The sequence below is a fragment of the Salinicola halophyticus genome, from assembly GCF_003206695.1.
GTDB lineage: Bacteria > Pseudomonadota > Gammaproteobacteria > Pseudomonadales > Halomonadaceae > Salinicola > Salinicola halophyticus.
Genome location: NZ_PZJN01000005.1, coordinates 56,295 through 106,482, shown reverse-complemented (window position 1 = coordinate 106,482; position 50,188 = coordinate 56,295). Strand labels below are relative to the sequence as shown.

The following is a 50,188-nucleotide window of genomic DNA, read 5'->3' as shown; positions in this document are numbered from 1 at the left end:
TTTTAAGGATCTGGGCGAGGATGTCAACGTCTTTCTTGTCGAATCCAGCCTGGCGCCGTTGCTGCTTGTCGGTGCCGATCCTTGAAGAACTGGGAAGCAATCTTACCGACTTCACCGCCTTGCGTCAACCGATTTCTTCAATCAAATCAAACGCTTGGAATCCTTCTCGCTGTCCCCGAAAACCTCTCTCGGCGGCAGCGGATGCGTACTTTACGGACCCGCCGCCGAGTTGGCAAGCCCTTCATGACAACTTTTTGACGGCCTGGGTTTATGCGGACCCGATGACGGCCTCGCCACCCTTCCTTCAAAAACCCAAACGCCCGCGCAGGGCGGGCGTTTCAGCACTGTTTAGCGAATTGATCGCTTCGTCAGAAGCTAGTCATCCTGGGCGTTCTGACCCCCCGCTTCGCTGCGACGCTTCTCTCTACGCGCCTTGTTCATACGACCCAATGCCAGTACCGGGCCCGAGACGACATAGCAGCCAAACAGCGCCAGCAGCATCACGGAGGGTTCGATCGAAATCAGCACGAACAGCAGCACGATCGCCAGCAGGAACACGAACGGCACCGGCCCCTTGAAGTCGATCTCCTTGAAGCTGTGGTAGCGCACATTGCTGACCATCAGCACGCCGGCTGCTGCCACTACCACGGTCATCAGTATCTTGAAGCCCAGCGATTCCGCATCGAAGGTATGGAAGACCCAGACGCAGCCGGCAACCACACCCGCCGCCGACGGGCTGGGCAGACCGACGAACCACTTCTTGTCGATGCTGCCGATCTGCACGTTGAAACGTGCCAGGCGCAACGCCGCACCGGCCACGAAGATGAACGCGGCGATCCAGCCAATCTTGCCGATGTCCTGCAGGATCCAGGTAAACGTCACCAGCGCAGGCGCCATGCCAAACGAGACCATGTCGGAGAGGCTGTCGAACTCTTCGCCGAAGGCGCTCTGGGTATTGGTCAGACGCGCGACTCGCCCATCCAGGCCGTCCAGCACCATGGCCACGAAGATGGCGATGGCGGCCTTGGCATAGTCGCCGTTGACGCCCGCGACGATCGAGTAGAAGCCGGCGAACAGCGCGGATAGCGTGAACAGGTTGGGCAACAAGTAGATGCCGCGACGGCGTATCCGCTTGCCGTTCTCGACCGTTTCCTCGATCACCTCGTCTTCGTCATCGTACAACGGAGACGTGGCGCCGATAGTAATGGTCTCGGGCTCTTGCTCGTGGTGGCGGTCATCCTGCGTCATGAAGCGAGTCCTTTATTGGCGAGTGCGCTCGGGCTTGATAGCCGGCTCATTCTACAGCCTAGCGGGAATCACGATAGATGCCCGCGTAAAACCCGATTCCACTGTACCAGCAATACGAAAACGGGGGCACGACCGTCGTCGCACCCCCGCTCCATGCCTGCTGTTATCGAAAAGCGTTCAGTTCTTGCTCTTGTCGACCAACTGGCTGGCCGTGATCCACGGCATCATTCCGCGCAGCTTGGCACCGACCACTTCAACCGGATGCTCGGCGGTCTGACGACGACGAGCGTTCAGTGACGCATAGTTGCAGGCGCCCTCGGCGATGAACATCTTGGCGTACTCACCGTCCTGGATACGCTGCAGCGCCTTCTTCATGGCGGCGCGGGATTCGTCGTTGATGATCTCGCGACCGGTGACGTACTCACCGTACTCGGCGTTGTTGGAGATCGAGTAGTTCATGTTGGCGATGCCGCCTTCGTACATCAGGTCGACGATCAGCTTGAGCTCGTGGAGACACTCGAAGTAGGCCATTTCCGGTGCGTAGCCCGCTTCGGTCAGGGTTTCGAAGCCGGCCTTGACCAGCTCGACCGCGCCACCACAAAGCACCGCCTGCTCGCCGAACAAATCGGTTTCGGTCTCGTCCTTGAACGTCGTTTCGATGATGCCGCTGCGACCACCGCCGATGGCCGCCGCGTAGGAGAGCGCAATCTCCTTGGCCTGGCCCGAGGCATCCTGATGGATGGCGATCAGATCCGGGATGCCGCCGCCACGGACGAACTCGGAACGCACGGTGTGACCCGGCGCCTTGGGAGCGATCATGATGACGTCGAGATCGGCGCGCGGCTCGACCTGGTTGTAATGGATGTTGAAGCCGTGAGCGAAGGCGACGGTGGCGCCCTCTTTCAGGTTAGGCTCGACATCCTGCTCGTAAATCACTTTCTGGTTCTCGTCGGGAGCCAGCATCATGACCACGTCGGCGGTCTTGCACGCTTCGGCAACGCTTGCCACCTTGAGCCCGGCGCTCTCTGCCTTGGCGGCAGAGGAAGAGCCCTTGCGCAGGCCGACGGTTACGTCGACGCCGGATTCTTTCAGGTTATTGGCATGAGCATGCCCCTGGGAGCCGTAACCCACGATGGTGACCTGCTTGGCCTGAATCAGCGAAAGGTCGCAATCCTTGTCGTAATAAACGTGCATGTCGTACTCCGGAAGTGGAATCTGATGGGCGCCGTCGGGTGCGATGCCCTGTGTTATCGCGTAAGGCCACGATAAGCCAGGCAACTTGTTGCGTAAAACGCTATATTTGCAACGCGACATTTCATAAATTGAAACAAGCTGATCGAACGACAATGGACTACCGCCCGCTCATCCAATTCCTGGCCCTAGCCGAACACCTGCACTTCGGCCGGGCAAGCGATGCCTGCCATGTCAGCCCGTCGACGCTGAGTCGTGCGATCCGCCAGCTGGAGGAGACGCTCGGCGTCACCCTGTTCGAGCGCGACAACCGTCATGTCTCGCTGACGCGGGAGGGTCAGCTGTTTCACTCCTATGCCCGGGAGACACTGGAACAGTGGCAGGCGATGCAGTCCACGTTGATGGCGGAGACTCGCGAACTGGCGGGCGAGATCAGCATCTACTGCTCGGTCACCGCCAGCTACAGCTTCCTCTACCGGCTACTGAGCGAATTCCGTCAGCGTCATCCGCGCATCGAGATCAAGCTGCATACCGGCGATCCGGCGGATGCCATCGCTCGCGTCCAGGCCGAAAACGAAGACATCGCCATCACCGCTCGCCCGCGCAGCCTGCCGGACGCACTGTCATTCAAACCGCTGACGACGTCGCCGCTGGTGTTCATCGCCCCCCGTGATGGCGCCGACTGGCTACCGGCCACGCCGGAAACGCCGACGCCTTCGCAGTGGAAAGGCGTGCCGATGATTCTGTCCGAATCCGGTCTGTCGCGAGACCACGCCGATACCTGGTTCCGGGCCATGGGCATCAGTCCGCGTATCTACGCCCAGGTCGCCGGTAACGAAGCGATCGTCAGCATGGTCGGGCTGGGGTTCGGGGTTGGCATCGTGCCGCGCATCGTGCTCGACAACAGCCCGCTGCTGGACCGCATCACGATCCTGCCGGTCAAGCCGGAGCTGCCGCACTACGATGTCGGCCTGTGCGTGCTCAAGCGCCGCTTGAAAAGTGCGCTGATCGAGGCGCTATGGGCCCAGCTACCCAACTGACCCGGCCAGCCGAAGAGTCTGAAAACGCAAAACGCCCGACAGAATCGCTTCTGCCGGGCGTGGGTCTGGCGATGGATCGTAATTACAGCGTGAGCAGCTTGTCGCCACGGGCAATGCCCGAAACGCCTGTGCGTGCCACTTCCAGAATGCCGATCGGCGCCATCGCCTGGACGAAGGCATCGAGCTTGCCGGCGTCGCCGGTGATCTGCACGGTGTAGACGCTCGGGGTGACGTCGACGACCTGCGCCCGGAAGATATCCGCCGTACGCTTGACCTCGTCGCGGGCCGCGCCCAGCGCCTTGACCTTGACCAGCATCAGTTCGCGCTCGATGTGATTGCCCTCGGTCAGGTCGACCAGCTTGACCACATCGATCAGCTTGTTGAGATGCTTGGTGATCTGCTCGATCACCCGGTCATCGCCCACCGTGGTCACGGTCAGCCGCGACAGTGACGGATCTTCCGTCGGCGCCACGTTGAGGGTTTCGATGTTGAAGTTGCGCTGGGAGAACAGCCCCACCACGCGGGACAGAGCGCCGGGTTCGTTTTCCAGCAGAATCGAGATGATATGGCGCATCAGGTCCGCTCCGTCTTCGAAAGCAGCATGTCACGCATGGAGCCCAACGGCACCTGCATCGGATAGACGTGTTCGAATGGGTCGACATAGATATCGAGGAACACGAGCTCGTTGGTGTCGGCGAAGGCGCGCTCGAGCGCCGGCGCCAATTCCTCATGCGTCTTCACCGTGATCGCGGTGAAACCGTACGCCTCGATCAGCTTGGCGAAATCCGGCAGCGACTCCATGTAGGAGTGGGCGTGGCGGGACTTGTAGTTCAAGTCCTGCCACTGGCGCACCATGCCCAGCGAGCCGTTGTTGAGATTGACGATCTTGACGCCGACATCGAACTGCTTACACGTCGACAGCTCCTGCATCATCATCTGGAAACTGCCTTCCCCGGTGAAGCAGACCACGTCGTCCTGCGGATAACCGAGCTTGACGCCCATCGCCGCCGGGAAGCCGAAGCCCATGGTGCCGAGGCCGCCCGAGGTGATGAATCGATTGGGCTTGGCGAACTTGTAGTACTGCGCCGCGAACATCTGGTGCTGGCCCACGTCGGTGGTCACGAACGCCTCGCCGCGGGTGGCGCGATAGACCGCCTCGACCACCTCCTGCGGCTTGAGCGCTTCGCCCGGCTTCGAAGGCTCGTAGAGCTTGCCTTCGCGCTCGGAACGCCAGCTCTCGATGCTCTTCCACCATTCGCCCAGCGCCTCGGCGTTGGTCGCCTCGCGCTCCTGCACCAGGCTGATCATCTCGTTGATGACACTGCCCGCCGCGCCGACGATCGGCACATCCGCCCGCACGGTCTTGGAGATCGAACTGGGGTCAATGTCGACATGCACGATCTTGGCCGTGGGGCAGAACTTCGAGGTGTTGTTGGTCACGCGGTCGTCGAAGCGCGCGCCGATGGCGACGATCAGATCGGCGTGATGCATCGCCATGTTGGCCTCGTAGCTGCCGTGCATGCCGAGCCAGCCCAGCGACTGCCGGTCGCCCTGGGGATAGCCGCCAATCCCCATCAACGTGGTGGTGATCGGGAAGCCGAGCCGCTGGACCAGGTCGGTCAGTGCCTCGCTGGCGCCGCCGGTGACGACGCCACCGCCGGTGTAGAATACCGGCCGGCGCGCCTTGAGCATCATGTCGACGGCCTTCCTGATCTGGCCGCTGTGCCCGCGAGTCACCGGGTTGTAGGAGCGAATCTTGACCTTCTTCGGATAGACGTATTCGTAGCGCTCGGTGGGCGCGGTCATGTCCTTGGGAATATCCACCACCACCGGGCCGGGCCGGCCGGTCGCGGCAAGATAGAAGGCCTTTTTCAGCACTTCCGGAATCTGGCTGGGGTGCCGGATCGAGAAGCTATGCTTCACGATGGGGCGGGTCACGCCGACGATGTCGGTTTCCTGAAAGGCATCCTCGCCGATCAGATGGCTGGCGACCTGGCCGCACAGTACCACCATCGGGATCGAATCCATGTAGGCGGTAGCGATACCGGTGACGGCGTTGGTCGCGCCGGGACCGGAAGTGACCAGCACCACGCCGGGCTTGCCTGAAGCGCGGGCATAGCCATCGGCGGCGTGGGTCGCGGCCTGTTCGTGACGAACGAGAATGTGTTGAACGCTATCCTGACGGAACAGGGCATCATAGATGTGCAACGCCGCGCCGCCCGGATAGCCATAGATGCGCTCGACGCCTTCGTCTTTCAGAAAGCGGGCGATCATATCGGCGCCGGAAAGTAATTCCACTGGTAAGTCTCCCCTGGAAGTTCGAGTGCCGCTTCGTGGTTCCGCTTCCGAAACCGATCCGTGAGCGCCTGGCGCTATCCACGGAAACGAAGCTCAATCACGGCGGTAAGCCGCTGTCGACCTGCGGTCGACGCCTGATGCCATATCCTGGCGTCCTGGGCCCGGGGTGGGGACCCGCACTCATAGGAACCGCTCGCGCCATGGCGCTGGCAATTCCTGACACGGCAGATAGCCGCATCGGGGTTGGCGGGAACAGGCGTTTGGCCCGCGCCCTAGGTTTCTCAGCAACGCTGAGAAAGAGATCCTTCGACAGGCGGGTAGAGGTCACTGGGAACCTACCCTTCACGCAGCGGCCGGGGATCGCCCGTGGATGACTGCGCCCACAATCAGGAACCGCATAGATTCCACCAGCACCCGGGGGCTGTCAACCTTCGACGCTAGCCAGCCGCTCTTCAACGGCAACAACGTCTGAACGCCGCCAGTATCGGCGACTAAAGTTGGATCGTTTTGCGCAGCGCCATCGAGTCATCCCTGCTGTACTGAATTCGACTGCTAACGCATGACTCGCCAATCAATCGGGGTAACGCGCATGTCTCCTATCGTGAAATGGTCTGCATTCGTGGCCATGGCAGGTTTTCTGTTTGGCTTCGATACCGCCGTGATATCCGGTGCGGATAGACCAATCCAGGAGCTGTGGGGGCTGAGCGATCTCCAGCATGGCCTGTTCATCATGTCGATGGCGCTGTGGGGGACGGTACTGGGTGCGATCTTCGGCAACTGGCCGACCGATCGCCTGGGTCGCCGCGCGACGCTGTTCATCATCGGCGTGCTCTACTTCGTTTCCGCCGTCGGTTCGGCGCTCGCCACTGACCCGTTCTGGTTCTCGTTCTTCCGTCTGATCGGCGGCTTCGGGGTGGGGATGTCCTCGGTCGCTGCACCAGCCTACATTTCCGAAATCGCCCCGGCCGAACGGCGCGGCAATCTGGTGGCGCTCTATCAGTTCAACGTGGTGTTCGGCATCTTCATGGCCTATGTCTCCAATGCCATTCTCGGCAGCCTGCTCGGCGACGACGCCTGGCGCTGGATGGTCGGCGTCGAAGCCGTGCCGGCGCTGGTCTATACCCTGGCGCTGCTGAAGGTGCCGGAAAGCCCGCGCTGGCTGATCCTCAACCGAGGCGATACGAAAACCGCCGCCGGTGTGCTGAGCCAGATCGATCCGCAAAGTGACACCGCAAAGCAGATCGAGGAGATCCAGGCCGCCGATCGCGAAGACAACAAGGTCCACTCGCGCTTCTTCTCGCGCCGCTACCGCTTGCCGATCACGCTGGCGTTTCTGATCGCGTTCTTCAACCAGTTCACCGGCATCAACTTCGTGCTCTACTACGCGCCTCGTATTCTCGAGTCAGCGCAGCTGGGCGATAACGCCGCCCTGCTCTCCACCGCCGGTATCGGTCTGATCATGGTGCTCTTCACCATGCTCGGCATGGCCTTGATCGACCGTTTCGGCCGCCGCAAGCTCATGTACGTCGGCTCGGTGGGCTACATCATTTCGCTATCGATCATCTCGCACGCGTTCTTCACCGATAATCTCGGCGGCGCGCTGATCCCGATTCAGCTGTGCCTGTTCGTGGCCGCCCACGGCATCAGCCAGGGCACCGTGATCTGGGTGTTCATCTCGGAAATCTTCCCCAACCGCGAACGCGCCAGGGGCCAGTCGCTCGGCAGCTTTACCCACTGGTTCTTCGCCGCCGTCATCACCCTGGTCACACCGTGGGTGCTGAGCGTGTTCAACGGCGGCCCGGTGTTCGCCTTCTTCGCCTTCATGATGGTGCTGCAGATCGTCTTCGTCGCCTTCCTGATGCCGGAAACCAAGGGCGTGTCGCTGGAAAAGCTGCAGCAGAAGCTGTCGCCGCGCGGGGAATCAGGGGCTTGATGGCGGATACGAAAGACAGACACGAAAGACAGGCATGAAAAACCCGCGACGTTGTACGCCGCGGGCGGGAAAACGGTCAGGACGCGACCGTATGTCGAAATGAATCTCGCCAGTGAATCTGCCCGGCGTCGCAGCCGGGCCGATCGCCTTACTTGTCGAACACCAGATGATCGCCGTCGGCGCGGACGCGAATGGTGTCGCCGGGCACGAATCGACCCGACAGCAGATCCTGGGCCAGCGGATTCTCGATTCGGCTCTGGATCGCCCGCTTGAGCGGACGCGCGCCGAACACCGGATCGAAGCCGACCACTGCCAACTGCGCCATCGCCTCGTCGCTGATGTCCAGCTTGAGATCGCGCTCGGTAAGGCGACTGCGCAGGCGGTCGAGCTGGATCGAGGCGATCGCCTGGATCTGCTCCTGTCCCAGCGAATGGAACACGACGACCTCGTCGATCCGGTTGATCAGTTCCGGCCGGAAGTGGTTGCCCACCACCGTCATCACCGCGTCCCGCATCGCCGAGTAGTCGCTCTCCTCGCCGCCCATGCGCTGGATCACGTCGGAGCCCAGGTTCGACGTCATCACGATCACGGTGTTGCGGAAATCTACCGTGCGGCCCTGGCCATCGGTCAGGCGGCCGTCTTCCAGCACCTGCAGTAGGATGTTGAACACATCCGGATGCGCCTTCTCGACCTCGTCGAGCAGCAGTACCGAATAGGGTTTGCGGCGCACCGCTTCCGTCAGATAGCCACCCTCCTCGTAACCCACATAGCCCGGAGGCGCGCCGATCAGACGAGCCACGGAGTGCTTCTCCATGAACTCGGACATGTCGATGCGCACCATCGCTTCCTCGGTGTCGAACAGGAAGTTGGCCAGCGACTTGCACAGCTCGGTCTTGCCCACGCCGGTCGGGCCCAGGAACAGAAACGAGCCGTTGGGTCGATTCGGATCGGAAAGACCCGCCCGCGAACGCCGCACCGCGTTGGCCACGGCAGTGACCGCTTCGTCCTGACCGATCACCCGCTCGTGCAGCGCGTCTTCCATGCGCAGCAGCTTGTCGCGCTCGCCCTCGAGCATCTTGGCGACGGGAATTCCGGTCCAGCGCGAGACGACTTCGGCGATCTCCTCCTCGGTGACGTTGGAGCGCAGCAGCTGATGCGACGACGTGTCCGCGCTCTCGCTGTCGCTGCTTTCGGCAATCTGCTGCTCGAGCTTGGGAATGGTGCCGTACTGGAGTTCGGACATCCGTCCCAGATCGCCCTGCCGGCGGGCCGCCTCGAGATCGATACGCGCCTGTTCGAGTTCGGCCTTGTACTGGGCCGCGCCCTGAATGCTGGCCTTTTCGGCCTTCCAGACTTCCTCGAGATCCGCATATTCGCGCCCGAGTTCGTCGATCTGGACCTCGAGATTGTCGAGCCGCTTGCGGGAGGCTTCATCGGTCTCTTTCTTGAGCGCTTCCCGCTCCATCTTGAGCTGGATCAGACGACGATCGAGCCGGTCCATCTCTTCCGGCTTGGAGTCGAGCTCCATGCGAATGCGCGAGGCCGCTTCGTCGATTAGATCGATCGCCTTGTCCGGCAGCTGGCGATCGGAGATGTAGCGGGTCGACAGCTTGGCGGCGGCGATGATCGCCGAGTCGGTGATATCGACACCGTGGTGAACCTCGTAACGCTCCTTGAGGCCACGCAGGATGGCGATGGTGTCCTCCTCGCTGGGCTCGTCCACCAGTACCTTCTGGAAGCGCCGCTCCAGCGCGGCGTCCTTCTCGATGTACTGACGATATTCGTCGAGCGTGGTCGCGCCGACGCAATGCAGCTCGCCCCGAGCCAGGGCCGGCTTGAGCATATTGCCAGCATCCAGCGCACCGTCGCCCTTGCCGGCGCCGACCATGGTGTGCAGTTCGTCGATGAACAGGATCACCCGACCCTCTTCCTTGGAGAGCTCGTTGAGCACCGACTTCAGCCGCTCCTCGAACTCGCCGCGGAATTTGGCGCCGGCCAGCAGCGAGCCCATGTCGAGAGACAGCACGCGCTTGTCCTTGAGACCTTCCGGCACTTCGCCGTTGATGATCCGCTGCGCCAGCCCCTCGACGATGGCGGTCTTGCCCACCCCGGGTTCGCCGATCAGGACCGGGTTGTTCTTGGTCCGACGCTGCAGCACCTGGATCGTGCGGCGAATCTCGTCGTCGCGGCCGATCACCGGATCGAGCTTGCCCTCTTCGGCACGAGCGGTCAGATCGAGGGTGTACTTCTCCAGCGCCTCGCGCTTCTCCTCGGCGTTGGCATCATCGACGTTGGCCCCGCCGCGTAGCTCGGCGATCGCACTGGCGAGACGCTTGCGGTCCAGCCCCGCCTGGGCCAGCACCTTGGTCAGCCCGTTCTTCATGTCCAGCGCGGCGAGCAGCACCAGTTCGATGGCGATGTACTGATCGCCGCGAGTCTGCGCCTCACGGTCGGCGAGATTGAACAGCCGCGCCAGATCCTGGCTCATGCCGACGTTGCCGTCGAACTGTCCCACTTCGGGCAGACCGTCGAGATAGCCGACCAGCCCCTGACGCAGGCGGCTGACGTCGCCGCCGGCCTTCTGAACCAGACCTTTGATGCCGCTGTCGCGCATCTCGAACAGCGCCATCAGCAGGTGGCCCGGGTCGAGTTGATTGTGCCCGCGCCCTACCGCCAGCGACTGTGCCTCGGCCAACGCGTTTTGCAGCTTGGTCGTCATGCGATCCATACGCATATCTCTTCCTCCAAAAGCCGCCACAGGTCATGGCCTGGCGGCTCAGTTGTTCATTAGTTGACACTTAAATGGAGGTATGTTGAAGATTTTCAAGCATGACGCATGAAAAATTCGCTGCGGCAGAGCGCTCCAGACGAATCAGATTCATGAAACCCGACCAACATCGAACAAGCGGCCGAGAGATGAGGTGAGAGGAGATGGGGTGAGGTGATGTGAGGTCAAAAAAGACAGCCGAGAACAACGACCGGGACGTGAGTCAGCGCAACCAGATGACGCTGGCCATTCGCCCCGTATGGCCGTCGTCGCGACGATGCGAGTAGAAACGCGTGTCGCAGGCGGTACAGAAATGCCCGCCGCTGATCGAGAGAACCCCGATGCGCTCCAGCCGTAGCCGGGCGAGGCGATAAAGATCCGCCATATAGTGATTCAGGCGGTAGGGGCTGCGCTCGAAAGCGATTTCGGCTTCGGGCTGCATCGCAACGAAGGCCTCGAAGACCTCGGGACCGACCTCGAATTGAGCATTGGAAATCGCCGGGCCCATCCACACCATCAGTTCTTCGGGGTCGACGCCCAGCGCCGCCACGCTCGCCTCGAGCACCCCACCGGCAAGCCCTCGCCAACCGGCGTGAGCCAGCCCCACACGCGTTCCCTGACGGTCACAGAAAAAGACCGGCAGGCAGTCAGCGGTCAAGATGACGCAGGCGTGGCCGCGGTCGAACGCCACCGAAGCGTCAGCCTGGGGCGGATGCTGCCGATATCTTTCCTGATAGCTCTGCATGACACGAGCGCCATGTACCTGGTCGAGCCACAACAGCGGCCGTTCGTCGCCGACCTCGGCAACCAGCCGGTCCCGACAGCGAACCACGGATTCGGGATCGTCCCCGACGTGAGCCGCCGGGTTGAAGGCCGCGAAATCTCCACGGCTGGGGCCGGTTTCGCGTGTGGTGACGAACGCCCCCACCGTGCTCGCCGCGGGCCAGTCGGGCAGTAAAAGTGTCGGCGCCTCATCCCGCGTTGACGCGGGAGCGGTTGCCGAGGCCGGCGAACAGGCTTCAGAACTCATCGATCCGACTCCCGATCCTCGCGCAGCTCGTCCAGCAGCATGAACATGTCGTCCGGCAAGGGCGCCTTGCATTCGACCGGCGCCCCGCTGACCGGATGCTGGAAGCGAAGTTTGTGGGCGTGCAACGCCTGGCGCGGGAATTCTCGCAGCACCGTCTTCAGTGATTCACTGCTGCCGGCGGGCATTTTCAATCGCCCCCCATAGACGGGGTCGCCGATCAGCGGATAGCGAACATGGGCCAGATGCACGCGGATCTGGTGCGTGCGCCCGGTTTCGAGCCGACAGCGAACGTGAGTATGTGCGCGAAATCGCTCCTGGACCCGGTAGTGCGTGACCGCGGGCTTGCCCGCCTCGGTCACCGCCTGACGCTGGCGATCCTTGGGGTGGCGGCCGATCGGCGCGTCCACCTTGCCGCCAGCCGTCATCGCCCCGACGACGATGGCATCGTACTCTCGCGATACCGTCCGCGCCTGCAGCTGCGTCACCAGTGCGGTCTGTGCCGTCAGGGTTTTCGCCACCATCATCAGCCCGGTGGTGTCCTTGTCGAGACGATGGACGATACCGGCACGCGGCACCGCCGCCAGCGGCGCATGGTGATGCAGCAGCGCATTGAGCAGGGTGCCGTCGGGGTTGCCGGCAGCGGGATGCACGACCAGACCCGCGGGCTTGTCGATGACCATCACGTCGTCGTCCTCGAACACGATCGATAGCGGAATCTCTTGAGCCTCCCAGCGCGTCTCTTCCTGGAGCTGGGTATCGAGCGCTAGCCGCTCGCCGCCGATCACCTTATCCTTGGGTCGCGCCGGCTGGCCGTTGATCGTCAGTTCGCCCTGTTGAATCCACCCTTTCAGGCGTTCTCGCGAGAATTCGGGGAACATTTCGGCGGCGGTCTGGTCGAGACGTCGTCCGGCCAGATGCTCGGGTATGCGCTCGTCACGCTTTAGGATGTCGGCCATACGTGGGAATGGGGTCCGTTTCGCCGGTGCGTTTCGTCAGCACGTTTCGTGAGTGCGTTTCGTCAGCACAAAGGTTTGCTTTATAGTGAGTCGGATTCGGCGGATTCTAGCACGGCCGCCAAGGAATGGTTGATACGAGGATGATGATGCGATTTTCTGCGCGATGTTCCGCTCTGGCCGCCATGTTGGTGGTAGGCACCCTGCTCGCTGGCTGCGCCAGCAACGAGCCTGCCCCCGACCTGCAGGAACAGGATCTTTACCAGCAGGCCCAGAGCTCCCTCGATGCCGGCCGTTACACGACTGCCGTCAAACAGCTGGAAGCCCTCGATACACGCTTCCCGTTTGGACGTTATGCCGAACAGGCCCAGCTCGAACTGATCTACGCCTACTACGAGGTCGAGGACTGGGAACAGACTCGCGCTGCCGCCAGCCGTTTCATCCGCCTCCATCCGGATCATCCCCAGGTCGACTACGCCTACTACATGCGCGGTCTCGGAGCGTATCAGGCAGGGCGCTTCAGCCTCGAGAGTCTGGCCCTGATCGATATCTCCAAGCGCGATCTGGGCGCGTCCAGGGATGCCTACGTCGACTTCGGCGAACTGGTGCGTCGCTTCCCCGACAGCGCCTACGCGCCGGACGCCCGTCAGCGCGTCATCTATCTGCGCAACGTTCTGGCGCGCCATGAGCTGCAGGTGGCCGACTTCTATCTACGCAAGGGCGCCTACGTCGCGGCCGTCGAGCGCGGACGCTGGGTCATCGAGCACTACCCGAAGGCCGAGGCAACCCGCGACGCGCTGGCCGTCATGGTCGAAGGCTATCTCGGCCTCAACATGCGCGACCGCGCCCAGACCGTGCTGCAGACGTTGATTCACAACGACCCCGACAATAGCCAGCTCGATGGCGATACCTTCGTGCCCAAGCACGTCGACGTCGATCCGCCGCTGACGCTCAAGGGCTGAAGCTACGAGCTACGAGCTACGAGCTACGAGCTACGAGCTTAAAATCGAAAGCGCCGCTTGCTGACAAGGCAAGCGGCGCTTTTCGTTGGCTCCAAAGCAGAAGAAATTCTAGCTCCCCGGCTGCCAGCCGTTGACGATGGGGTAGCGGCGGTCGCGCCCGAAGCCGCGCAGCGTCACTCTCACGCCGACCGGCGCCTGACGCCGCTTGTACTCGTTGCGATCGACCAGCTTGACCACTTGGTAGACGTCGTCGCGCTCGAAGCCGGCTTCGATGATCGCCTCGGCGCTCATGTCGCCTTCGATATAACGCTCGAGAATCGCGTCCAGCACGTCGTAGCCCGGCAGCGAATCGCTATCCTGCTGGTCCGGCGCCAGCTCGGCAGAGGGCGGCCGCGTGATCACGCGCTCGGGGATCGCAGGATCCTGGGCGTTGCGCCAGTTGGCCAGTCGATAGACCCAGGTCTTGTAGACATCCTTGAGCGCGTTGTAGCCCCCGACCATGTCGCCGTATAGCGTTGCGTAGCCCACCGCCATCTCGCTCTTGTTGCCGGTGGTCTGAACCATCAGCCCCTTCTTGTTGGAGATCGCCATCAGCAGCACGCCGCGCACCCGCGACTGTAGATTCTCCTCAGTGGTGTCCGCTGCCAATCCTTCGAAGCTCTGGGCCAGCGTTGCGGTGAAGGCTTCGACCATCGGCGCAATCGGCATGACCTCGTAACCGACGCCGAGCATCCTGGCCTGCTCGGCGGCATCGGCCTGGGAGATCTCGGCGGTATAGTGATACGGCATCATCACCGCGTGGACCCGCTCCGGCCCCAGCGCGTCTACCGCGATGGCCAGCGACAGCGACGAGTCGATACCGCCGGAAAGCCCCATCACCACGCCCTTGAAACCGCTCTTGTTGACATAGTCGCGCAGCCCCGTCACCAGCGCGCAGTAGAGATTTTCTTCGGCATCGAGCAGCGGCTCGCGCTCGCCGGCCGCGGGAGTCCAGCCGTCCGCGTCACGGGTAAAGCGCACCGGCATTAGCCCGACCTGCCAGAACGGCGCGCGCACGGCGACTTCGCCTGCCGCATCGAGCACCAGTGATCCCCCGTCGAATACCAGTTCGTCCTGGCCGCCGATCGCGTTGACGTAGACCAGCGGCTTGTCCACCTCCCGCGCGCGCTCAGCAAACAGGCGTTCGCGCTCGGCAGGCTTGTCGAGATGAAACGGCGAGGCGTTCAGCGTCACCAGAATATCCGCCCCGGCTTCGGCCGATTGCCGCACCGGCGCTCCATCCCAGAGATCCTCGCAGATCAGGATGCCGAGTCGCGCGCCCTGATGCTCGATCACCAGCGGCTCGTCCCCCGACTCGAAATATCGGTCCTCGTCGAAGACCTGATAGTTGGGTAGGGCCTGCTTGGCATACTCGCCGCGCCATTGACCGCCCAGCAGTACGCCCGCCAGATTGCGACGCTGACCGTCTCGCATGCCGGGATAACCCACGATGACCAGTGTCTCCGGTGCGATCTTGTCGATCTTGCGCGCCATCTCCTCCAGCGCTTCCTGCAGGCGTGATTCCATCGCGCCGCGCAGCAGCAGATCCTCCGGCGGATAGCCGGTCAGGAACAGCTCGCTGAACACGACCACGTCCGCACCATGTTCGATGCGGGCTTCGCGCACGGCCTCGATCGCCGTGGCGGCGTTACCGGCGATATCCCCCACCATCGGGTCCAGCTGCGCCATCACCAGGGTCAGATCTTGCATGAGTAAACTCGTCTCCAGACAGATGCGGCGCTCGAGCGCCTCGTTGGCTGTCGTCCATTTTCGCGCATGCCATGCGCAGAGGCAAAATCCCACAGCGCTGACGCACCGCTCGGTTCAGCCTATGGGTCGGTAAGGTCGAGGATCGACGATCGGCTCGCAGCCAATCAGCTGGTCGACCAGTAGCCGGGTAGCGGCCGGCGCCAGCACCAAACCATTGCGATAGTGGCCGGCGTTGACATGGAGCCCCTCGAACCCGGGCACCGCACCGATCGTCGGTATGCCGTCCGGCGAGCCCGGACGCAGGCCCGCCCAGTGATGCTCTACCGGACACTCGGCCAGCGCCGGGACGATGGAGAGTGCGCTTTCGTGCAACGAGGCGTAAGCCTGCTCGGTCGTCTGCTTGTCGAATCCCACTTCCTCGAGCGTCGATCCCGCCAGTATCCGACCGTCTCCGCGCGGAATCACGTAGCGCCCATCCTTGAGCACAACCCGCTCGACCAGCCCCGGTGGCGCCTTGAACAGGATCATCTGGCCCTTGACCGGCCGAACCGCCAGCTCGACGCCAATCTCTGCCAGCAGCGCTCGCGACCAGGCGCCGGCACAGACCACCGTCTGACCGGCACGGATCGCACCCTGTGACGTGGCAACGCCTCGAATGGCGTCTCCCTCGCGAATCAGCGCCGAGACCTCGCAATCTTCATGCAGGCTCACATTCGGCATCTGCAACAGCCGCGCCCGCAGCGCCTGGCCCAACCGCGGATTGCGGATGCTGCCGAGGGTCGGCATCCACAGCGCACCGTCGAAACCCGGTGCCGCGTTGGGCTCCTTGGCATAGAGCGTTTCGGCATCGATACGTGCCAGCGGTTTGGCGACCTCTCGCGCCCAGGCGAGCGCGGCATCGACATCCTCGACGCGCAGGTAGAGCAGGCCTTTCTGACGATATTCGGGATCGATACCGGTTTCCTCGAGCAGGCGGCCGGCCAGCTCGGGATAGCGGCCCTCGGACCAGCTGGACAACGCCGAGATCGCTTGGGAATACCGCCAAGGGTAGAGCGGCGAGACGATACCCCCACCCGCCCAGGAGGCCTCGCGACCACACTGGCCGCGCTCGACCAGCGCCACCGAATGACCGGCATCGGCCAGTTGCAACGCCGTCATCATGCCGATGACCCCGCCACCCGCGATCAAGAAATCCTGCATGCTGTCGATATCCTGACAAAAGGACGATTCTATCATTCGTCCACAACCCGGGCTCCGCAATGGTTTCTTGCTCTTCAGCTTCGCAAACTGGCACTGATCGCTGCGCTTCGAGACGCCAACGACAGCGCGGCTTCACCTTGATCGAGCTGATGATCTGCGTGGTGGTCATGGGCATCCTGGCGAGCTGGGCCGCACCGGGATTGGCGAACCTGAATGCGCGCATGACGCTGGATAGCGAAGTGGAACGTGTCTGGCAATTGCTCCGGCGGGCGCGCCAGGAAGCCGCCAGCAGCGGGCAGTCGACCTGGCTCTGCCCCTCTCAGGATGGCGCGAGCTGCAGCGACAATGGGCAATGGAATCGTTCGTTGCTGTTGTTCATCGATAGCAATGGCGACAAGACGCTCGACGACAATGAGCGACTGATCGTGGTCAGTCAGCCCAGCGGCAGTCAGGTCAGCGTCGACCCCGGCAGCTTCTCGCAAGGCTTGGGGTACACCCCGCTCGGTTTCACTCGCGACCGCAAGGCAGGCACCTTCATCCTGACCAATCCTGCGTTGACGACAGGCGGGACCAAAATCGTGGTGCACTTCGCGCGCATCCGTACCGAACCGGTGGATGATACCGACAGTGACGCGGACGACGAGTCGGAAACCTAGCGCCGGACAACCCCTCAAAGCCAGTCGGGACCGGGCTTAATCGCAAATACCCGGCGCGGGGGAACGCTTGCCCTGGCTGTCGAGGCTCATCGCATCACACGCTCCGCTGGTTCTGCCATCTGCGCGACTCGCCTGAAGAATGTAGGCCTGGCCATTATCGTCGATGGTCAGCTTCAGGTCGTACTTCGCATCGCCACTCTCCGGCGACTGGCTGGGCGAGAGATCGCGATCCGACGGTGGAACACCACCGTCCGTGTCCTCTCCGTAGCGATAGGCCTGCGAGTAGCGCCGCTCCAGTGCCAGTGCCAACGACTGCATGGCCGCCTGCGCATCTCGCGCCTGCGCCCGCTCAACGTAACGGAGATAACTCGGGATCGCGATAGCGGCGAGAATGCCGACGATCACCACCGCGATCATCAGCTCGATCAGGGTAAAACCGCGTTGTCTCGAATGGGTCATCAATTACTCCAGAACTCGCCAGGTGACGCGGCCAAGGCGCAGTCGATTGAGCGGGGATTCTGTAACGACCTGCTGGCCTCCCAGTGCATCCACACCGATCTTGAACTCCTTGCTGCCATCATCGCTGACCATCACATGGGGCAGCTGCATCGCTTGGCTGGTCATACGCGCCACCGGCACTCGCCGAAGATCGTCATCGACATACACATCCTTGGCATCGACTTCGCCATCGTCGTTAATGTCGAGAACCGGAAATGCAAAAGCACTACCGAACCACGCATTCATTTCGTAGAGATAGCCGGAATCGATCGCGTCGCAGGTGCCTGACCCGGGGATGAGAGTCGTGAAGAGCACGCGATTTCCTCGAACAGTCACCCCACTGATAGCCCGTTCGGAACCTCCGAATTCCAGCCACCACCCATTTTCGGGGTAGCTATCCTGAGAGACCGTTTCCAGATATCGAATTGGTACCCCGGTACCGTCCGTGGCCTGCTCGGGTCCCGAGAGAATGCGGGGCGCCCCCAATTGCTTGGGCGTCAGAGTCTCGATGAGCGCCGACGAGGTTAGCGGGTTGTCGCGAACGGCATAAAAACTATCGCTGGCGCGAGACGTATCGACCCCGCTCTCCGGTCTGGCACCCGTGCCAAAGAAGAGCATGACACCGCCCTGAGGATGACGAGCGATCTCGAGCGGGGATGTCAGCACCTGACCTGGATTTGACGTGAAAATCGGTTTGTCCGGTGCACGCCAAACGGTATCGGCGGATAGATCGAAACGCCAGATACTGCCCCGAAAATCGGCGCCATAAGCGTGATCGACGCGACCGTTACCGTCGATATCGACCATCGATACTGCCATCATCCCGTTGCCACCGACAGTCTGACCGCTCGGCACCAAACGCTCCACATCGCGTTTGGCCTGCCATGGCTCGTCACCGGGGCCTTGCGCGTAAAGCAGGTAGAGACTGGCCTTGCCTGCAGCGTTTTGATAGCCATTGCCGACCACGACAGCGAAGCGACCATTCTCCAGTTGCACGATGTTGGGCTTGTCGTAGATATGCCCAATCTGTGCGGGGCCGCCAAATGCGGCGATATCGTCTTGCGGCCCATACTCCCAGTGCGCGATGGCACCGGCATGGGCTGCCGAAAAGCTGGCCGGATTCGTGACATCAAGCGTGAACAATCCCGCTCCACCGCTCCCCAACCCAATGGCCAAAAGCGACTGCCAATTTCCGCTGTCACCACGAACGTCCAACACTGTCGCACTGCCATCCACATAATACCGATGCTGGTAATCTGAATCGATCAGCTCTGGAAGCTGGGAAAGCAACAGGCCCGGAATGTACCCGAAACGCTCTCGGCCGGTCTTGGCGTCGAAAGCATGCAGCATCCCGTCGTTGCCGCCGACATAAAGCATGGCATTGCGGTTCCGGTATTGCGTTCGGAAATCGGTGTAGGAAACGTCATTGTCTTCAGGCACGTAATAGGTATTCGGTACACCGGCCAAGGCTGGCGTCGAACCCACGATATCTCCCAGTTTCCCCTTGTCATAATGAGCGATTAGCGCAGTGATTTGCGCTCTGTCCAACGTACCGTCGGCCATGAGAGTGGATTCGGAGAATTCGACACCCCGGCCGCCGGTGTTCCGGAAGATCAACTGCCGATCTCCCGGGTTGGCGGACAATCGGTCCTGCGCGGACCAGCCGGAAGTTACCCGGCCGTCATCATCCACCTTGAACTGGCGCACGTCCCCAGCCCATCCCGTATCGTTGTCGTAGTTGTAGAACGTTTGGAACAGGCTGCCGTCGATATCCCCTTCGTATCCCATCGCACCACCTGCGCCCGAGCGGCTACGACTCGCAATCACATCGTCCAGCAGTGCTTGAAGCTGACCGGCCAGATCGCCGATACGATTGACCTCGAAGTAAGCGTCGGCCCCCGCCGCGTTGCCATACTTCGCCGCGTAAAAGAGCGGCGGTCGCAGCGACTGGCCCTGACCGCTGCCACCAATACGATAGGCCGCTGACGACGCATCCCAGCTACTGCATGGCGCCGATCTGGGACACATCGATTCTGGGTAGTCATTCCAGTACTGGTTGATTCCCTGGTGAACGTTGAAGCCATCGCTATCGTTAACCACGATCTGTCCGGCCCGAGACTCGACACCGTATCTGCCGTTGGTCCCACTAAGTACATAGCCCAATCCCAGTGTCTCCGACGCCGCTGCCTGGAGAATCCTCGTCGTCATGTGGAGCCGCTCACCTTCGACGTCGTAATTGATACGCACTTTGACATCGAGGTCGTAGTCCCCGCCAGCTTCCGAATCCTCCCAGGTCGCATCGAAGTAGCCGCTTTGACCATCGGCGGCCTGGCTGACCTGGAAGTCGACGATAGCGCAACGCCCCTTGACGCCTGGCGGGCCCGCACTGCCGCTGGCTGGATCAATCTTCTGCGTATTGACGCACGCCGGAATGATCGAGACCCCCTGGCCCGGAATCGTGACGACGGGCACATTCGACGCTAACTGCACGGCGTAGGTATCGATCTTGCGTCCTGCCCTCCCATCCCCACTCCGGATCACGGTGTGGTCATGAGCGAATTTGGCCAGACCGGCAATGTTGTAACTCCCCTCGAGACCGGGCGCTGTCGGGCAGATGCCTCTGACATTGCTCAAGCCACCGATGGTCTTGGCCGTGCAGTACTTGTCCGTTCCCGTACCCGCGCTCGCGGCGGTCTGGCCAACGAAGTATCGACCGCCGAGCCCTTCTGCGCGTCCAATGGCATCGGTCTCCGACGTAATACCGGCGGCACTGACCAGACTGGCATTGGCTTGATCGAGATCGTCACTGTCATAGGAAATTTCGCTGCCATTGATCAGTAGCATCGAATTGACTGCACACCATTTGTCGTTGGTCGAATTACTCCATTTTGGCGAGGTCAATCCGGCGATGAATTTCTCTTCGACATCACCCTCACCGACGGAAAAATCGGTGGTTGGCAGGGGCTCTCCGGCGATATACCGGAGTGATTCCAGACCGATTTCTGCCAACGGATTCCCCCAATTGGAGCATTTCCCGTTGGCAAAAGGACCTGTGCGGCCGTAGGGACATTCATCACCCCCGGGGTTGTGATCATAAAAGCCACGCTCGTAGCTGTATCGAGCGATCCTCAGCGCGTCCAGGTTGCTGACGATACCGCTTTGTATCCCGCCATTGTGGTTAACTCCAAAATCGGGGTCGTGATAATTGAAAATACCCGTATCGGCTATCTCGCGGTCAAAATCGGCAAAATTGGCACGTAGTACTCCACCCCTCTTGTTGTTTTGATAAGACCCGGTAAAAAGACCGAATTCTATGTCCCCGGCATACCGATGCAACAGGCCAGTCGGCTTCGCATACGCGGATCCCGGATAACGACGGCAGTCTTCCCGGTCTTCTCCAATCGGATCGTCGCAAACGGCGACCCGGGCCCGATACTCGAAAGACCCGGCATCGTCGCGATAGGGAAAATCGCTCCAGTTGCTCCTTTCGTCGCGCCACGGGCATTGCCATGTTTCGGTATTTCCCCATCGAGGCCAGCCAATCTTGTCGCTCGACTCGTTGCCCGTTGCTACGCGAATTAAAGGCGGGGATTTATCGGAAGTGACACTACCGGAAAATATGTATTCCCGCGGATGGTAGGTCGTGTTGCAGAACGTCAACGTATCGCCATTGAAGGGCGTGTTGCGATTGATGACGCTCTGGTCTGTCAGTATCTTGCTGAAGCTGTGTTTGTCCATCGGCAGGAAAGCACGTTCGAGAATCGTCGATTCCGTCGTATTGTCTCGATAACGCTTGCCACCGTAGAGTGCTTTGCGGATCACATCGATGCGAGACATCGTCGCCCAATTCAACAGATTCCCGCTCCACGACTTGTTTCCCGTGCAGGCGTAACTCTCGCTGGAAGCGTCGCCGACGCGCTCGAACGCACCACCGGCCAGGCCATCGTCGTATTGGTAGCATCCTTGACTGTCGAAATAGCCGTAGTACTCGATACTCTCCTTGTAGGTCGTATCGATAATGCCGTCACCGTCGATATCGGACCAATCGCTGTAGGCTTTGGCGAACCATTGGTGATCATTGGACATCACGATCATGCTGCGAGGCTTGGCATCGGTCTGCGTACCAGGCGGGATAACGTGGGCAAGCTCGTCGGCGGCCATCGCCGACGATATCAACAGGCTCAGAGTGAATCCCAACAGCCATGATCTAGAAGACATACCGAGCCTCCAGTCGCTTTCGCATCGCGCCACCAGGACCAAAACCGATACTGAAGACGCGGAAGAAGTAACGAGGCTCCAGAGTGACGGTATTCTTACCGACCTCTGCAGACTCGGAGTCCAGATAGCTATCTACCAGATTGGCATCGATGCACCCGACCAGATATCTCGGCGCGGGCATGAAATCGCCGCTAGCACTGTCGTACAGCGAGAAGTCCACCGCTGCACCGTGAAGAGCCTCTGATTCGGCGGCTTCCAGCGATTTCCAGTGGTCATCGTTGAACAGTTCCGTTTCAGTAGTAATCGCGTAGCGCGAGCTCCCCGTATTACAGAACAGCGCCAGATCATCCGCCTCGGCGATCTCTCGCTCTGCCGCACGCAGCCCAGCTTCAGCGCCTTGAAAGGCGATCTGACTTGCGGCTTCGTTGGTGGCGAGCTGTTGCTGCGTTCGCGTTGCCTGACTGGCGCCGAATGCCAGCAGTGAAATCAACGCAACCAGTATCAGCGTTATCAGTAGCGCTGCGCCGCGTTGATTGCCGCGGGGGGGGCCGGATCGAGTCACTGGGCGGCCTCCGGCAGATTACGCAACGCTGTCGTCAGACTGACCAGCGAACGAGCCTTGCCGTCGTCGAAGCTGACGGTGGCATCGCCCCACGTGAACTGCTGTTCGAAACGACTGCCGGTGGATTCGCTCGACGCCAGGATCAATTGCATCTGAATGGCCTTGATCGAGTGCCAGTCCTTCACGCTGGATTGCACTTGCCACTGATCCGAGTCATCGAGATAGCGCCATTGCAATGCGTCGACGTCGTTGAGCAGCGGCAGCGAGTTGTGGGGATCTCCTCCATCACTGAAGTAGACCTTGCAGCGCAGGGTATGGCCGTCGAGATAGAGCCGCGTCATGGCGATCGAGTCGTCATCGCCAGTCGCACTACGCGCGAAGTTCGTACCGTCGCAGTGGGTCAACGGCTGATTCGTCAGCTCGGGCGCCCGGTAGCGCACCCAGACATCACCGTCTTCGGTGGAAGCAACGAGTTGCGCCGTCGCAAAATTCGGCACTTCGCTGTGCGAGCCGTCATAGGCGGGGAAAGTGACATCGAAATCTTCCCAACTGTCGCTGTACCCCGTCATCCACAGCTGCTGCTGAACGACACTGAGCGCGAAGCGGCGGGCATCTTGCACATCCACGTTAGCCATCGAGGTCTGATAGCTCTGTCGGCTCGAAATCAGGTAGCTGGTCACCATCAGTACCAGCATCAGGCCGATGACCATGGCGACCATCAGCTCGATCAAGCTGATACCCGCTTGAGCGCGTGGCAAAGCCCGGATTGTCGGCGAGCCCGTCATAGCGCCGTTTCCACGCGGATACAGCCGCCGCCGTCGATCAGCGTGCCGTCCTGCGGTCTGCATGCGGTCACGGGTGAGTCGCTGGCTACACGCTGCCAGACGATCGACACGGTGGCCATCATCAAGTCATCGGTCTGCCCTTCGATCTGCAACTGCGTGACCACATTGGGCAACTGTTCTTCGGCCAGCGATTGCCAATCTCCGATCAGGTTGCACAGCCACTGATTGGTCGCATCGCAACCGCTGAGCGCGTTGCCGTTGATGGCGAGCTTTTCGACCGCCACCGGGTCGATGCGCAGCTGCTCGATGAGCGTGCCGCTCATGGCGACGGCTATCGAACGCCAGCGGGCGTCGATCTCCTCTTTCTGCGTGAACAGTTGCAGACTGGCCACGCCCAGCAGCGCAATACTCAGGACGAGCAGCGCAATCAAGGATTCGATCAATGTGACGCCGCACTCATGCCTGCCAAAACCGGCATAAGGGATCGACAGACGTTCGCTCGACTTCGATATCAGACGTCGGGATGGGACAGCGGACACGCGAGACCCCGCACCAGGTTCGCAGCCGCGGTAGGAGCGGCCGATAAGGGTTCGTGAACTGGCCGAGACAACCCGACCAGTTACATTCGTTTACCCTATATCGGCTTCAGGCTAAGAAGATTTAGCGGTCGTCATACTTCGCTGGTAATCACGCGTTCACGCAGTTCGCGCGGCATGGAGAAGGTGATGGTTTCGGCGCGCCCGGACAGCTCTTCCGGCACGCTGGCGCCCAATGCCTGCAGTTTGTCGATGACGCCCTTGACCAGCACTTCCGGGGCGCTGGCGCCCGCCGTGATCCCGATGGTCTCGACACCGTCGAGCCAGCTCGGCTCGATCTGTTCGGCGTCGTCGATCAGGTAGGCCGGCGTACCGATGCGTTCGGAGAGCTCGCGCAGCCGGTTGGAATTGGAGCTGTTGACGCTACCCACCACCAGCACCAGCTGGGAGTCTGCCGCCAGTTCGCGCACGGCATCCTGGCGATTCTGGGTGGCATAGCAGATATCGTCGTTGCGCGGCCCCTGTATCTGGGGAAAGTGCTCGCGCAGCGCAGCGATCACCTTGGCGGTATCGTCCATCGACAGCGTGGTCTGGGTAACGAATGCCAGTCGCGAAGGATCGCGTACCGGTAGCCTGGCGACGTCCTCTTCATCCTCGACCAGATAGATCGAGCCGCCGTGGCTGTCGTCGTAGCGCCCCATGGTGCCCTCGACCTCCGGATGCCCGGCATGACCGATCAGAACACATTCCTGGCCGCGCTTGGCGTAGCGCAGCACTTCCATGTGCACCTTGGTCACCAGCGGGCAGGTGGCATCGAAGATTTTGAGACCGCGATTTTCGGCTTCCAGCTGCACGGCACGGGAAACGCCATGCGCGGAAAAGATCACGATGACGTCGTCAGGTACTTCATGCAGTTCTTCGACGAAGACCGCGCCGCGCTCGCGCAGCGAATCGACCACGAAGCGGTTGTGCACGACTTCGTGGCGGACGTAGATGGGCGGTCCGAAGACGTCGAGCGCACGATTGACGATGTCGATGGCGCGGTCGACGCCGGCACAGAAACCGCGGGGATTGGCCAGCTTGATTTGCATGGGAACCTTTGACATGGCGACCTCGCTTAATACGCTCGAATCTGGTGGTGAAAACGAAGCTGGATTTCAGTGAGTCGTCGCCGGCTTCACTGCCAGAATCTCCACCTCGAAGGTCAGGGTACGCCCTGCCAGCGGATGATTGAAGTCGACCTCGACATGTCGCTCGTCGACGCTGGCGATGACGCCGGGCACTTCGCCGCCGGCAGCGTCGGCGAACGACATCACCGTGCCCGGCTCCACCGCCTCTTCGAAGCTGTCGCGGGAGAGACGCTGCACGTTCTGCGGGTTGTGCTGACCGAAGGCGTGTTCCGGCGTGATCTCGTAGGCCCCGGTATCGCCGGCGACCATACCTTTCAGTGGCGCCTCGAAGCCCGGCGGCAGGTTGCCGTCGCCGAGCTGAAACGTGGCCGGCTGCTTGTCACGGGTCGAATCGACCACTTCACCGTCCTCGAGTTTCACCGTGAAGTGCAGGGTGACTTCCATGCCGTCGCCGACGCGGTAGTCGTGATCGTCGTGGTGGCCGTTCTCGCTCATGAGTCACCTCGGGTCGAAGAAGAATCCGTCGAAGAAGATTTATCAGCTGAAGAAGAATCAGCCGAAGAAGATTTGTCCTGGCCGGCGGGAGAGGCTTTCGGCCGCCGCGACTCGAACAGCGACTGCAACACCAGACCGACCGCGCCCAGCGTGATCGCGGTGTCGGCCAGATTGAATGCCGGGTAGTACCAATCGCCCCAATGGAACGACAGATAGTCGACCACGTAGCCGTGCACCAGCCGATCATAGAGGTTGCCGATGGCGCCGCCGATGACCAACGTCAGCGAGATCGCGGTGAGCGTCTCGCCACGCTTCAGTTTCGACAGCCACACCGTCAGACCGATACTGGCACCGATGGCGATCAGCGCGAACAGCCAGCGCTGCCAGCCCGCATGTTCGGCCAGAAAGCTGAACGCTGCGCCGGTGTTGTGCAGCAGCGTCAGATTGAAGATCGGCAGCACTTCCAGCGGCCGGCCGTAGTCGAGATGGGCCGAGGCCAGCGCCTTGATCCCGAGGTCGAGCGCGATGACCGCCAGCGACAGCCATAGCCAACGCAGCGGTCGATGCATCCGCTCAGTGGGTTGATGAGACGCGGAATCAGGCAAAGCGGCGTACCTCGCCCGGGCCGTCAGGCAGGTTGGCGATCGAGCGCGCCGACAGTGTGGGGTACTCGGAATTCGCACCCACATCAGGACGACGTTCCCAGCTGCGCTCGTCTTTTTCGTACGGACTCATGCGCACCGCGACCTTGAGACCCTCGAGCTCGGTGGCCCTGGCATCGCCCGCTTTCTCCAGCGGCGCGAGCGTCGCCTCCGAGGTAATCAGCACGAAACGCAGCTCGTCCTGGAACCGGGACAGCAGCGCGTTCAACGAGTCGTCGACGTAGAGCGTGACTTCGCTATCCAGCGCGCCCTTGATGATGCCGGCGTTACGCGCGTCCTCGAGCTGCTTGTTGACCGCCTGCTTGACCGCGATCACCTGCTCCCAGAACTGCCGCCCCATCTCGGCATTTTCAGGCAGCTGGCTCAGCCCGTCGTAATAGGTTTCCAGATGCACGCTCTCGCCGCGCTCGCCGGGGATGTTCTCGTAGATCTCCTCGGCGGTGAACGACAGGATCGGCGCGATCCAGCGCGAGAGCGCCTCGACGATATGATACAGCGCGGTCTGACAGCTTCGCCGCGCCAGCGAGTCAGGCTGGGTGGTGTACTGACGATCCTTGATGATGTCGAGGTAGAAACCGCCCATGTCCCGCGCGCAGAAGTCGTGAACCTGCTGGTAGACATCACGGAAACGATAGTCGCTGTAGGCTTTCTGAATACGCCCCTGCAGCTCGGCGGCGCGATCCACCGCCCAGCGATCCAGCGCCAGCATGTCGTCGAAGGCCACGGCGTCGCGGCTCGGCTCGAAGCCGGTCAGGTTGCCGAGCAGGAAGCGGGAGGTGTTGCGAATCCGGCGGTAAACGTCAGCGGTGCGCTTGAGGATCTCGTCGGAGACGGCCATCTCGCCGGAGTAGTCGGTGGAGGCGACCCACAGCCGCAGGATGTCGGCGCCCAGCTTGTCCATCACCTGCTGCGGCGCGACCACGTTGCCCAATGACTTGGACATCTTGCGGCCCTTCTCGTCAACGGTGAAACCGTGGGTCAGCAGCGATCGGTACGGCGGATGGCCATCGATGGCGCAGCCGGTCAGCAGCGACGAGTGGAACCAGCCGCGGTGCTGATCCGAACCTTCCAGATACAGATCCGCGACCGGCTCCTGGTCGTGACCCGGGCCTCGAGAACCCGGCCCTTGAAAAACGGAGCCATGGGAGCCGCGCAGCACGTGCCAGTGCGTGGTACCGGAGTCGAACCACACGTCGAGCGTATCGGTGACCTTGTCATAATCGTCGGCCTCGTCGCCCAGTAGCTCGCTCGGATCGAGCTTGAACCAGGCGTCGATGCCGTCGCGCTCGACGCGCTGAGCGACGGTTTCCATCAATTCGACCGTGCGCGGATGCAGCTCGCCGCTGGCCTTGTCGAGAAAGAACGGGATCGGCACGCCCCAGTTGCGCTGACGCGAGATGCACCAGTCCGGGCGATTGGCGATCATGGAGTGCAGCCGCGCCTGGCCCCAGGCCGGGATGAAGTCGGTCGCATCGACACCGGCCAGCGCCTTGTCGCGCAACGTCTTGCCATCGGTGCCCTCGAGATCCATGCCCACGAACCACTGGGCGGTGGCGCGATAGATCACCGGTGACTTGTGGCGCCAGCAGTGCATGTAGCTGTGGTTGATCTTCTCGTGGGCCGGCAGCGCGCCGGCCTCTTCCAGCTTGGCGACGATCTGCGGATTGGCCTTCCAGATCATCTGCCCGCCGAACAGCGGCAGATCAGCGGCATAGACACCGTTGCTCTGCACCGGGTTGAGAATCTCGTCGAAACTCATGCCGTACTGGCGGCAGGTATAAAAGTCGTCTTCGCCATAGGCGGGCGCCGAGTGAACGATACCGGTACCGGCACCCAGCTCGACGTAATCCGCGACATAGACCGGCGAGAGCCGATCGAAGCCGGCATCGAGCCCGGCCAGCGGATGCCGGAAAGCGAGGTTTTCGAGACTCGCGCCCGGCGCGGTGGCAATGGTCTCGCCGCGCAGGCCGAAGCGTTCGAGGCACGACTCGACCAGCTCTTCGGCCAGCAGCAGCAGGCGATCGCCGGTATCGACCAGCGCATAGACGAATTCGGGATGAACGTTCAGCGCCTGATTGGCCGGGATGGTCCAGGGCGTGGTGGTCCAGATCACCGCCGCTGCCGGCTTGGTCAGCGAGTCGAGACCGAACGCCGCCGCCAGCTTGGCATCGTCGGCGCTGGGAAAGGCGACATCGATGGCGTCGGACTGCTTGTCCTGATACTCGACCTCCGCTTCGGCCAGCGCCGAGCCGCAGTCAAAGCACCAGTTGACCGGTTTCAGGCCCTTGAACACGTAGCCGCCCTTGACCATCTCGGCCAGCGCGCGAATTTCGCCGGCTTCATTGGCGAAGTTCATGGTCAGGTAGGGGTTGTCCCAGTCGCCCTGGACGCCGAGACGCACGAAACCTTCCTTCTGCACCTCGACCTGGGCCGCGGCGTATTCACGACACAGTGCCCGCGCCTCGTCGGCCGGCAGATGCTTGCCGTGAGTGGTCTCGACCTTGTGTTCGATCGGCAGACCATGGCAGTCCCAGCCCGGCACGTAGGGAGCATCGTAGCCGGCCAGATTCTTCGAGCGGACGATGAAGTCCTTGAGCAGCTTGTTGACCGCGTGACCGATATGAATGCTGCCGTTGGCATAGGGAGGGCCGTCGTGAAGGACGAACCGCTCTTGCCCCTGACGCGCTTCCCGCAGCCTGGCGTAGAGATTCATGTCGTTCCACTGCGCAATTCGACCCGGCTCCCGCGCCGGCAGATTGCCGCGCATGGGGAAGTCGGTCGATGGCAGATTCAACGTGTGCTTGTAGTCGCTCATGGATTTTCGGGTCCGCTCAAGGCTGTTTTGGCCCACTCAGGGCTGTGTCCGTCAGGGCCGTTCAAGACTGTATCGTTCGGCTATCTCGTTCGGCCGCGTCATTCGTGCGCATCGGTGGATGTCGGCCCCGGATGTTCGGCGGCGGCGGTATCCAGCGGCAATGGCGCCGAGGCGAGGGGGAACCGCGCCTGCGGCATCGTCGCGGCACACAGCCCCCCGCTCTCGGCTGCGTCTGTCTCGGCTTCGGTCAAAGATGAGGCGAGAGATTCGGCCGGCCGGTGCGTCGGCAATAGCGCTAGCCGAAAATAGTGCCGGGCACTGTCGAGATCGCGATGGATCTGGGCGACCAGCTCGCTGAAATCGTCGAACTTGGTTTCGCCACGCAATCGTGCACAGGGCACGACGGTCAGCGGCTGACCGTAGAGGTCGATTTCACGATCCAGCAGGTGCACTTCGAGCATCGGCCGATCGGCACCGACCGTGGGCCGCCAGCCGATGTTGGCCACACCCGCCACCCATTCGCCGTCCGGCAACCGGGTGGCGCAGGCGAACACGCCACGCAGGGCCAGGGGCCGCGAGGTCAACGGGATATTGGCGGTCGGCACGCCAATGGTGCGCCCCAGCTGACGATCGCGCACGACCCGCCCCTGGTAGCCATAGGGGCGGCCCAGCAAGCGCGCGGCCTGAAAGAAGTTGCCGCTGGCCAGCAGCGTGCGCACTCGCGTACTCGAAACACGTTCGTCGTCGAGAACGAAGGTGCGCGCATGCTCGACGGCGAAATTCTGCTCGCGCCCGACCGCCTGCAGCAGGGTGAAATCTCCGGCGCGATCACAGCCGAAGCGGAAATCGTCACCGACGACCAGATGCTTGACCTGCAGGCCCTCGATCAACACCCGCTCGATGAACTGTCGCGCGGTCAGACTGCGCAAGGCGTCGTTGAAGGGCAGGCACAGGATCCTATCGGCTCCCTGGGCCTTGAGCAGCGCAACCTTGTCGCGCAGCCGGGTCAATCGCGGCGGTGCCTGGTCGCCTGCGAAGTATTCCCGTGGCTGGGGTTCGAAGATCACCACCGTGACCGGCAGCCCCGCCGCGCGGGACAGCGTGCGCAACTGCTCCAGGATGGCCCGATGACCCAGGTGCACGCCATCGAAGTTGCCGATGGTGGCCACGCAGCCAGGCAACGTCCGCCGCTGCGCGGCGTCGGCGACAGTCGGCAGATTGTGCAAGCCTCGGATCAGTTCCATAGGGTCTGTTCCCGTTACAGTGCGAACCGCATTGCTGCATAAAAAGGCGTCATTATAACCAGAGGGCGCTTCCCATCACCAAGGAGCGCGTCCCTCCATCAACGAGGGCATCCCACCATCGAAGAGCTCGTCCCGCCATTCAGGCGCTTCGGCTCGTGTCAGCCGTGCAGGCGGAAATCCCGCAACCGAATGCCGCTGAGCGCCAGCCAGCCAAAATAGATAGCGACGCCGCCGACTACCAGAGCCATCAGCATGCCGGCGCGGTGCGGTGCGCTCCAGGTGACCCAGGTGTGCCAGTCCGGCGACAGCCACCACAGCCCGGCTCCCATCAGCAGGCAGCCCCCCACGACCTGCACCGCGTAACGCCCCCAGCCCGGCTGGAAACGCAGCACGCCCTGCCGGTGAAGGCCCAGCCCCAGCAGCCCGGCGTTGAGAAACGCCGAAAGCGCCGTGGCCAGCGCCAGCCCGGCATGGGCCAGCGGCACGATGAGCGCCAGATTCATGACCATGTTGGCGAACATCGCGATGATGCCGATCTTGACCGGCGTCTTGGTGTCCTGCCGCGCGAAGTAGCCCGGCGCCAATACCTTGATCAGCATGAACGCCAGCAACCCCAGTGCATAGGCCCGAAGGCTGCGGGATGCCATGACCACGTCGTGGTCGGTCATCGCCCCGTAGTGGAACAGACTGATCAGCAGCGGTTCGGCCAGCAGAATCAGTGCCAGCGCCGACGGCAGCCCGATCAGCAGCACCATTCTCAACGCCCAGTCGAGCATGCGCGCGAAATGGTCCCGGGACTCGTCGGCATGACGCTTGGAGAGCGCCGGCAGGATCACCGTGGCGATGGCGATTCCGAACACCCCAAGCGGTAGCTCCACCAGGCGATCGGAATAGTAGAGCCAGGAGACGCTGCCGGAGACCAGAAAAGAGGCCAGCACGGTATCCAGCAGCAGGTTGATCTGCGATACCGAGACGCCGAACAGCGCCGGCGTCATCAAACGCAGAATACGCCGCACGCCGGGATGCCTGAAGCGGGCTCGCGGCCGAGGCATCAGGCCCAGGCGGGCCAGAAACGGCAGCTGGAAAAGCAGCTGCGCCGCGCCGGCAATCAGCACGCCCCAGGCGAGACCCAGCGCCGGATCGCGCATCCAGGGTGTCAGCCACAGCGCCGCCCCGATCAGACTGACGTTCAGCAATACCGGGGTGAACGCCGGTATCGCGAAGCGCTCCCAGGTGTTGAGCACGCTGCCGGCGAATGCCGTCAACGAGATCAACAGCAGATACGGAAACGTCAGGCGCAGCATTTCCGTCGTCAGCGCCAACTTGCCCGGATCGGACTGGAAACCCGGCGCAAACAGCCAGGCGAGCCAGGGCGCGGCGGCGATGGCCAGCGCGGTGATCAGCGCCAGCACCACACTGAGACTGCCGGATACCGCATCGAGCAGCTCGCGGACCTCGGCCCGCGTCCGCTGCGTCGCGTACTCCGACAGCACCGGCACGAAGGCCTGATTGAAGGCCCCCTCGGCAAACAGCCGGCGCATGAAGTTGGGAATCTTGAATGCCACGAAGAAGGCATCGGCGCCGCTACCGGCCCCCAGCAGCGCCGCGATCACCACGTCTCTCGCCAGACCCAGCACGCGTGACAGCAGCGTCATCGTGCTGACGACCATGCCGGAACGCAGCAGCCCGCCGCGAGAGACAGGCGTTGCCGTATCCGCCGCCATCGCGTCGGCTACCGAATCATCCGGAGGATTGTCCGCAGGTCCGTGCTGGTCGCTCATTGAGAAGCCGTCAGAAAGAGCAGATACAAAAAAACCGGCCGAAGCCGGTTTCTCGTCAAGCGCGTCCGGCTTAGGCAGCCAGCGCCTTGATTCGCTTGTTCAAGCGACTCTTGATGCGCGCAGCCTTCTTCTTGGACATGGCGTCCTTGTCGGCGATGCGATCGATGACCGGCTGAGCGGCCTTGAATTCGCTGTTCGCCTGCGTCTGATCGCCAGCCTGAATGGCCTTGATCACGCGCTTGATGTAGGTCCGCACCATCGAACGCTGACTTGCGTTGTGCTGGCGGCGCTCTTCCGCCTGACGTGCGCGCTTACGCGCCTGCTTGGTATTCGCCACCGTCGCCTCCTTGGAGATATGGGCAGTCAATTCTGTAAGTTAAATCACCCAGGCCAGCCTCGAAACCGCTTCAGGCCAACCCTGAATGATTCGGCCGAATGTTCAGCGACACCCGAAAACGAAACGTCTCGGAGCCACTTTCGACTGCGGTTCAAGCAGTCTTAAACGGGCCATGTCTGAGAGGATGCGGGAGTCTATCACAAGGCCAAGGCGCGATACCAGCGCCAACTCCCCATGGGCTCTCGCGCTCTGCCTGTGATCGATTCGAACTCAGATCACGACCAGGTTGTCGCGGTGGATCAGCTCCGGCGCTTCCATGTAGCCCAGTATCTCGGCGATGCGCTGGCTCGGCTGCCCGATCAGCTGGACCGCATCGGCACTCGAATAGTTGACCAGCCCCTTGGCCACGCGGATGCCGCGCTCATCCACGCAGACCACCATGTCGCCGCGCCGGAAAGCGCCTTGCACCTGTTTGACGCCGACCGGCAGCAGACTGGACCCCTGGGATCGCAGCACGTTGACCGCGCCGGCATCCAGCGTCAGCGTGCCGCGCACCTGCAGCTGGCCGGCGAGCCAGCGCTTGCGCGCCGCCAGCGGCGCGTGATCGGGAGACAGCACGGTACCCAGCGACTCGCCCTCGAGCAGCCGTGCCAGCACGCGAGGCTGACGCCCGCTGGCGATCGCCGTGACCGCGCCGGAACGCGCCGCGAGCCGCGCCGCGCGCAGCTTGGTCGCCATGCCGCCGCGACCCAGCACCCCGCCGCCGCCGGCCACGGCATCCAGCACGGGGTCGTCGGCCTGACCTTCGCCGATCAGGCGAGCCTGGGGGTTCTGCCGCGGATCGGCGTCGAACAGCCCTTCCTGGTCGGTCAGTATCAGCAGCGCATCGGCCTCGAGCAGGTTGGCGACCAGCGCGCCGAGCGTATCGTTGTCGCCGAAGCGGATCTCGTCGGTGACCACGGTATCGTTTTCGTTGATCACCGGAATCACGTCGAGCTGCACCAGCGTCCGCAGTGCCGAACGCGCATTGAGATAGCGCTTGCGATTGGAAAGGTCGTCGTGCGTCAGCAGGACCTGCGCGCTACGCAGGCCGTGGCGGGCAAAGTGCGTCTCGTAGCATTGCGACAGCCCGCTCTGGCCGACGGCCGCCGCTGCCTGAAGTTCATGCACGGCGGTCGGTCGCGTGTGCCAGCCCAGTCGCACCATGCCCTCGGCGATGGAGCCGGACGAAACCAGCACCACTTCGACCCCGCGCCGGTGCAACTCGGCCATCTGATCGACCCAGCCGCCGATCGCCGACTCATCGAGCCCGCGACCGTCATTGGTCAGCAAGGCGCTACCGATCTTGACTACGACCCGCTTTGCGCCTTTTAGCACCGCTCGCCCCACCTGCCGATCCGCCGTCATCCTCGCCTCCACCCGGGAGCCGGCCGGGTATGAATTCTCCCGGCCCAACACATTGCCAACGCGTTCGATACGGCAATCAACCCGCCGCCGTCAGCGCGTGTATTCGATCTCGACATCATGATCGTCGTCGTCATCGTCGATCTCTTCCGCCACTTCGCCACGCTTGACGCGCAGCCGAGTCTGATGCGCTTCCACCCGCTCCACCGACTCGGCTTCCATGCGACGACGCATCTCGCGCTCGCGTTCGGCGGCCTCTTCGTCCTCGTTTTCCAGCTGGCGCTGCTCGGTCAGCCAGCGATGCGCCGACTGCACGAGTTCATCGGTGCCGTCGCTGGAAATGGCCGAAATCTGAAAGACCGGCCCCTGCCAATCGAGCCGCGAGACGATCTCCGCGACGCGCGCCTCGCGCTCCTCCTGAGGCAGCAGGTCGAGCTTGTTGATCACCAGCCATCGCGGCAGTTCCGCCAGCGTGTGCGAAAACTGCTCCAGCTCCTGGGCGATCGCCTCGACGGCCGCCACCGGGTCGGATTCGTCGAAGGGCGCCGCATCGACGACGTGCAGCAGCAGTCGCGTGCGGGTCAGGTGCTTGAGAAAGCGCAAGCCGAGGCCGGCGCCGTCCGAGGCACCTTCGATCAGGCCGGGTACGTCCGCCATCACGAAGTGCTCGTGGGTACCCAGCTTGACCACCCCGAGGTTGGGCACCAGCGTGGTGAACGGATAGTTGGCGACTTTCGGCTTGGCGGCAGAGACCGCGCGGATCAGCGTCGACTTGCCCGCGTTGGGCATGCCCAGCAGCCCGACATCGGCCATTACCTTCATTTCCAGGCGCAGCTTGCGCCGCTCGCCATCGGTGCCCGAAGTGGTTCGACGGGGCGCACGGTTGGTCGAGGATTTGAAGTGGATGTTGCCCAACCCGCGGCGTCCACCCTGGGCGACCAGCACCACCTGCCCTTCGGCGGTGACATCGGCGATCACCTCGAGCGTTTCCTCGTCGATCACCGTGGTCCCCACCGGCACCTTGACGTGCAGATCGTCGCCGGCCCTACCGCTCATCTGACGGCCCTGGCCCTGCTGGCCGCTATCAGCCTTGTAGAAGCGCTGAAACTTGAAGTCGATCAGCGTGTTCAGCGACTCGTCGCCGATCAGGTAGACGTTGCCGCCATGGCCGCCGTCGCCACCGTCGGGGCCGCCCTTGGGCACGTACTTCTCACGCCGGAAGCTGAGACAGCCGTTGCCGCCCCTGCCGGCTTCGACGGTGATCGAGGTTTCATCGACGAACTGCATGTCACTCTCCCGGCGGCGGGCGCCGCACGCGTGGATGCTGCAAAGCACTACTGCGAAAGCACTGCTGCAAAAGTACTGGTGCAAAAACGAAAAAACCCCGCCTGAGCGGGGCTTTCATACAAGGTTCGTGACGTCTCAGGCGGAGACTACGCTCACGAACTTGCGGTTCTTCGGGCCTTTCTGCTCGAACTTGATGACGCCGTCATTCAGTGCAAACAGGGTATGGTCCTTGCCGATACCGACGCCGGTTCCTGCGTGGAACCGAGTGCCACGCTGGCGAACGATGATGTTGCCGGCGATCGCTTTCTGTCCACCGTACAGCTTGACACCAAGGCGTTTGGATTCGGAATCGCGACCGTTACGAGTACTACCGGCAGCCTTCTTATGAGCCATGGAGAAACCCTCTCTCTGGGGGAATGTTCCGCTTAAGCGGAGATTCCGGTGATCTTGACTTCAGTGAACCACTGACGGTGGCCCTGACGCTTCATGTGATGCTTCCGGCGACGGAACTTGATGATCTGCACCTTGTCACCACGACCGTGGGAGACGATTTCCGCAGCCACCTTGGCGCCACTCAGCAGCGGCGCACCGACTGAGATGTCGTCGCCGTCGGCAACCAGCAGCACCTGGTCGAATTCCAGGGTGTCGCCGGTCGGCACTTCGAGCTTCTCGAGCTTGAGTGTCTGACCTTCCTGCACGCGGTACTGCTTACCGCCGCTCTTGATAATAGCGTACATAACATTCTCCGGGCTTTTCGAGCCAAGGCTCATCGGTCCAAACTCATCGATACTGAGCGCTCTTTCATCGACCTGCGGCGAGTGGTGCCCCTTCCGGCAACCATCTGACAGGGAGCATGACGAGTTGGGCGGCGGATTATAACGACTACGCTGGCCCCAGGCAAGTCTTTGCCGACCGTCGCCCGCTGCCCCGGGGCGCGGCGGCGTGCATCGCTCGGCACGCCCCGGCTCTCGTCGGTTGACGCACCTGTGGGCGCCACCTAGCATAGCCCTCACATCGCCTCTCTCGGCCACCGGGTCCCGGCCCATGGTCAGCGTCGAGCGGCCCTACTCAAGCCCCATCCGATTCATTGACAAGCCGACCATGCAATCCAACGCTGCATCCATACATGCATCGGTGGCTGAGGACTTCGCCGCCGTCAATCGTACGATCCTCGATCAACTGGCGTCGCGAATTCCTCTGGTCGAGACCATCGGCCAATACATCATCGAAAGCGGTGGCAAGCGGCTGCGTCCTTTGCTGGTCCTGCTGGCCGCGCGGGCGCTCGGCTATCCCGGAGACAGCAACGACGCCGGCGACAAACACATCGCCCTGGCGACGTTGATCGAGTTCATGCACACCTCCACGCTGCTGCATGACGATGTCGTCGACGAATCCAGCCGCCGCCGCGGCAAGGCCACGGCCAACGACACCTGGGGCAATGCCCCGTCGGTGCTGGTCGGCGACTTCCTCTACTCGCGATCGTTCCAGATGATGGTCGAGGTCGGTTCGATGCGGGTCATGCAGGTGCTCTCCGGCGCCACCTGCGTCATCGCCGAAGGCGAAGTCCAGCAGTTGACCAATATCGGCAACGCCGACATCTCGGAATCGGACTACTTCGACACCATCCAGGGCAAGACCGCGATGCTGTTCGAGGCGGCCTCCCACAGCGGCGCGATTCTCGCCGGCGCCACCGCCGAACAGGAGCAGGCGCTACAGCTTTACGGCCGCTATCTGGGCCTCGCCTTCCAGCTGATCGACGACCTGCTCGACTACCAGGGCGATGCCGAAACCATGGGCAAGAATGTCGGCGACGATCTGGCCGAAGGCAAGCCGACGCTGCCGCTGATCCACGCCATGCGCAACGGCTCCCCGGAGCAGGCCGCACTGATTCGCCAGGCGATCACCGATGGGGGTCTCGAACGGCTGGATGACGTACTGGCCATCGTGCGGGAAACCGGCGCGCTCGAGTACACCCAACAGCGCGCCGAAGAGATGGCCGAGAAGGCTCGGACGCAGCTTCAGGTTCTGGCACCAAGCGCCTACCGCGAGAGCATGGAGACGCTGACGCGAGTGGCCGTGGAGCGCGACGTTTAAAAGGCGTGAGATCGGGCTTGCACCGCGCCCTTTGATGAGTATAATTCACCCCCGTCGAGCTGGCCTCAACGGCTACGCATCGACGATCAGATCGGAATATAGCTCAGCTTGGTAGAGCGCTGCCTTCGGGAGGCAGAGGTCGTAGGTTCGAATCCTGCTATTCCGACCACCGCATTGAAAAACGTCCGTTCAGGCTCTGCCTGGCGGGCGTTTTTTTATGCCCGAACACGGCTCGATGCGCTGGCGCGAGCCTGAGTCCCACTTAAGACTGATGGTAATCACCGGCGTACTTTCTAGAATTGAAAGAGAAGCTGCCTGGAATCGAAAGAGGTAGTGCCCGGAATCGATAGAGCTAGTGCGCCGAAGCAGAGCAGTGCCTGTGAAGCCAGCAGCGCCGCTATGGATCCGGTAGCCGCGGGCGAGCGACTGCCGGAACGCCCGCCGCGGGCCCGCCCCTCAGGAGAAAAGCCATGTCGAGATGGTCTCGCTCGCCCACTGCCGCAGTCACCGTCGCGCTCTGTGCCATACTCCTGTTCATCCTGGGCACCGTACGGGCCGGCGCCCAGGATGACGAGGCGCCGCCACCGTGGTCGGCGGAAGCCGTCGAATCGACTCAGGCCCAATGTCACGCCAACATGGCCGCCAGCGGTATCGAAGGCCCCAAGGTCGACCGCTACTGCGAATGCGTCACTACCGCTCTGCAGGCTCGCTTCACCGCCGCAGAGGTGCGCGAAATGAAGCGCGAACATGACCCCGGCGATAGTGAAGACAGCCGTCCGCCCGCCCTGGACAAGACGCTCGACCAATGCTCGGCGGTACTCGAATCCCAATAAAGACCGGCGAAAAGATCGGCGATCCCCCGCCTCGAGACAACGCCGGCATCCAGTACCGGACTGTCGACGTACAAGTCTACGGGCCGCGCCATCGAGGCGCCGCATCAACGCCACAATGACTGGCAGGTTCCATCGACTGGTAGGTTCCATCGCCACTGCCGCCAAGGACACGGGCTCATGACCAATTCCACTGCACGGATCAGGCCGCGCCGCGAACGTCGCCATCGACTTCCGGTGCGTCTTTGGCACTGGGTCAATCTCTGGTGCCTGATCGTGCTGCTGATGAGCGGTTTGCAGATCTTCAACGCACACCCGGCTCTCTACTGGGGTAGCGCTTCGAATTTTGACGATCCGTGGCTGGAGATGTACGCCATTCGCGGCGCCGAGGGCGACATAAAGGGCCAGACCGCGCTGGGCCCCTGGGTTTTCGATACCACCGGCATCCTGGGCTACTCCGGCAGCGACGATAACGCCAGCGTGCGCGGGTTCCCCGGCTGGATCACCCTGCCGAGCTATCAGTTTCTGACCATGGGACGACTCTGGCATTTCTTCTTTGCCTGGCTGTTCGCCGGCGCCGGCGCACTGTTCGCACTGTATGCGCTATTCAGCGGCCATCTGAAACGCGATCTGTGGCTACCCGCATCCCAATGGCGCGGCCTGGGTCGCGACATTCTCGATCACCTACGGCTGCGCTTTCACACCGGTCATGGGGGCTACAACGGCTTGCAGAAGCTCAGCTATCTGGGCGTGCTGTTCGTAGCACTGCCCGTCATGATTCTGACCGGCCTTTGCATGTCGCCCACCTTCAACGCGGCGGCGCCGTGGCTACTCGATCTGTTTGGCGGTCGCCAGAGTGCGCGCTCGATTCACTTCATCGTCGCCGGTTCGCTGGTGCTATTCGTGATCGTTCATCTTCTGATGGTGTTGCTGAGCGGGCCGTTACGGCAGGTGCGCGACATGCTGACCGGCGGTAGACGCGACGTGACGCCTGCCGAAAGCCAAGGGAGCACCCAGCATGAAACGCCATGATGCCGCTGGCCGCAGACGCTTCCTGCAACGCGCGGCGCTGGGCGTCGCAACGCTGGGATTGGCCGGTTGCGACCGGCTGTCCCGGAACGATCAGGTCGTGAAAACGCTGGATCTGGCCGAACGTCTCAATCTGCGCGCTCAGCGCTTCCTGGCCGGCGAACGAGGTCTGGCGCCGGAATATCCGCCATCGATGATCGACAAGACCTTCCGCCCCAACGGCTCCACCGACCCGCAGGCCTCTCGCTATCGCCAGCTTGCCGCCGGCCAGTTTCGTGACTGGCGCCTGGAGATCGGCGGACTGGTCGATGAGCCGCTGTCATTGTCGCTCGCCGAGCTGCAGGCGATGCCGGCCAGAACCCAGATCACCCGCCATGACTGCGTCGAAGGGTGGAGTGCCATCGGCCAGTGGCGCGGTCCGGTGCTGGCCGACCTGCTCGAGCGGGCGGGCGTGAAACCCGAGGCGCGCTATGTGGTGTTCCACTGCATGGATCAGCTGGGCGGCGAAGACTACTACTACGAGAGTCTGGATCTGAGCGAAGCGCGTCATCCGCAGACGATCCTCGCCTACTCGCTCAACGATGCGCCACTGCCGATCGCCAACGGTGCGCCGCTGCGGCTTCGCGCGGAGCGCCAGCTGGGCTACAAGATGGCGAAATATCTCTCCGCCATCACGCTGGTCACCGATTTCGACGATATCGCCGGCGGCAAAGGCGGTTACTGGGAAGATCGCGGCTACACCTGGTATGCCGGGATATAGCCGGCGGCTGCCACTGGCACCATCACTACGCTTGACAATCCGTCACGATGAACTGAACTCAAATGGTCGGGGCTCTCAGAAAACTTAAGTTGGGTATCAGCCCCTCGCACACATCAGGAGTAACCTTCATGCCAGTCACACATCACGCCATCCGTACGCTTCGTCAGGCGCTGCTCGGCCTCACCATCGGCTGCCTCGCGACCAGCGCCCTGGCAGCTCAGGACATGCCTAAGAACCTGCGCGGCACCATCACCGAAGTCAGCGACGACGGTTTCACGGTCGAATCGACCACCGACGGCAGCAGCCATCGAGTGACGATCGGCGACAACACCCGGCTCGCCGCCGTCAGCGAGAGTAGCCTCGACGAGATCGAGAAAGGCACGTTCATCGGCACAGCCAACATGCCCGGCGAAGATGGGCAACCCGCCAAGGCGCTGGAAATGGTGATCTTCCCGGACTCCATGAAGGGGACCGGTGAGGGCGATTATCCGTGGGACATGCCGCGCGGCGCCACCCAGGGCGGCTCAGGGGGCGAAAAACTCGGCGGTAGCGGTAGTGGCTCGACCATGACCAACGGCACCGTCAGCGCCACCGATGCCAGCGACGCCAAGAGCAGCGATACCGGCGGAAAGATGGGCGGCGCCTCCAGCGGTTCGACCATGACCAATGGCACCGTGGACAACGCCGCCGACGAGGACGGCATGATGACGCTGACCGTCGACTACGGCGATGGCAGCAAGCAGATCCGCGTACCCAGCGACGTGCCCACCGTTAAGGTCAGCAAAGGGTCGAAGGACGATCTCGAGAAAGGCGCCGCGGTATTCGTTGCCGGCGACATCGATCAGGATCCAATTCAGGCCAAGGCGGTGATCGTGGGTCGTGACGGCACCATTCCGCCGATGTAAAGGTCGATCGCTCTCGCACTATCGCCGGCCGGCTCCGTCAAGATCGTCGACCGGCGTGCCTCAAACGTCGTCATGCGCCTCGCGCTGGCGACGTTTCCTGTTGCGTCGATAGCGTCGCATCAGTGCCAGGCAAGCGGCCGTGGCCAGCATGGCAGCGAGCGTCACGCCCTGCCATGGCCTGGCATCGTCGCCCATCACCGTCTCCAACGTAATGATCAGGATGAACCCCACCGCCTGACTGCCGATCGCGATTCGACGCAGACCGTCTCTCGGCGCTGCCCCCGCCATAATCTCTCCTCGTGACGTGTTTCGACTATCGCGCTCCCATCCGCGACGCCTGCAACGAGTCTACCCCAGAGGCTCGTCCAGCGGCTCGTCGGCGCAGTGTAACGCCGATCCCACAGCACGCTGAACCGTTCAATGCTTAAGGCGGCACGCCGTTTACGCTAGAATGCCTCGCCCATTCGATCCGTTTCCGCAGCGTACACACCACCGAGGCATCATGAGCGAATTCTCTCCCGGCCAGCGATGGATCAGCGACGGCGAAACCGAGCTCGGGCTTGGCACCATTCTCACCGCCGATACGCGCAGCGTCACCGTGCTTTTCAGCGCCAGCCAGGAAACCCGTACCTACAGCGCCCGCCAGTCCCCGCTGACCCGCGTGGTCTTCGGCCCCGGTGATCGTATCGATACCGCCGACGGCGATCAGTTGACCGTCGAGCGAGTCGAGGAGCGCGACGGCTGCGTGATCTATCATGGCCATACCGATGCGGGCGAGCCGGTCTCGCTCAACGAGGCCAAGCTCTCCGACAGCATGCGCTTTCATCAGGCTCAGGATCGCCTGCTGACCGGCCAGGTCGATCGCAACGACTGGTTCGAACTGCGCTATCGCTCGCTGCACCACCATCAGCGCATTGCACGCAGCCCCGCGCTGGGGCTGGCAGGGCCGCGCATCGACCTGATCCCTCACCAGCTCTACATTGCCGACGAAGTCTCCCGACGCCATGCCCCGCGCGTGCTGCTGGCCGACGAAGTTGGCCTGGGCAAGACCATCGAAGCCGGGCTGATACTGCATCGCCTGCTGCTCACCGGACGTGCCAGCCGAGCGCTGATTCTGGTCCCCGCCAGCCTGACACACCAATGGCTGATCGAGCTGCTGCGCCGCTTCTCGCTGTCGGTCACGCTGCTGGACGAGGCCCAGAGCGAATCTTTCGACGAGGAGAACCCTTTCGAGACGGGCCAGTGCATCCTGGCCAGCCAGCAGTGGCTGTTCGCCAATCCGCAGCGCCAGCGTCAGGCGGAAAGCTGCCAGTGGGACCTGCTGATCGTCGACGAGGCGCATCATCTCGACTGGACGCCGCAGGCGGAAGGCCCCGGCTACGCCTGCATCGAGCGGCTGTCGCGTCGAATCGCGGGGCTACTGCTGTTGACGGCGACCCCCGAACAGATGGGGCTGGAGAGCCACTTCGCCCGGCTGCGCCTGCTCGACCCCGACCGCTATCACGACCTCGAACGCTTTCGCGAGGAAGAGAATGGCTATACCGCGGTCGCCGAAGCGGTCGAAGCGCTGGAGCGGCTGCCCGGCGAGGATGCCGATCGCCAGCGTCTCGCCGCGCTTATCGACGACAGCGACAGCCTGGCGCTGCTCGGCACGCTGCTGGATCCGGAAAGCGACGCCGCGCAGCGCGATAGCGTACGCCGCCAGCTGCGCGAACAGCTGCTGGATCGGCACGGCACCGGCCGGGTCATGTTCCGCAACAGCCGGCGCCATGTCGGCGGCTTTCCCGAACGTCATCTGCATACCGCCACGCTGGCGATGCCGGCGGCCTATCGCGACCAGTTCGCGGAGCTCCGCGAAGGAAACGACCACTTCGCCGCTCGGCTGACCGCCGCCGAACTGAGCACCCACGACGCCCGACTCTATCCCGAGGCGGCCTACCGTGCCCTGCACGATGCCGCTATCCAGCATGACACGCCGTGGTGGCGATTCGACCCGCGCGTCGACTGGCTGATCGGCCAGCTCGAGACTCTCGGCAGCCAGCAGAAAACGCTGGTGATCGCCCACTGGCGTCAGACCGCCGTGGATCTGGCCGAGGCGCTACGCGTGCGTGCCGGCCTCCAGGCTCCGGTCTTCCATGAAGAGATGAGTCTGGTCGAACGGGATCGCGCCGCCGCCGCGTTCGCCGACGACGACGGCGGTTGCCAGGTACTGATCTGCTCCGAGATCGGCTCCGAGGGGCGCAACTTCCAGTTCTGCCACCATCTGGTGATGTTCGATCTGCCGTGGCACCCCGATCTGCTCGAACAGCGTATCGGACGCCTCGACCGGATCGGTCAGCTGCATCCGATCGATATTCACGTGCCGGTGATCGAGAAGAGTCCCGGCGCGACGCTGCTGCGCTGGTATCACGAAGGTCTCGCGGCATTCGAAGCGCCGCACGCGGCAGGGGGTGACGTGCTGGCGGCCTTCGGCGACGCCCTGCGGGAGAGCCTTGACGACGATGGTGCCACGGCAAACGGCAGCCTCGACACGCTCATCAGCGAGACTCGCTCCTTCAACGATGCCCGCCTGGCCGAACGCGAAGCGGGCCGAAATCGCCTGCTGGAGTGGAACGCCTGCCGCCCCGAGCGGGCCGACGCGGTGATCAGCGCAATCGTGGAGCAGGACAACGACAGCGCCCTGCCCCGCTACGTCGATCAGGCGCTGGATGTGTTCGGGGTCGATAGCCGCGAGCTGGGCAACGGCCAGATCCACCTGTCGCCCGGCGCGCACATGATCGACAGCCTGCCGGGGCTGGCCCAGGGTGACGAAGGGTACACCGTGACCTACTCGCGCACCCGAGCCCTGGCCCGGGACGATATCCAGCGCCTGTCGTGGGAGCATCCGCTGATCACCACGGTGATGGAACGGGTACTCGACTCGAGCCTGGGCAACACGGCACTCGCCCTCCTCAAGCATCCGAGCATTCCCGGCGGCCGCCTGATGCTGGAGCTGATTTTCCGGACCCACTGCCCGGCCCCGAAACGCCTGCAGCTGGGTCGCTTCCTGCCGGATACCGGGGTACGGGTGCTGCTCGACGAGAGCGGGGCCAATCTGTCCGACAAGGTCACCTTCAGCGGCCTGTCACGCAACCTTCAGCGGGTCAAGAAAGGGGTCTCGCGGGAGCTGCTCAAATCCCGCCACGATCAGCTGCGGGAGCTGCTCAAACAGGGCGAGCAGGAAGCCCAGCGCGAGCTGCCGACGCTGATCGAGCGCGCCCAGCAGCAGATGCGCGAGACGCTCGATCTCGAACATTCCCGGCTCAAGGCGCTGGCTCGTCACAATGGCGCGATTCGCGATGACGAGCTGCAGGCGCTGAGCGATGAGCGCCATGCTCTGGACATCGCCATCGAAGGCGCCGCGCTGCGACTCGATGCGGTACGGGTGATCGTGACCGTCGACAAGGACGCCCGCTAGAGAGACGGCGGGCGTCAGCGCGAGACGATCGCCGCCAGCGCCGCGTCCAACGAGGGATAGCGAAAGGTAAAGCCGGCTTGCTGTAACCGCTCGGGGCGCATGCAGGCCCCGGTCAACAGCAGGCGGGACATCTCCCCCAGACCGAGCTTCAGCAGCGGTGCGGGTACACGAAACGGCGTCGGACGATGCAGATGGCGCCCCATCGCCTGGGTGAATTCGGCGTTGGTCACGGGCTGCGGCGCTGACCCATTGACCGCGCCGCTCAGGCTCTCTTCCTCGAGCAGGAATTCGATCGCGCCGACCAGATCCTCGCGGTGAATCCACGGCATGTACTGATGCCCATCTCCTAGGCGGCCGCCCACCCCCAGCTTGAACGCCGGCATCATCTTGGCCAGGGTGCCACCACCCGCGTCCAGCACCAGTCCGGTCCGCAGACACACGACGCGTACCCCAAACGCCTCGGCCTTGAGCGCTTCCCGCTCCCAGGCCTGACACAGCCGGTGGGCGAACTCGTCGTGGGGCGGCGTCTGCTCGGTGACATCGTGATCCCCCTGATCGCCGTAATAGCCCATGGCCGAACCGGAGACCAGTACGCGTGGCGCCTGATCGCGCTGCGCCAGCTGCTCGCAAAGCGCGACGACATCTCGCGTGGCATGACGGCGTGACTCGACCAGCCGGGTCTTCTGGGGATCGCTCCAGCGCCGGTCGGCGATCGGTTCGCCAGCCAGATTGACGATGGCCTCCGGCAACGCGTCGGCGAAGTCCGTGGCGTCGTCACCGATGCGGACGTTGTGAGGCAGCTTCTGGGCTGCCCGCTCCGGATCCCGGGAGACCACCATCACCTCGTGGCCCGCGACCAACGCGCGCTCTACCAGCCGCCGCCCCACGAATCCCGTACCGCCCGTGATCAATAGACGCATGATAGATACCCTCCGTTATACTCGTGTTGTACAATTTATCTCTGCAACGGGTCAGCTCTGCAACGGCCTATCGCAGCATAGTCAGGTTCGGCCACCTCTGTCAGAAAGCAGCATGCAACGATTCTGCTGGCCAGCAACGCCCGCTAGCGGCCCGCGGCATCACCCGAATCGAGGTACCTCTGCGGTTCTTCGCGGCTGGTCGGCATCGCCGAACCTGACCCACAGCATGAACGAACGTGACCGGCACAGGATATAAAAATTGTACAGATTGCTTGAACCGTACAATATATTGCCCCATTCTGAACTCATCGAGACAGTCGTCATCGTCTCGTCACGACTCGTCGAAGTCATTGTTTCGGGATCGAGCGCCATCGACTCGATCGCCCTTGAGCCCATGACTTGAGTCCCTGGATCACACGCTGCGATGCGTAAGCAACGCCGACAGGACTTCGGGACAGGCTCGGGCAATCGATCGCCGCCAGCCACTGCTGACAATTTCGAAACTCATGACAATGACTCGCAGCAATGATATGACCATCCCATTCGACGAGACGGCGCACGCAGAGACCTCGCAGGAGGACTTGCATGACTAACACGGCTATGGATTCCAGTGCCGCGCCGCTCTACCCGATTCGTGAAGTATCGCGACTCACTGGCGTCAATTCCGTCACACTTCGTGCCTGGGAGCGCCGCTACGGCCTCATTCGGCCCCAGCGCACGCCCAAGGGTCACCGCCTTTATGGCCGTGACGACATCGAACGCGTCGAGCGCATTCTGCAATGGCTCAATCGCGGCGTACCGGTCAGTCAGGTCCGCGAACTGATCGAACAGCCGGAATCGGTCGAGACGCCCGCCCCGCAGATGGGTGACTGGGCCAGTCAACGCCAGCATCTGATCCAGGCGGTCGAGTCGCTCGACACCGGCCGACTGGAAGTCCTGTTCAATCAGAGTCTGTCGCTCTACCCGGTCAGCCTATGCATTGCGGAACTGTGGCAACCCGTTGTCTCGCAGCTCGAGGAGCGTTGGGGCGATCAGTTCGGCGCCACGCTGCAACGGCGAGTGCTGGAGTCATTTCTGCGCACCCGGATCGGCACGCGGGTCTATCACACCAATCAGGTCAGCAACGCTGGCGAGATTCTGGTTGCCCGGCTCCCCGACGACAGCAGCGGCTTCTGGGCCATGCTGATGGGTCTGGCGGCCTCGGCGGCGGGCTATCGGGTTCAACTGATCGATGGCGACATGCCGTTGAGCGAGTTGCCACTGGCCACCGAACGCCTGGGAATCAAGGCGCTGCTGCTTGCCAGTAGCCATGCCGAGCGTAGCGACGTGATCCGGCGACAGCTTCCGCGACTGGCGGAGCAGAGCGAAGTGCCGGTCTGTCTGGTGGGGCCCGTGGCTCGCATCCGCGCCACCGATTTCGAGAACACACCGGTCGCCATCCTGGGCGAGGACATGGGCCAGGCTCTGAGCCGAATGCGTTCGGTTATCGACGCGGCGGCCAATCCCGTTGCCCCCATGAGGTGATGGCGCCGCCCCCGAGGCCTCGCAGCACGGGTTTCCCGGCGCAAGTCGAGAATAAGGGTCGCGACTAGCCGCGGAACGGGCACACCGACTTTGACGCAGGGACGCGTCGTTTACCCATCGGCAACAGGGACGTTTCCATGGCAGCCAAGCACTCGGCCTCATCCACTCAACTCGTGTGGTTTCGCAACGACCTCAGGACGCTCGATCACTCCGCGCTGAGCGCGGCGGCCGAGAAAGGACCGGTGATCGGCATCTTCCTTGCCTGTCGAAGCCAGTGGCGTGGTCATGGTCACGGCGCCAACAAGATCTCGTTTCTGCATCGCGGCGTCGTGGCGCTACAGGGGGAGTTGGCCGAGCTCGGCATTCCGCTGCTCTACCGTGACATCGGCGACTTCGAGGCCGCGCCGAAGGCGCTGCTGAAAGCGGCCCGCGATGTCGACGCGCAGGCGCTGCACTTTAACCGCGAATATCCGCTGGACGAACGCTCCCGCGACGAAAAGGTCGCGGCGGAGTTCGCCCGAGCGAACCTCGCAGTGTTCGACTACACCGATCACATCGCATTCGAGCCCGGCGAGCTGCTCACCGGACAGGACGACTACTACAAGGTTTTCACTCCCTTCGCCAAAGCCTGGCACCAGCGCGTCGGCGGCGAACAGCTGGCGCTGCGTGAAACGCCTTCCCGTCAAACCAGACCGGACATCTCTGGCGACGACATTCCCGACCTCCCTAGTCAGGATCGCTCCGAGATCGTCCCGACCGAGTCCTCTCGGAACACCGGGTCCTCTCGAAACACCGAGTCTTCATCGGACGACGGTCCAAGCTGGCCGGTTGGCCAGGAGGCCGCCGCCGATCGGCTGGCGCGATTTCTGCAGCAGCGGGCGCGTCGATACGATAACGACCGCGACTTCCCCGCCCTCGCCGGTACCAGTGAACTGTCGGCCTATCTCTCGGCCGGCATGATCTCGTATCGCCAGTGCCTGCAGGCGGTCATGGCGAACAACGGCGGTCATCTCGGCGATGGCGATGCAGGGCTCACGAGCTGGACCAACGAGCTGGTATGGCGCGAGTTCTATCAGCATATCGCCGTGGGCTTTCCCCGCGTCTGTCGTTACCGGCCGTTCAAACCCGAGACCGACAAGTTGAGCTGGCGCTACAGCGACAAGGAGTTCGACGCCTGGTGCCAAGGCCGCACCGGTTTTCCGCTGGTCGACGCCGCCATGCGCCAGCTGGTCGCCACCGGCTGGATGCACAATCGGCTGCGCATGGTCACCGCCATGTTCCTGAGCAAGCACCTGCTGCTCGACTGGCGTCGTGGCGAGGCCTTTTTCATGCAGCATCTGGTCGACGGAGACTTCGCCTCGAACAACGGCGGCTGGCAGTGGGCCGCGTCGACCGGTACCGACGCAGCCCCCTATTTCCGGATTTTCAACCCGACCACCCAGTCCCGCCGCTTCGATCCGGACGCCGAGTTCATCACTCACTGGCTGCCGGAACTGGCCGAACTCCCGGTCAAGTCCCGACATCAGCCCAGCCCGGATCAGCGCCGACAGACCGGCTATCCCCAGGCGATCGTCGATCATCGACGTGCCAGGGAGCGTGCCCTGGAGGCGTTCAAGAGCCTGGGCTGACCTGGCCCGCGCCTGCTGGCCGCGATGCGAGCGCCTGGTCGCGGTGCCGCGCCTAGCTGCGGCGCCTGCCTGGGGTACCGTCCTCAATCCTTGCCCATGACCCGGGAGGCTACCGCGATGACAGCCGAAGTTCCCAGCATCGATTCGGTCACGCATTTCTGTGCCCGGTTTCAGCCGTTGACGACGAGCGAACTGCCGGCACTGGCCGAGTGCTACAGCGACGACGTGGACTTCACCGACCCTCTACACCATCACGTCGGCCGCGATCGCGTCATGAGCTACTACGCCGAACTGATGGATGGCGTACAGCACTGCCATTTCGATTTTCATGACCGTCAGACGGTCGGCAATACCAGCTTTCTGACCTGGACCATGCACTTGACGCATCCAAGGTTGGATGGCGGCCGTACCGTCAACGTGGCCGGGTGTTCCCGGCTGCAGTGGCGAGGTCATCGTGTCTGTCGTCACCGTGACTACTTCGATGTCGGCGCCATGCTGTATGAACGGGTACCGCTGTTGGGCTGGATGATCCGGGGCGTCAAGAAGCGCCTGTAGTCATCCCTTTCGACCATCGAGGCCGGCCGTCGACAGCGTCGTCGCGTTTTCCAAGGGAAGAGGATCAATCATGGCGAGTCTATCGGGATCCCGGCGTATCTGGCTGACGGGAGCGACATCGGGTATCGGCGAAGCACTGGCCAAGCGTCTGCTGGCCGATGGACACCAGGTCGCCCTGACGGCGCGCCGAGAGGAGGCCTTGCAGGCGCTGGCGGCCGGTCATGACAATGCGCTGGTCGTACCGGCCGATCTTACCGATCGCGATGCCACCCGCCGCGCCGGCAACGCCATCGACAACGCTTTCGGCGGTCTCGATATCGCGCTGCTCAACGCCGGCACCTGCGAGTACCTGGATATCGATCACTTCGATGTCGATCTGGTCGAGCGGGTGTTTTCGACCAACTTCCGGGGAACGCTCCACGCCATCGAGGCGGCACTGCCCCTGCTGCGCCAGTCCAGGGATCGAGAGCATCGCCCGCTGCTGGCGGGCGTCTCGAGCGCAGCCGCCTACCTGCCGTTGCCGCGAGCGGAGGCGTACGGAGCCTCCAAGGCCGCTATCTCGCATTTTCTGGAATCGCTGCGGCTCGATCTGGCCGCCGAGTCGATCGATGTCAGCGTGATCCATCCGGGCTTCGTCAAGACCCCTCTGACGGCGCGCAACGATTTCGCGATGCCGATGCAGATCGACGCCGACCAGGCCGCCAGCTACATCATCGATGGCCTCGAGCGGCGCCGACTCGACATCCATTTCCCCCGCCGGTTTACCTTTCTGGTCAAGGCGCTGGGCATTCTGCCGCCAGCTCTGCGCCGGCGCTTCGGACTGCGTATCGCCAACCGGGATCGCGCCGGAGCCTCGTCATGACACCGCCGGCTCAGCGAATCGCGGTGATCGGCGGCGGCATCGCCGGGATGACCGCAGCGCACATGCTGTCTCGTCGACACACGGTGTCCCTGTTCGAGGCAGACTCACGCCTGGGTGGTCATACGGCAACCATCGATGTCGACACCGGGACCGAGCAGCTCGCGATCGACACCGGCTTCATCGTCTACAACGATCGTACCTATCCGCATTTCGAGGCGCTGATGGCGTCGCTGGGGATAACGGGCCAGGCGACCGAGATGAGCTTTTCGGTTCACGAGACCGGCCGCGACTTCGAGTACAACGGCCATACGCTAGCCAGTCTGTTTGCCCAGCGTAGCAACCTGTTGCGCCCGCGCTTCTATCGCCTGCTCAACGACATCATGCGTTTCAACCGGCGCGCCATCCGCGATCATCGATCCGATGCCCTACCGGCGTCACTGTCGCTGGGCGATTACCTGGCCAGCGGCGGCTACGGCGAGGATTTCCATCGTCGCTATCTGCTACCCATGGGCGGGGCGATCTGGTCCGCCAGCGAAGCCGCCATGAACGATTTCCCGGCGCGGTTCTTCGTCCGCTTCTTTCATCATCATGGCCTGCTGTCGCTGAGCGATCGTCCGCAATGGCGCACCATCGAGGGCGGCTCCCGCAGCTATATCGACCCGCTAGTCGCGCCTTACCGTGAGCGCGTTCATCTCGGCACACCGGTCGTCGGCCTTCGCCGTGATGGCGCTGGCGTGGCACTCACAACGGCTGCCGGGGAACAGCGGTTCGATCAGGTGGTGTTCGCCTGCCACAGCGACCAGGCCCTGCGCATCCTCGGAACGCAGGCCAGCGATGACGAGC

Annotated in this window: 41 protein-coding genes, 1 tRNA gene and 1 pseudogene (1 of these 43 running past the window's edge); 16 read left to right on the top strand and 27 right to left on the bottom strand. The window is 62.8% G+C overall.

The window, feature by feature from the left end:
- Positions 1-375: 375 nt before the first annotated feature.
- Together pssA and ilvC are read right to left on the bottom strand one after the other, a co-directional pair.
- Positions 376-1,248, bottom strand: a complete 873-nt coding sequence (gene pssA, locus DOM58_RS07865; protein ID WP_075561372.1) for a CDP-diacylglycerol--serine O-phosphatidyltransferase — start codon at positions 1,246-1,248, stop codon at positions 376-378.
- A gap of 177 nt (positions 1,249-1,425) precedes the next feature.
- Positions 1,426-2,442, bottom strand: coding sequence for a ketol-acid reductoisomerase (gene ilvC / locus DOM58_RS07860; protein ID WP_110692408.1), 1,017 nt, complete (start codon positions 2,440-2,442; stop codon positions 1,426-1,428).
- Positions 2,443-2,594: 152 nt separating this feature from the next.
- Here ilvC and ilvY point away from each other — a divergent pair, with 152 nt between their 5' ends.
- Positions 2,595-3,479, top strand: coding sequence for an HTH-type transcriptional activator IlvY (gene ilvY, locus DOM58_RS07855; protein WP_110692407.1), 885 nt, complete (start codon positions 2,595-2,597; stop codon positions 3,477-3,479).
- 82 nt (positions 3,480-3,561) lie between these two features.
- On the opposite strand, the gene ilvN is transcribed toward ilvY, so the two are convergent.
- Together ilvN and DOM58_RS07845 are read right to left on the bottom strand one after the other, a co-directional pair.
- Positions 3,562-4,053 carry an acetolactate synthase small subunit gene (gene ilvN, locus DOM58_RS07850; protein WP_075561369.1) on the bottom strand — a complete coding sequence of 164 codons (492 nt, stop codon included), beginning with the start codon at positions 4,051-4,053 and terminating at the stop codon, positions 3,562-3,564.
- Complete coding sequence (locus DOM58_RS07845) at positions 4,053-5,777, bottom strand: acetolactate synthase 3 large subunit (RefSeq protein ID WP_110692406.1); 1,725 nt, start codon at positions 5,775-5,777, stop codon at positions 4,053-4,055. The genes ilvN and DOM58_RS07845 overlap by 1 nt, the downstream gene beginning before the upstream one ends.
- 589 nt (positions 5,778-6,366) lie before the next feature.
- Between DOM58_RS07845 and DOM58_RS07840 the strand changes: the two genes are divergently transcribed.
- Positions 6,367-7,710, top strand: a complete 1,344-nt coding sequence (locus DOM58_RS07840) for a sugar porter family MFS transporter (RefSeq protein WP_075561367.1) — start codon at positions 6,367-6,369, stop codon at positions 7,708-7,710.
- A gap of 148 nt (positions 7,711-7,858) precedes the next feature.
- Here the strand turns inward: DOM58_RS07840 and clpB are convergent, their stop codons facing one another.
- The 3 genes from clpB to rluD all read right to left on the bottom strand — a co-directional run bounded on the left by clpB (position 7,859) and on the right by rluD (position 12,463).
- Entirely contained in the window at positions 7,859-10,444 is a 2,586-nt protein-coding gene (gene clpB, locus DOM58_RS07835) for an ATP-dependent chaperone ClpB (RefSeq protein ID WP_110692405.1), read from the bottom strand.
- A gap of 256 nt (positions 10,445-10,700) precedes the next feature.
- On the bottom strand, positions 10,701-11,507 hold the full coding sequence (gene pgeF, locus DOM58_RS07830; RefSeq protein WP_110692404.1) for a peptidoglycan editing factor PgeF: 807 nt from the start codon (positions 11,505-11,507) through the stop codon (positions 10,701-10,703).
- Complete coding sequence (gene rluD, locus DOM58_RS07825; RefSeq protein ID WP_110692403.1) at positions 11,504-12,463, bottom strand: 23S rRNA pseudouridine(1911/1915/1917) synthase RluD; 960 nt, start codon at positions 12,461-12,463, stop codon at positions 11,504-11,506. The genes pgeF and rluD overlap by 4 nt, the downstream gene beginning before the upstream one ends.
- Before the next feature lie 146 nt (positions 12,464-12,609).
- Here rluD and DOM58_RS07820 point away from each other — a divergent pair, with 146 nt between their 5' ends.
- Positions 12,610-13,422 (top strand): outer membrane protein assembly factor BamD, encoded by an 813-nt coding sequence (locus DOM58_RS07820; RefSeq protein ID WP_075561374.1) that lies wholly within the window; start codon positions 12,610-12,612, stop codon positions 13,420-13,422.
- 108 nt (positions 13,423-13,530) lie between these two features.
- On the opposite strand, the gene DOM58_RS07815 is transcribed toward DOM58_RS07820, so the two are convergent.
- Both DOM58_RS07815 and thiO read right to left on the bottom strand, forming a co-directional pair.
- Positions 13,531-15,171 (bottom strand): NAD+ synthase, encoded by a 1,641-nt coding sequence (locus DOM58_RS07815; RefSeq protein ID WP_110692402.1) that lies wholly within the window; start codon positions 15,169-15,171, stop codon positions 13,531-13,533.
- 114 nt (positions 15,172-15,285) lie between these two features.
- Positions 15,286-16,371, bottom strand: coding sequence for a glycine oxidase ThiO (thiO, locus tag DOM58_RS07810; protein ID WP_110692401.1), 1,086 nt, complete (start codon positions 16,369-16,371; stop codon positions 15,286-15,288).
- Positions 16,372-16,430: 59 nt separating this feature from the next.
- Between thiO and DOM58_RS07805 the strand changes: the two genes are divergently transcribed.
- Positions 16,431-17,027, top strand: coding sequence for a GspH/FimT family pseudopilin (locus DOM58_RS07805; RefSeq protein WP_110692400.1), 597 nt, complete (start codon positions 16,431-16,433; stop codon positions 17,025-17,027).
- A 36-nt stretch (positions 17,028-17,063) separates the two neighbouring features.
- Here the strand turns inward: DOM58_RS07805 and DOM58_RS07800 are convergent, their stop codons facing one another.
- From DOM58_RS07800 to rplU, 16 genes and pseudogenes are all read right to left on the bottom strand, one after another.
- The gene (locus DOM58_RS07800) at positions 17,064-17,486 is read right to left on the bottom strand and encodes a type IV pilin protein (RefSeq protein ID WP_110692409.1); all 423 of its coding nucleotides are present in this window, start codon (positions 17,484-17,486) and stop codon (positions 17,064-17,066) included.
- A gap of 714 nt (positions 17,487-18,200) precedes the next feature.
- A pseudogene (locus tag DOM58_RS17860) lies at positions 18,201-19,088 on the bottom strand (pilus assembly protein); the annotation flags it as partial.
- A gap of 2,644 nt (positions 19,089-21,732) precedes the next feature.
- Entirely contained in the window at positions 21,733-22,305 is a 573-nt protein-coding gene (locus tag DOM58_RS07790; RefSeq protein ID WP_110692398.1) for a pilus assembly PilX family protein, read from the bottom strand.
- Positions 22,302-23,090, bottom strand: a complete 789-nt coding sequence (locus DOM58_RS07785) for a PilW family protein (RefSeq protein WP_075561358.1) — start codon at positions 23,088-23,090, stop codon at positions 22,302-22,304. Before DOM58_RS07785 ends, DOM58_RS07790 begins: the two co-directional genes overlap by 4 nt.
- Positions 23,087-23,629: a type IV pilus modification PilV family protein gene (locus tag DOM58_RS07780; protein WP_157957512.1), complete on the bottom strand. Its 543-nt coding sequence runs from the start codon at positions 23,627-23,629 to the stop codon at positions 23,087-23,089. The genes DOM58_RS07785 and DOM58_RS07780 overlap by 4 nt, the downstream gene beginning before the upstream one ends.
- A 131-nt stretch (positions 23,630-23,760) precedes the next feature.
- Complete coding sequence (ispH, locus tag DOM58_RS07775; protein ID WP_110692396.1) at positions 23,761-24,732, bottom strand: 4-hydroxy-3-methylbut-2-enyl diphosphate reductase; 972 nt, start codon at positions 24,730-24,732, stop codon at positions 23,761-23,763.
- A gap of 51 nt (positions 24,733-24,783) precedes the next feature.
- Positions 24,784-25,251 (bottom strand): FKBP-type peptidyl-prolyl cis-trans isomerase, encoded by a 468-nt coding sequence (gene fkpB / locus DOM58_RS07770; protein WP_075561355.1) that lies wholly within the window; start codon positions 25,249-25,251, stop codon positions 24,784-24,786.
- Positions 25,248-25,820: a signal peptidase II gene (gene lspA / locus DOM58_RS07765; RefSeq protein WP_110692395.1), complete on the bottom strand. Its 573-nt coding sequence runs from the start codon at positions 25,818-25,820 to the stop codon at positions 25,248-25,250. Before lspA ends, fkpB begins: the two co-directional genes overlap by 4 nt.
- A gap of 28 nt (positions 25,821-25,848) precedes the next feature.
- Complete coding sequence (gene ileS, locus DOM58_RS07760) at positions 25,849-28,728, bottom strand: isoleucine--tRNA ligase (protein ID WP_110692394.1); 2,880 nt, start codon at positions 28,726-28,728, stop codon at positions 25,849-25,851.
- A 98-nt stretch (positions 28,729-28,826) separates the two neighbouring features.
- Positions 28,827-29,972: a bifunctional riboflavin kinase/FAD synthetase gene (gene ribF, locus DOM58_RS07755; protein ID WP_110692393.1), complete on the bottom strand. Its 1,146-nt coding sequence runs from the start codon at positions 29,970-29,972 to the stop codon at positions 28,827-28,829.
- A gap of 158 nt (positions 29,973-30,130) precedes the next feature.
- Positions 30,131-31,696 (bottom strand): murein biosynthesis integral membrane protein MurJ, encoded by a 1,566-nt coding sequence (gene murJ, locus DOM58_RS07750; RefSeq protein ID WP_245392194.1) that lies wholly within the window; start codon positions 31,694-31,696, stop codon positions 30,131-30,133.
- 127 nt (positions 31,697-31,823) lie between these two features.
- Positions 31,824-32,090, bottom strand: a complete 267-nt coding sequence (gene rpsT, locus DOM58_RS07745; RefSeq protein ID WP_075561351.1) for a 30S ribosomal protein S20 — start codon at positions 32,088-32,090, stop codon at positions 31,824-31,826.
- A 270-nt stretch (positions 32,091-32,360) separates the two neighbouring features.
- On the bottom strand, positions 32,361-33,497 hold the full coding sequence (gene proB / locus DOM58_RS07740; RefSeq protein ID WP_110692391.1) for a glutamate 5-kinase: 1,137 nt from the start codon (positions 33,495-33,497) through the stop codon (positions 32,361-32,363).
- Between the two features lie 90 nt (positions 33,498-33,587).
- Positions 33,588-34,781 carry a GTPase ObgE gene (gene obgE, locus DOM58_RS07735; protein ID WP_075561349.1) on the bottom strand — a complete coding sequence of 398 codons (1,194 nt, stop codon included), beginning with the start codon at positions 34,779-34,781 and terminating at the stop codon, positions 33,588-33,590.
- Between the two features lie 135 nt (positions 34,782-34,916).
- Positions 34,917-35,174 carry a 50S ribosomal protein L27 gene (gene rpmA, locus DOM58_RS07730; RefSeq protein WP_075561348.1) on the bottom strand — a complete coding sequence of 86 codons (258 nt, stop codon included), beginning with the start codon at positions 35,172-35,174 and terminating at the stop codon, positions 34,917-34,919.
- A 32-nt stretch (positions 35,175-35,206) separates the two neighbouring features.
- Positions 35,207-35,518, bottom strand: a complete 312-nt coding sequence (rplU, locus tag DOM58_RS07725) for a 50S ribosomal protein L21 (protein WP_075561347.1) — start codon at positions 35,516-35,518, stop codon at positions 35,207-35,209.
- A 364-nt stretch (positions 35,519-35,882) separates the two neighbouring features.
- Between rplU and ispB the strand changes: the two genes are divergently transcribed.
- The 6 genes from ispB to DOM58_RS07695 all read left to right on the top strand — a co-directional run bounded on the left by ispB (position 35,883) and on the right by DOM58_RS07695 (position 40,399).
- Positions 35,883-36,875 carry an octaprenyl diphosphate synthase gene (gene ispB, locus DOM58_RS07720; protein WP_075561373.1) on the top strand — a complete coding sequence of 331 codons (993 nt, stop codon included), beginning with the start codon at positions 35,883-35,885 and terminating at the stop codon, positions 36,873-36,875.
- A 92-nt stretch (positions 36,876-36,967) separates the two neighbouring features.
- Positions 36,968-37,044, top strand: a tRNA-Pro gene (locus tag DOM58_RS07715).
- A gap of 301 nt (positions 37,045-37,345) precedes the next feature.
- Positions 37,346-37,708 (top strand): hypothetical protein, encoded by a 363-nt coding sequence (locus DOM58_RS07710; RefSeq protein ID WP_110692390.1) that lies wholly within the window; start codon positions 37,346-37,348, stop codon positions 37,706-37,708.
- A gap of 177 nt (positions 37,709-37,885) precedes the next feature.
- A complete protein-coding gene (locus tag DOM58_RS07705) occupies positions 37,886-38,737 on the top strand; it encodes a cytochrome b/b6 domain-containing protein (protein ID WP_075561345.1) in 852 nt (283 codons plus the stop codon).
- Positions 38,724-39,494: a molybdopterin-binding protein gene (locus DOM58_RS07700; protein WP_110692389.1), complete on the top strand. Its 771-nt coding sequence runs from the start codon at positions 38,724-38,726 to the stop codon at positions 39,492-39,494. The genes DOM58_RS07705 and DOM58_RS07700 overlap by 14 nt, the downstream gene beginning before the upstream one ends.
- A 128-nt stretch (positions 39,495-39,622) precedes the next feature.
- Positions 39,623-40,399: a hypothetical protein gene (locus tag DOM58_RS07695; RefSeq protein WP_110692388.1), complete on the top strand. Its 777-nt coding sequence runs from the start codon at positions 39,623-39,625 to the stop codon at positions 40,397-40,399.
- A 60-nt stretch (positions 40,400-40,459) separates the two neighbouring features.
- On the opposite strand, the gene DOM58_RS07690 is transcribed toward DOM58_RS07695, so the two are convergent.
- Positions 40,460-40,687: a hypothetical protein gene (locus DOM58_RS07690; RefSeq protein ID WP_075561342.1), complete on the bottom strand. Its 228-nt coding sequence runs from the start codon at positions 40,685-40,687 to the stop codon at positions 40,460-40,462.
- Positions 40,688-40,901: 214 nt separating this feature from the next.
- On the opposite strand from DOM58_RS07690, the gene rapA reads away from it, so the two are divergent.
- Positions 40,902-43,856 (top strand): RNA polymerase-associated protein RapA, encoded by a 2,955-nt coding sequence (rapA, locus tag DOM58_RS07685; RefSeq protein WP_110692387.1) that lies wholly within the window; start codon positions 40,902-40,904, stop codon positions 43,854-43,856.
- 14 nt (positions 43,857-43,870) lie between these two features.
- On the opposite strand, the gene DOM58_RS07680 is transcribed toward rapA, so the two are convergent.
- Positions 43,871-44,776 carry a TIGR01777 family oxidoreductase gene (locus DOM58_RS07680; protein WP_110692386.1) on the bottom strand — a complete coding sequence of 302 codons (906 nt, stop codon included), beginning with the start codon at positions 44,774-44,776 and terminating at the stop codon, positions 43,871-43,873.
- 585 nt (positions 44,777-45,361) lie between these two features.
- On the opposite strand from DOM58_RS07680, the gene DOM58_RS07675 reads away from it, so the two are divergent.
- The 5 genes from DOM58_RS07675 to DOM58_RS07655 form a co-directional block, all read left to right on the top strand.
- Positions 45,362-46,300, top strand: coding sequence for a MerR family transcriptional regulator (locus tag DOM58_RS07675; protein WP_110692385.1), 939 nt, complete (start codon positions 45,362-45,364; stop codon positions 46,298-46,300).
- 137 nt (positions 46,301-46,437) lie between these two features.
- Complete coding sequence (gene phrB, locus DOM58_RS07670) at positions 46,438-47,928, top strand: deoxyribodipyrimidine photo-lyase (protein ID WP_110692384.1); 1,491 nt, start codon at positions 46,438-46,440, stop codon at positions 47,926-47,928.
- Between the two features lie 117 nt (positions 47,929-48,045).
- Positions 48,046-48,483 (top strand): nuclear transport factor 2 family protein, encoded by a 438-nt coding sequence (locus DOM58_RS07665; protein WP_075561337.1) that lies wholly within the window; start codon positions 48,046-48,048, stop codon positions 48,481-48,483.
- Between the two features lie 70 nt (positions 48,484-48,553).
- The gene (locus tag DOM58_RS07660) at positions 48,554-49,345 is read left to right on the top strand and encodes an SDR family NAD(P)-dependent oxidoreductase (protein ID WP_110692382.1); all 792 of its coding nucleotides are present in this window, start codon (positions 48,554-48,556) and stop codon (positions 49,343-49,345) included.
- Positions 49,342-50,188, top strand: the 5' portion of a protein-coding gene (locus tag DOM58_RS07655; protein ID WP_110692381.1) for an NAD(P)/FAD-dependent oxidoreductase. It continues 479 nt past the right edge of the window; only the first 847 of its 1,326 coding nucleotides appear in the window; the start codon lies at positions 49,342-49,344; its stop codon lies beyond the right edge, outside the window. The genes DOM58_RS07660 and DOM58_RS07655 overlap by 4 nt, the downstream gene beginning before the upstream one ends.

Excerpts from the sequence above, each read along its gene's own strand:
- pssA (WP_075561372.1), bottom strand. The coding sequence starts at position 1,248 with ATGACGCAGGATGACCGCCACCACGAGCAAGAGCCCGAGACCATTACT.
- ilvC (WP_110692408.1), bottom strand. The coding sequence starts at position 2,442 with ATGCACGTTTATTACGACAAGGATTGCGACCTTTCGCTGATTCAGGCC.
- ilvY (WP_110692407.1), top strand. The coding sequence starts at position 2,595 with ATGGACTACCGCCCGCTCATCCAATTCCTGGCCCTAGCCGAACACCTG.
- ilvN (WP_075561369.1), bottom strand. The coding sequence starts at position 4,053 with ATGCGCCATATCATCTCGATTCTGCTGGAAAACGAACCCGGCGCTCTG.
- DOM58_RS07840 (WP_075561367.1), top strand. The coding sequence starts at position 6,367 with ATGTCTCCTATCGTGAAATGGTCTGCATTCGTGGCCATGGCAGGTTTT.
- clpB (WP_110692405.1), bottom strand. The coding sequence starts at position 10,444 with ATGCGTATGGATCGCATGACGACCAAGCTGCAAAACGCGTTGGCCGAG.
- pgeF (WP_110692404.1), bottom strand. The coding sequence starts at position 11,507 with ATGAGTTCTGAAGCCTGTTCGCCGGCCTCGGCAACCGCTCCCGCGTCA.
- rluD (WP_110692403.1), bottom strand. The coding sequence starts at position 12,463 with ATGGCCGACATCCTAAAGCGTGACGAGCGCATACCCGAGCATCTGGCC.
- DOM58_RS07820 (WP_075561374.1), top strand. The coding sequence starts at position 12,610 with ATGCGATTTTCTGCGCGATGTTCCGCTCTGGCCGCCATGTTGGTGGTA.
- DOM58_RS07815 (WP_110692402.1), bottom strand. The coding sequence starts at position 15,171 with ATGCAAGATCTGACCCTGGTGATGGCGCAGCTGGACCCGATGGTGGGG.
- thiO (WP_110692401.1), bottom strand. The coding sequence starts at position 16,371 with ATGCAGGATTTCTTGATCGCGGGTGGCGGGGTCATCGGCATGATGACG.
- DOM58_RS07805 (WP_110692400.1), top strand. The coding sequence starts at position 16,431 with ATGGTTTCTTGCTCTTCAGCTTCGCAAACTGGCACTGATCGCTGCGCT.
- DOM58_RS07800 (WP_110692409.1), bottom strand. The coding sequence starts at position 17,486 with ATGACCCATTCGAGACAACGCGGTTTTACCCTGATCGAGCTGATGATC.
- DOM58_RS07785 (WP_075561358.1), bottom strand. The coding sequence starts at position 23,090 with ATGACGGGCTCGCCGACAATCCGGGCTTTGCCACGCGCTCAAGCGGGT.
- ispH (WP_110692396.1), bottom strand. The coding sequence starts at position 24,732 with ATGTCAAAGGTTCCCATGCAAATCAAGCTGGCCAATCCCCGCGGTTTC.
- fkpB (WP_075561355.1), bottom strand. The coding sequence starts at position 25,251 with ATGAGCGAGAACGGCCACCACGACGATCACGACTACCGCGTCGGCGAC.
- lspA (WP_110692395.1), bottom strand. The coding sequence starts at position 25,820 with ATGCATCGACCGCTGCGTTGGCTATGGCTGTCGCTGGCGGTCATCGCG.
- ileS (WP_110692394.1), bottom strand. The coding sequence starts at position 28,728 with ATGAGCGACTACAAGCACACGTTGAATCTGCCATCGACCGACTTCCCC.
- ribF (WP_110692393.1), bottom strand. The coding sequence starts at position 29,972 with ATGGAACTGATCCGAGGCTTGCACAATCTGCCGACTGTCGCCGACGCC.
- murJ (WP_245392194.1), bottom strand. The coding sequence starts at position 31,696 with ATGGCGGCGGATACGGCAACGCCTGTCTCTCGCGGCGGGCTGCTGCGT.
- proB (WP_110692391.1), bottom strand. The coding sequence starts at position 33,497 with ATGACGGCGGATCGGCAGGTGGGGCGAGCGGTGCTAAAAGGCGCAAAG.
- obgE (WP_075561349.1), bottom strand. The coding sequence starts at position 34,781 with ATGCAGTTCGTCGATGAAACCTCGATCACCGTCGAAGCCGGCAGGGGC.
- rpmA (WP_075561348.1), bottom strand. The coding sequence starts at position 35,174 with ATGGCTCATAAGAAGGCTGCCGGTAGTACTCGTAACGGTCGCGATTCC.
- rplU (WP_075561347.1), bottom strand. The coding sequence starts at position 35,518 with ATGTACGCTATTATCAAGAGCGGCGGTAAGCAGTACCGCGTGCAGGAA.
- ispB (WP_075561373.1), top strand. The coding sequence starts at position 35,883 with ATGCAATCCAACGCTGCATCCATACATGCATCGGTGGCTGAGGACTTC.
- DOM58_RS07710 (WP_110692390.1), top strand. The coding sequence starts at position 37,346 with ATGTCGAGATGGTCTCGCTCGCCCACTGCCGCAGTCACCGTCGCGCTC.
- DOM58_RS07705 (WP_075561345.1), top strand. The coding sequence starts at position 37,886 with ATGACCAATTCCACTGCACGGATCAGGCCGCGCCGCGAACGTCGCCAT.
- DOM58_RS07700 (WP_110692389.1), top strand. The coding sequence starts at position 38,724 with ATGAAACGCCATGATGCCGCTGGCCGCAGACGCTTCCTGCAACGCGCG.
- DOM58_RS07695 (WP_110692388.1), top strand. The coding sequence starts at position 39,623 with ATGCCAGTCACACATCACGCCATCCGTACGCTTCGTCAGGCGCTGCTC.
- DOM58_RS07690 (WP_075561342.1), bottom strand. The coding sequence starts at position 40,687 with ATGGCGGGGGCAGCGCCGAGAGACGGTCTGCGTCGAATCGCGATCGGC.
- rapA (WP_110692387.1), top strand. The coding sequence starts at position 40,902 with ATGAGCGAATTCTCTCCCGGCCAGCGATGGATCAGCGACGGCGAAACC.
- DOM58_RS07680 (WP_110692386.1), bottom strand. The coding sequence starts at position 44,776 with ATGCGTCTATTGATCACGGGCGGTACGGGATTCGTGGGGCGGCGGCTG.
- DOM58_RS07675 (WP_110692385.1), top strand. The coding sequence starts at position 45,362 with ATGACTAACACGGCTATGGATTCCAGTGCCGCGCCGCTCTACCCGATT.
- phrB (WP_110692384.1), top strand. The coding sequence starts at position 46,438 with ATGGCAGCCAAGCACTCGGCCTCATCCACTCAACTCGTGTGGTTTCGC.
- DOM58_RS07665 (WP_075561337.1), top strand. The coding sequence starts at position 48,046 with ATGACAGCCGAAGTTCCCAGCATCGATTCGGTCACGCATTTCTGTGCC.
- DOM58_RS07660 (WP_110692382.1), top strand. The coding sequence starts at position 48,554 with ATGGCGAGTCTATCGGGATCCCGGCGTATCTGGCTGACGGGAGCGACA.